Here is a 57,157-nt window from a genome sequence, read left to right as displayed (position 1 = left end):
GAGTGGTGTGGCGGGCCCAGGACACCCGGATGCGGCGGCCGGTGGCGGTCAAGGTCATCGGGCACCACGGCGGGGACCAGGCGAAGGCGGCCCTGCGGTTCGTACGGGAGGCCTGCGCGGCCGGCAACCTGTCGCACCCGCACATCGTCACCGTGCACGACCTCGGCCAGTGCGAGGTCGGCGACCGGGAGGTCACCTTCCTGGTGATGGAGCTGCTCACCGGCCGCACCCTGACCGAGGTGCTGCGCGAGGGGCTGCCCGAACCCGCGCTCAGCCTGCGCTGGGGGCGGCAGATCAGCGGCGCGTTGGCGGCCGCGCACGACGCGGGCATGGTGCACCGGGACATCAAGCCGGACAACGTGATGATCACCGACGCCGGGCACCTCAAGGTGCTGGACTTCGGCATCGCCCAGCTGGACGCCGGCGCCGGCGGGCTGACCACCACCGGGACGATCGTCGGCAGCCCGGCGTACATGGCGCCCGAGCGGTGGACCGGCGGCCGGGTGGACGGCCGGGCGGACCTGTACGCGCTCGGCTGCGTACTGGTCGAACTCTTCACCGGGGCAAGGCCGTTCGGCGGGGACTCGACGCCGGTGCTGATGTACCAGCACCTCAACGAGGCGCCCCCGGCGCTGGACCCGGCGCAGTTCGGGCTGCCGCCGCAGGTGGCCGGGCTGGTCGCGGAGCTGCTGGCGAAGGACCCGGCGGACCGGCCGGCGGACGCCCGGACCGTCGAGCGGCGGCTGGCGGAACTGGCCGCGGCGCCGGGTGGCGTGCCGGGCGCGGTGGCGGCGGTGCCGACGGTGGTGGACCGGGCCGTGGCTGCGGCTGCGCCTGTGGCTGAGCCGGTCGCGGTCGGGCCGGTCGCGGTGGGGCCGGTCGCGGTGGGACCGGTGGTGCCGCCCGTGCCGACCGCTCCGCCCGTCGTGCCCCCGGTTGCGCCGCCCGCCGCACCCCCGTCCGCCCCGCCCGCCGCACCGCCCGTCGTGCCGGGCGCGGCCCCGTCGGTGCTGTCGCCGCTGACCACGCCGCCGGTGCTTGCCGCGCCGCCGCCCGACGCGGTACGGGCCGCGCTGCGCGAGCGGCGGTCGGCCGCGTACCGGGCGGCGACGGCCGGGGAGTCGGCGATGCAGCTGCAGGCGGTCGCCCAGGAGTGCGTGACCGCGCTCGGCGCGAGCGACCGGGACACCCTGTGCACCTGGCGGGACTTCACCTGGTACCTCAGCCGGGCCGGGGACCTGGACGGCGCGATCCGGCTGCTGACCAGCGTGGTGGACGACATGCGCTCGGCGCTCGGCCCGCTCGACCCGGACACCCTCGGCGCCCGCTACCACCTGGTGTGGTGCGTCGGCGAGAGCGGCGCGGCGGTCACCGCGATCCGGCTGCTGAGCGGGCTGCTGCCCGATCTGCACGCCGTCTGGGGCCCGCACGACACCCGCGTCCTGAAGGCCCGGCACGACCTTGCGGTGCACCGGGCCAACCGGGACGACCTGCAGGGCGCCGTGCTCGAGCTGCACGGGCTGCTGCCCGACCTCGCCCGGGTGCTGGGCGAGCACCACCCGAGTACCGTCCAGGCCTGGCAGGACCTGGCCGGCTACCAGCAGCGGCTCGCCGGTGCGGGCCGTAGGGCCGCGGGCGGCCCGCACCGGCGCCGGGCGCCGAGGGTCAGCCCGATGGAGGCGCTGGCCCTGGTGCGGCGGCTGCGGGTCTGGGACTTCGCCACCGACGAGGAGGCCCGGGCCTGCATGGACGCGCTGGACCGCGGGATCGGCCTGAAGGGCGTCGCGGACGTGGTGTTCGACGCGCCGGACCACGTCTCGGACGAGGACCTGGTGGAGGAGATCTTCGGGCCGTGACCCGTCGGCGCACGCTCACGCCGCCGGCGCCGCCCGGGGCCGGCTCGAGCAGCCGGCCGTCGGCGGGGCGACAGTGAGCGTACGGGCAGCTGCTCAGGCGCCGGAGCCCGGACAACGAGGCCGTGCGGTCCTCCGGGATCACCCCGCCCGGGCCCCAGCCGTAGCGAGATCCGGAAGATCCGGCCCGGGCTCGTTCACCCGTTCGTCCCCGCCCGCCGCTATGGTGACCCCTCCGACGGTGAACACCGAGCGGGCGCGGTCGAGTTGGGGGAGGACATGGACAAGGGCGAGGTGCTCGGCGGTCGCTTCCGACTGGAGGAGCGGCTGGGCCGGGGCGGCTTCGGCGTGGTCTGGCGGGCGACCGACACGACCATCAACCGGCAGGTCGCGGTCAAGGTGCTCCTCGCCGAGCACGCCGCCGACCGGGAGGCGGTCAGCCGGTTCGTCCGCGAGGCCAAGACGGCGGGCGGCCTCAACAACCCGCACATCGTCACCGTGTACGACTACGGGTGGACCGCGGCCGGCTCCGGGAAGATCCCGTACCTGGTGATGGAGCTGGTCCGCGGCCGGGCACTGTCCGAGGTGCTCAAGGACGGCCTGCCGGACCACGCGAAGGCGCTGCGCTGGATGCGGCACGTCTGCAAGGCGCTGGACGCCGCGCACCGCTCGGGCATCGTCCACCGGGACATCAAGCCCGAGAACGTGATGATCGTGACGGAGGGGGAGCGGGCCAAGGTCCTGGACTTCGGCATCGCCCGACTGGTCACCCAGACCGTCCGGCTCACCTCCACCGGCAACGTGATCGGCACCGTCCCGTACCTCGCGCCCGAGTGCTGGTCCGGCGGCACCGTGGACGGCCGGGCCGACCTCTACGCACTCGGCGTCATGCTGTACGAGATCTGCACCGGCGGGCGGCCGTTCCGCGCCACCTCCGCCGCCGAGTACATGTACAAGCACCTGGAGGAGGTCCCGCCCCGGGTGCGCAGTAAGGACCCGGCGGTGGCCGAACTGGTCGCCCAACTGCTTGCCAAGCGGCCCGAGGACCGGCCCTCCGGCGCCGCCGAGGTGCTGGAGCGGCTGCGCGCGGTCCGGCCGGGGGTGCTGCGCCCGGACGACCCCAGCCCGGAGCAGCTGCGCCGGCGGGCCGACCGGGCCTGGCAGCACGGCGCGGCGGGCGAGCCGGCCGAGGCGGTGGAAATCCTCACCGGTCTCGTCCCGGACTTCGCCCGGATCTGCGGCCCGACCGACCCGCGCACCCTGCGCACCTGCCACGACCTGGCCCTCTGGCTGGCCCGGGACGGCAGCCCGGGCGCGGCCGTCGCCCTGCTGGACGAGCTGACGCAGGTGCCGGGCGCCGCCCCGCAGGCCCGGGCCGACGCGCTGCGCGACCTCGCGCACTGGCAGCGGGAGGTCACCCGGCTCGGCCCGGGCCTGCCGCGCGCGCTAAGCCTGGGGGTGCTCCTCGGCGGCGACGCGCAGGGCGGCTGAGGCGCCCTCGGCGATCGGGTCGCCGTGCCCGAACACGACCGTCTCCACCGGCAGTGCGGCCAGCCGGTGGAAGGAGGCCAGCGCCCGGGCCGGGTCGGTGTGGAACACGCCGGGCCGCAGATTGCCCTGGACGTTGGACACCAGGTCCCCGGTGAACAGCACGCCGGGCCCGGGCAGGTGGAGGGCGATGCTGCCGTCGGTGTGGCCCGGCACGTGCAGGACCACCGCGCCGCCGCCGGTGTCCAGCACGTCCCCGTCCTCGACCTCGCGGTGCACCGGGCAGGGCTCGGCGGGCGGGATCGGCGGCAGGTCGTCCCACAGCTGCTGCTCGAACGGACTCAGCACCGGCGGCGCGGCCGGCTGCTCGCGCCGGATCACCGGCGCCTCGATCCGGTGCGCCACCACTTCGGCGCCCCAGCGGCGGGCGAGTTCGGCGGCCGAGCCGGTGTGGTCCTCGTGGTGGTGGGTGAGCACGATCCGGCGCAGCGCGGCCGGGTCCGGCCCGACGGCGCGGACGGCCTTCTCGATGGCGTCGGCCGAGTCGGCGATGCCGGTGTCGACCAGGGTCAGGCCGTGTTCGTCCCGCCACAGGTAGGCGGTGCCGAACTCCAGGGTGATCATGTGCAACTCGTCGCGTACCCGGGTGATCTCCATGGTCCGGATCCTGCGCGCCGCGCCGCCGCGGCACGCCCGCGTTCGCCCTGGGCGTGCGGGTGTTCGCCACCGGCGAAGCCGTTCGCGGCCGCCGGGTGGGGAGGGCGGGGTGGGGACCGTCCTCGGCGGCGGCCCGGTGTCAACCGTGCGTGCACCCGAGCCGGGGTCCGGACCGCGACGGGAATCGGGAGGATTTCGCCCATCGGGACGGTCTGGTCCCCCCACCCCGCGCGTTGGTATACCTCGTTGCCAGACTCGGGAGCGGTGTCCGTACCGCCCCGGTGAGCTGCGACGAAAGGCTGGTGACGGATCGATGAAGCTCCTTCGCGTCGGACCCCCGGGCGCCGAGCGCCCGGTCGTGCTGGGCGGGGACGGCACCGCGTACGACCTCTCCGGGCGGGCCCGTGACCTCGACGGGGCCTTCCTGGCCGGGCTGGACCCGGCCGCGCTGGCCCGGGACGTGGCCGCCGGCGTCCTGCCGGTGGTGGACCTGGCTGGGCAGCGCGTGGGCGCGCCGGTGGCCCGGCCGGGCAAGGTGGTCGGCATCGGGCTCAACTACCGCGACCACGCGACCGAGGCCGGGGCCGCGATCCCGGACGAGCCGGTGATCTTCCTCAAGCCGAGCTCCACGGTGGTCGGCCCGTACGACGAGGTGCTGGTGCCGCGCGGCGGCGAGAAGACCGACTACGAGGCCGAGCTGGCCGTGGTGATCGGCCGTGCCGCCCGCTACCTGGACTCGCACGCCGAGGCGGCCGCGGTGATCGCCGGCTACACGATCGCCAACGACGTCACCGAGCGGGCCTTCCAGTTCGAGCGCGGCGGCCAGTGGGACAAGGGCAAGTCGGCGGAGACCTTCACCCCGCTCGGGCCCTGGCTGGTCACCGCCGACGAGGTGGCGGACCCGCAGGACCTGTCGCTGCGGCTCTGGGTCAACGGCGAGCAGCGGCAGCACGGCAGCACCGCCGAAATGATCTTCCCGGTGCTCGAACTGGTCCGCTACGCCAGCCGGTTCATGGTGCTGGAGCCCGGCGACGTGATCGTCACCGGCACCCCGGCCGGGGTCACCCTGGGCCGCCCCGGCACACCGTTCCTCGCCCCGGGCGACGTCGTCGAGATCGAGATCGACGGCCTCGGCCGCCAGCGCCAGGTCCTCGGCAAGGCGTAGCCCCGCGCAGCCCCGACCCTTGGCACGGGGGTCGGGCCCTACCGCGCCGCCAGCACCTCGCGCAGCCGCTCCGCCCGCGGCGCCTGCGGGCCCTCCAGCGCGAGCAGCCCCGCCAGCACCTGCGCCGTCTGCGGATCGTGCAGCGCCGTCGCCGCCGCCATCGCGGTGAACTGGTCCACCAGCCAGTCGCGCAGCCCGGCCACCGGCAGCGCGCGCCCCTCGTCCAGCCAGCTCAGCGACGCGCCCTCGACCACCGCGATCCACGAGCGCACCAGCAGCGTCAGCCGCGGACCGGCCTCCCGCACGCCCAGGTGGCGCAGCGTCCGCCGCAGCGCGGCCCGCCGGACGTCGTCCACGATCGCCGAGGTGCGGGCCGTCTCCACCACCGAGCCGCCGCGCAGCAGCGCCGAGTAGCCCGCGTCGTGCTCGGCGACGAAGGTGAAGTAGCCGTCCAGCACGGCCGCCAGCTGCTCGGACGGCGTCCCGGCCAGCGGGACGGCGAAGCGGCTGGTCAGCTCGTCGGCCGCGGTGCGCAGCGCGGCCTCGTACAACTGCTGCTTGCCGCCCGCGAAGTAGCGGTAGACCAGCGGCCGGGAGGCTCCGGCGGCTTCGGCGACGTCGTCCAGGCTCACCTCCTCGGGCGGTCGGCAGGCGAACAGCTCCAGGGCGACCGCGATCAGCTGCTCGCGCCGCTGCTGGACCGGCAGCCGCCGGTAGCCGGTGCGGCGCGGGCGCGCGTCGGGGACGGCCGGGGCGGGCACCTGGTCGGATGCCGAGGTGGGGCGGGCTTCCATGGCCGTCAGCGTAATGGGCGTCCGACCGATCGGATCCTGTCCGGCCGAACGGATTTTCGCGGGTCGTCCCCGGGCGTCGGTCGTCGAGGGGCGCGGGCCGTCCCCGAGCGTCGGTCGTCGCCGAGCGCGGGTCGTCCCCGAGCACGGGCCGTCCCCGAGTACGGGCCGACGGATGCCGGTGGCAAAGGGGTTGCAAAAGGGCCGCACCACGAAATGATGTCCGGATGGTTGAAAAACTGATCACCGCCGACGGCAGCACCCCGCGCCGCATCGCGGACGGCTACGTCCGCGCCCTCGCCGAGCTCGACCCGCTGACCGCGGTCTACCTCGGCGTCAACCCCGAGGACGAGCGGCTGCCCGACCTCTCCCCGGCCGGTCGCGAGGCGATCGCCGACCTCGCCCGCCGCACCCTGGCGCAGCTTGACGAGGCCGAACGGGCCGGCGCCGCCGAGGACGAGGCCGAGCGCCGCTGCGCCCGGCTGCTGCGCGAGCGGCTGAGCGCCGAACTCGCCGTCCACGACGCGGGGGAGGACTTCCGCGCGGTGCGCAACCTGGCCTCCCCGGTGCACGACCTGCGGGAGTCCTTCACGCTGATGGCCACCGGCACCGAGGGTGAGTGGCAGGTGGTCGGCCGCCGGCTGGCGAAGGTCCCGGTCGCGCTGGAGCAGTACCGGCAGACCCTGGCCGAGGGCGTCGAGCGCGGCCTGCTGTCCGGCCCGCGCCAGGTGACCACGGTGGTCGGGCAGATCGGTGAGTGGCTGGAGGGGGACGTTCCCGGCGGCTGGTTCGGCCAGTTCGTCCAGGACGCGCCGGAGGGCCTGCGCGCCGAGCTGTCCGGGCACGCGGTGGCCGCCGCCGAGGGGCTGGCCGCGCTGCGCGACTGGCTGCGCGACGTGTACGGCCCGGCCGCCGCCGGCACCCCGGACGCGGTGGGCCGCGAGCGCTACCGCCGGTGGGTCCGCTACTGGGCCGGCGCCGACCTGGACCTGGACGAGGCCTACGCCTGGGCCTGGACCGAGTTCCACGACCTGCTGGCCCAGATGCGCGCCGAGGCCGAGAAGGTCCGCCCGGGCGCCGACCCGATGGCGGCGATGGCCTGGCTGGGCACCCACGGCCCGGCCGTCGAGGGCGCCGAGGGCATCCGGGAGCACCTGCAGGGCCTGATGGACCAGGCGATCCGGGACCTCCAGGGCATCCACTTCGACCTGGCCGAGCCGGTCACCCGGGTCGAGTCGAAGATCGCCCCGGCCGGCAGCGCCGCCGCGCCGTACTACACCCCGCCGTCGCTGGACTTCAACCGCCCCGGGCGGACCTGGCTGCCGCTGCTCGGCCGGGAGCGCTTCCCGCTCTGGGACCTGGTGTCGACCTGGTACCACGAGGGCGTGCCGGGCCACCACCTGCAGCTCGCGCAGTGGAACTACGTCGCCGACCGGCTCTCCACCTACCAGGTGAGCCTCGGCGGGGTCAGCGCCAACCTGGAGGGCTGGGCGCTGTACGCCGAGCGCCTGATGGACGAGCTCGGCTACCTCACCGACCCGGGCCAGCGCCTCGGCTACCTCAACGCGCAGATGATGCGGGCGCTGCGGGTCATCGTCGACATCGGCATGCACGCGGGCCTGGCCTTCCCGGCGGACTCCCCGTACAAGCCGGGCGAGCCGGTGAGCCCGGAGCACGCCCGCGAGTTCTTCGGGCAGTACTGCGGCCTGTCCGACGACTTCCTGGACAGCGAGCTGGTCCGCTACCTGGGCATGCCCGGCCAGGCGATCGGCTACAAGCTCGGCGAGCGCGCCTGGCTGCGCGGCCGGGCGGCGGCGCGGGCGGCGCACGAGGCGCGCGGCGAGGAGTTCGACCTCAAGGCCTGGCACATGGCGGCGCTCTCGCAGGGCTCGCTGGGTCTGGACGACCTGGTCGAGGAGCTCTCGGCGCTCTAGTCGGCGGTACCGGACCGGGGTTCGCGCCGGGGTCCTGGGGGGCTCGTCCCGAAGTCCCAGGGCCCTGGTTTTTTTGTCCCAAATGTCTGATTTGGCAAGATTTTTCCTTGCCATGGCGTCGGGCCGGGGTATTGGCTGGAAGGCGACTGCGTGACCTCTCCGCCCGACTCCGGAAGGTTCGACCAGTGACTGCGCAACCCGCCACCGGTCATGAGCACGCGGACAGCCGACGCTGGTGGGCGCTGGCCGTCATCGCCGTCGCCCAGCTCATGATCGTCCTCGACATCACCATCGTGAACATCGCACTGCCGTCCGCCCAGCGCGACCTGGGCATCTCCGACGCCGACCGGCAATGGGTGATCACCGCCTACACGCTCGCCTTCGGCGGCCTACTGCTGCTCGGCGGACGGTTGGGCGACCTCTTCGGCCGCAAGCGCGTCTTCACCATCGGCCTGCTGGGCTTCGCCCTCGCCTCCGCCCTCGGCGGCGCGGCGACCGACTCGGCCATGCTCTTCGGCGCCCGTGCCCTCCAGGGCGCGTTCGGCGCGCTGCTCGCCCCCTCCGCGCTGGGGCTGCTCTCCACCACCTTCTCCGACCCGAAGGAACGCAGTACGGCCTTCGGCATCTTCGGCGCGATCGCCGGCGGCGGCGCCGCGATCGGCTTCATCGCCGGCGGCCTGCTGACCGAGTACCTGAACTGGCGCTGGTGCCTGTTCGTCAACACCCCGATCGCCGTCGGCACCGCATTCGCGGCCTTCTCCGTGCTCAAGCGCGACCACGTCGCCAAGGGGCGCCGGGTCAGGCTGGACCTGCCCGGGGCGCTGCTCGGCTGCGGCGGCCTGCTGGCGATCGTCTTCGGCACCTCCGAGGCCGTGACCCGGGGCTGGGCCGACGGCCTGGTGCTCGGCGCGCTGTTCCTGGGTGTGGCGCTGCTCGCGGTGTTCGTGCTGGTCGAGCGGCGCAGCGCGCACCCGCTGCTGCCGGTGCACATCGTCGCCGACCGCAACCGCGGTGGCGGCGCGCTCTCGGTCGGCCTGGCCATGGTCGGCATGTTCGGCCTGTTCCTGTTCCTCACCTACTACCTGCAGGCCATCAAGCACTTCTCGCCGGTGGTGTCCGGGCTGTCCTTCCTGCCCATGACGGCCGCCATCGTGCTGGCGTCGACGGGCATCGCGGCCCGGCTGATGACCAGGGTGCCGTCCCGGAACCTGATCGCGCCGGGGCTGGTGCTCGCCGGGGCCGGCATGGCCTGGCTGACCCAGATGAAGGTGGACAGCCCGTGGGCCGGCATGGTGCTGCCCGCCGAGCTGCTGCTCGGCTTCGGCATGGGCCTGGTGTTCATGCCGTCGATGAGCCTGGCCACCCTCGGGGTCGCCCCGAACGAGACCGGCGCGGCCTCCGCCACCATCAACTCGGCCCAGCAGGTGGGCGGTTCGTTCGGCACGGCGCTGCTGAACACCATCGCGGCCAGTGCCACCGCGAGCTTCCTGGCCACCCGGATCGCCTCCGACCCGGCGGTACGGGCGCAGGGCGCGGTGCACGGCTACGTGACCGCGACCTGGGTGGCGATGGGCGTCCTGCTGCTGGCCGCGCTGGTCGCCTTCCTGATGATCGACCACCGACCGGAGCCCGGTGAGGCCACCGCCGTCGTGGGCGGCGCGGAAGCGGAGGCCGCGGCAGCCACCGCCGTGCGGGCCGTGGACGGACGACCGGTGGACGCACGGCCGTTGGACGGGCAGCCCGTCGACGGGCGGCCGAGCCCCCGGGAGGCCGCCATGGCCGACGTCAAGGCCAACGTCCGGGCGGATGGCGAGGTCCGGACGGAAGCGGGGGTGGAGCGGCCACCGACCGATTGAAGTTGCAGCAAGGTCTTGCAGTCAGCCTTCGGCGCCTGCTTGACTCCTGGCCACCGTCCGGGGATCAAGGAGGCGCCGCCGTGCTGCCCGAGCCTGAGCCATCCGAATCCGAGCCGTCCGAGACCGTGCCGCCCACGACCGTGGAGTCCTCGCCGCCCGAATTCGACCTACTCGTCGTCGGCGGCGCCGGCGTGGACACCATCGTCCGGGTCGAGCGGCTGGAGATCCCGCCCGGCGACTCGCAGTTCGTCGGACCGGTGCGCGACTACGTCGGCCACACCGGCAACGGCGTCGCCCTCGGCGCCCACCACCTCGGCCTGCGCACCGCCTTCCTCGACTTCCTCGGCGACGACCCGCAGGGCGCCCTGATCCGCGCCGCCTACGCGCGCCACGGCCTGCACTTCGCGCACCTGGTGAGCCCGCACGGCACCCCGCGCGGGGTCAACCTGGTCGACGCCGCCGGCCGCCGGTTCTCCTTCTTCGACGGCCGCCACCCCGCCGACCTGCGGCTGCCGCGCGACTTCTACCTGCCGTACGCCGAGCGCAGCCGGCACGTCCACCTCTCCATCACCGGCGTCAACCGGGACATGTACGGCGACCTGCGCCGGCTCGGCCGCACCACCTCCACCGACCTGCACGACTGGGACGGCGCGAACCCGCACCACCGGGACTACGCGCTCGGCTCCGACCTGGTCTTCCTCTCGGTGGCCGGCTGCCGCGGCCGGCACGAGGAGGTGATGCGCGCGATCCTCGCCGAGGGCCGCGCACGAGTGGTCGTCGCCACCGCGGGCGCCGAGGGCTGCCACCTGCTCGCCCGGGAGGACGGCGTGCTCCGCCACCTGCCGGCCGTCGACCCGGGCCGCCCGGTGGTGGACACCAACGGCGCCGGGGACGCCTTCGTCTCGGGCTTCCTGTACGCCTGGTTCCAGGGGCGCCCGGCGCTGGACTGCGCCCGGGCCGGCTCGCTGGCCGGGGCCTTCGCCTGCACCGCCGCCGGGACGCACACCGCCTTCATCGCCGCGGGGGAGCTGAATCGCTTACTCGGCGCCGGGTGAGCTTTTTCTCATCAGGATCCCAGCCTTCGATAACGACCTTTCCAGGCGGAGGCGGCATAGTCGTTGACCGAACGCCGCCACCGAACCCGGCAGGAGAGCCAGGCATGGGTCAGCACCGCCTTCCGAGGTCCCGCCGCCGACGCCTGCTGGCCCCCTCCCTGTTCGCCGCGCTGTCCGCGGTCGTGGTGGCCGCCGCGGTGACCGGGACGCACATGCTGGACCTGTCCGACGCGACGGCCGCCGGAAAGGCCGCCCGCAGCACCCGCACCGCCGTTGTCGCGCCCGACCCGACCGGCACGGAAGCGGCGGCCGCCCCGGTCGCGGCGCCCGCGCCGACCGACAGCCCGACCCCGAGCGACCCGCCCGCGCCCACGGCCTCGCCCACTCCCGCGCCCGCCCCCACGAACACCGACACCCCGACGGCCGCGGCGACCGCCACCCCCGCCACCTCCGGCGCCGCCCTCGGCGCCACCGCCCCCGCCCCCGCCGACGCCCGCGAAACCGCCACCGTCGGCGCGCTGTTCAGCGGATCGGTCGCGGCCGGCAACCACTTCTGCACCGCCAGCGTGCTGCACAGCGCCACCGGCAACCTGCTGCTGACCGCCGCGCACTGCCTCACCGGCACCGACGGCGTCACCTTCGCCCCCGGCTACCGCGACGGCTCCGCCCCGTACGGCACTTGGCGGGTGACGGCGATCCACACCACCAGCGGCTGGTCCCAGAAGGGCGACGTGGACGAGGACTTCGCGATCCTGGAGACCGCCCCCAGCAACGGCCGCAAGGTCGAGGACGTGGTCGGCGGCAACCGCCTGGGCGCGGACGAGCCCTTCGACGCCCCCGTCCGCCTGTACGGCTACCCTGCCGACTCCGAGACGCCCGACCTCTGCACCAACTCCACCGGCCGGCAGAGCACCTACGAGCGGGTCATCCGGTGCCCGGCCTACCCGGCCGGCACCAGCGGCGGCCCCTGGATCAACACCGCCACCGGCGACGTGGTCGGCGCCATCGGCGGCTACCAGCAGGGCGGCGATTCCGACGACGTCTCCTACAGCGCCTACTTCGACCACACCATCGCGGCCCTCTACATCCAGGCCGAGGCCACCGCGTCCTGACCCGGCCCGCCCGTCCGGCCCCCGGGCCGGAGCGGCAGGCCCGGAACATGACGAAGGCCCAGATCCGTGGATCAACTCCACTGATCTGGGCCCTGGTTACACTCCCGCGAAGAGTGCCCCCGGTAGGATTCGAACCTACGCACCCGCCTCCGGAGGGCGGTGCTCTATCCCCTGAGCTACGGGGGCCTGTCGGCCTGTCGGACGCTTCCGCGTTCCGACGGAATGAACACTACCAGGCTTCGGCAGCGGTCCGTGCACGGGTTTCCCGGAAGATCGTCGGGGCGGCGACGGGCGGCGGGGGAGCGGAAGTGTCCAAAGGCCGGACGGGGCGGCGGGGCCGCGGATAACCTCGGTGAGGTGTCGGGAGTGTCCGGGCGGGTCCTCGTGGTGGACGACAGCGAGGTGATCCGCCAGCTGATCAGGGTCAACCTGGAGCTCGAGGGCTTCGAGGTGGTGACCGCCGCCGACGGCGCCGAGTGCCTGGAGGTCATCCGCCGGGTGGAGCCCGACGTGGTGACCCTGGACGTGATGATGCCGCGACTGGACGGCCTGCGGACGGCGGCCCGGCTGCGCGCGACGCCGGATACCAGCCGGCTGCCGATCGCGATCGTGAGCGCCTGCACCCCGGCGGATCTGGACCTGGGGGACACCGTCGGTGTGGACGGCTACCTCGGCAAGCCCTTCGACCCGGCCGACCTGGTGGCCCTGGTCCGGCGCCTGATGCGGCTCACCGGCCGGCCCGACGGGTTTCGCCCTGAGCGAACAGAGCGTACGGAACGCGGCTGACACCCCGGGGCGGACGGCGCGTCGGCGCCTCCGGGCGTCTCAACCGGTAAACCGGGTGGCGGGCGGGTACCCCGTCTCGCCTACGCTTGGCGTCGTGACCCCCGCAGACCTTTCCCAGGCAATCCAGGCCGCAGTGAGCACCGCCGTCGAGGCGGGCGAGCTGGCCGTCGCCGTGCCCGAGCACGTGACGGTCGAGCGGCCCAAGAACAGGGACCACGGCGACTACGCGACCAACGTGGCCCTTCAGCTCGCCAAGGCGGCCGGCAAGCCGCCGCGAGCCGTTGCGGAGGTCCTGGCCGAGCGCCTGCGCGGGATCACCGGCGTCGCCAAGGTCGACATCGCCGGTCCGGGCTTCCTGAACATCACCCTGGACACCGCCACCGCGGGCGCGCTGGCGCGCACCGTCGTCGAGGCGGGCGAGGCCTACGGCCGCAACGAGGCGCTCAACGGCCTCAAGATCAACCTGGAGTTCGTCTCCGCCAACCCGACCGGCCCGATCCACATCGGCGGCGTCCGCTGGGCCGCCGTCGGCGACTCGCTGGCGCGCGTGCTGCGGGCCTCCGGCGCCGACGTCACCACCGAGTACTACCTCAACGACGCCGGTGTGCAGATCACCAAGTTCGCCGCCTCGCTGCAGGCCGCCGCGAACGGCCGCGAGGTGCCCGAGGGCGGGTACGTCGGCGAGTACATCGTCGACATCGCCAAGGCGCTCACCGACGCGATCCCGGGCGTGCTCGACCTGCCCGAGGACGAGCAGCTGCGCGTCTTCCGCACCGAGGGCCTCAAGCTCATGGTGGCCGAGATCAAGCGCTCGATGGACGAGTTCGGCACCCACTTCGACGTGTGGTTCTCGGAGAACACGCTGCACGAGTCCGGCGCCGTCGAGAAGGCCCTCGACCGGCTGCGCGAGCAGGGCCACGTCTTCGAGCAGGACGGTGCGATCTTCCTGCGCACCACCGACTTCGGTGACGACAAGGACCGCGTCCTGATCAAGGCCGACGGCGACAAGACCTACTTCGCCGCCGACGCCGCGTACTACCTGTCCAAGCGGGACCGCGGCGCCGAGGTCGCGCTCTACATGCTGGGCGCCGACCACCACGGCTACGTCAACCGCCTCAAGGCCATCTCGGCCTGCGCGGGCGACGACATGAACCACAACATCGAGGTGAAGATCGGCCAGTTCGTGAAGATGCTTCGCGACGGCGAAGAGGTCCGCATGTCCAAGCGTGCGGGCAACATCATCACGATCGACGACGTGGTCGAGTGGATCGGCGTGGACGCCGCCCGCTACACCCTGGCGCGCTCCTCCACGGACTCGACGATCACGCTGGACATCAACGTCCTCACCAGCCAGACCAACGAGAACCGCGTCTTCTACGTCCAGTACGCGCACGCCCGGATGTCCTCGCTGCAGCGCAAGGCGGCGGACCTGGGCATCACGCGCTCGGCGGACTTCAAACCGGAGCTGCTGAGCACGGAGTGGGAGACCGACCTGCTCGGTCAGCTCGGCGAGTTCCCGCGCGTCATCGCCGCTGCCGGCGAGCTGCGCGAGCCGCACCGGGTCGCCCGCTACCTGGAGGACCTGGCCGGCGCCTACCACCGCTTCTGGGACAACTGCCCGGTCCTGCCCAAGGGCGACGACGAGGCCACGGACCTCACGCACGCCCGCCTCTGGCTGGTCGAGGCGACGCGCACCGTGCTCGCCAACGGCCTGACGCTCCTGGGCGTCTCGGCGCCCGAGCGGATGTAGGCACCACCCCCAAGCGCACGGCGGGGGCGGCTGACGGTCAACGGAGACCGTCGCCGCCCCTCGCCATAGGCCCCGAAGGACAGGATCGATGAGCCGTTCCGCACACCCCGCAGGCCCCCGTCACGGCGATGTCCTGCCCGAGGGCCACTACCAGGCCCCGCCCGCCGACCTGAACGCGCTCGACCCCAAGGTCTGGTCGCGCACCGTCGCCCGCGACGCCGAGGGCGTGGCCACCGTCGGCGGGATCGACGTCAGGCGGCTGGCAGCCGAGTTCGGCACCCCGGCGTACGTGCTGGACGAGGAGGACTTCCGGTCCCGGGCGCGCGCCTGGCGGGACGCCTTCGGCACCGAGGCGGACGTCTACTACGCCGGCAAGGCGTTCCTCTCCAAGGCGGTCGTGCGCTGGCTGCACGAGGAGGGCCTCAACCTCGACGTGTGCAGCGTGGGCGAGTTGGCCGTGGCGCTGGCCGCCGGGATGCCGCCGGCGCGGATCGCGCTGCACGGCAACAACAAGTCGGCGGACGAGCTCGAGCACGCGGTGAAGACCGGCGTCGGGCACATCGTGGTCGACTCCTACGAGGAGATCGAGCGGCTCGCCGCGATCGCCGCCCGCCAGGGCGTGCGCCAGCAGGTGCTGATCCGGGTCACCGTCGGCGTCGAGGCGCACACCCACGAGTTCATCGCCACCGCGCACGAGGACCAGAAGTTCGGCCTCTCCCTGAACGGCGGCGCGGCCGCCGAGGCGGTGCGCCGGGTGCTCCGCCACGACAGCCTGGAGCTGCGCGGCATCCACTCGCACATCGGCTCGCAGATCTTCGACACGGCCGGCTTCGAGGTGGCCGCCCGCCGGGTGGTCGGCCTGCTGGCGCAGATCCGCGACGAGCACGGCGTCCAGCTGCCAGAGATCGACCTCGGCGGCGGCCTCGGCATCGCGTACACCAGCGAGGACGACCCGCGCGAGCCGGCCGAGATCGCGGCCGCGCTGGCCGACATCGTCCGCCGCGAGTGCGCCGCCGCGAACCTGGACGCCCCCCGGCTGAGCGTGGAGCCGGGCCGGGCGATCGTCGGCCCGACGGCGTTCACGCTGTACGAGGTCGGCACCGTCAAGCCGCTGGAGGGCCTGCGCACCTACGTCAGCGTGGACGGCGGGATGTCCGACAACATCCGCACCGCGCTGTACGACGCCGAGTACTCGGTGGCCCTGGTGTCGCGCACCAGCGACGCCGAGCCGATGCTGGTCAGGGTGGTCGGCAAGCACTGCGAGTCCGGCGACATCGTCGTCCGGGACGCCTTCCTGCCGGCCGACCTGGCCGCGGGCGACCTGATCGCGGTGCCCGCCACCGGCGCCTACTGCCGCTCGATGGCGAGCAACTACAACCACGCCCTGAAGCCTCCCGTGGTGGCCGTCAAGGACGGCGCGGCGCGGGTGATCGTCCGGCGCGAGACGGAGGAGGATCTCCTGCGTCTCGATATCGGATGACGAAATTCTTGTCTCAGATCATGGAACGACCGTAGATCCGTACGGAAAGTCCCGGAGACTGGTACGGACCGAAGTTCCCGGCGGCCCCGGAAAACCGCCGGAAATACCGAAGCACGATGAATGCAGAGCGGAGTCGGATGATGCGTACGCGACCGCTGAAGGTGGCGTTGCTGGGTTGTGGTGTGGTGGGCTCCGAGGTGGCGCGCATCATGACGACGACGGCCGACGACCTCGCCGCTCGCATCGGTGCCCCGGTGGAGCTGGTCGGGATCGCGGTCCGCCGGGCCGGGCGGGTGCGCCCGGGTGTGCCCGAGCACCTGATCACCACCGACGCCGAGGCCCTGGTCAACCGGGGCGACATCGACGTGGTGGTCGAGGTCGTGGGCGGCATCGAGCCCTCCAAATCCCTGCTCCTGTCCGCGTTCAAGCAGGGTGCCTCGGTGGTCAGCGCCAACAAGGCGCTGCTCGCCCAGGACGGCACCGAACTGCACGCCGCGGCCGCCGAGGCCGGGGTGGACCTGTACTACGAGGCCGCGGTGGCGGGCGCCATCCCGCTGCTGCGCCCGCTGCGCGAGTCCCTCGCGGGCGACAAGGTCGACCGGGTGCTGGGCATCGTCAACGGCACCACCAACTTCATCCTCGACAAGATGGACACCACCGGCGCCGGCTACTCGGAGGCGCTGGAGGAGGCCACCGCGCTGGGCTACGCCGAGGCCGACCCGACCGCCGATGTCGAGGGCTTCGACGCCGCCGCCAAGGCCGCGATCCTGGCCGGCATCGCCTTCCACACCAAGGTCACCGCGGCGGACGTCTATCGCGAGGGCATCACCGAGGTGACCGCCGCCGACATCGCCTCCGCGAAGGAGATGGGCTGCGTGGTCAAGCTGCTCGCGATCTGCGAGCGGGCGTCCGACGGCGAGTCCGTCACCGCCCGCGTCCACCCGGCGATGATCCCGCTCTCGCACCCGCTGGCCTCCGTCCGCGAGGCGTACAACGCGGTGTTCGTCGAGGCCGAGGCGGCCGGCCGACTGATGTTCTACGGCCCGGGCGCGGGCGGCTCGCCGACCGCCTCCGCGGTGCTCGGCGACCTGGTCGCGGTCTGCCGCAACAAGCTGGCCGGCGCCACCGGCCCCGGGGACTCGGTGTACACCCGGCTGCCCGCCAAGCCGATGGACCAGGTGGTCACCCGCTACCACGTCAGCCTGGACGTGGACGACCGTGCGGGTGTGCTCGCCCAGGTGGCGTCCGTCTTCGCCGAGCACGGCGTCTCCATCGACACCGTGCGCCAGCAGGGCCGCGACGGCGACGCCTCGCTCGTCGTGGTCACCCACCGTGCCACCGACGCCGCGCTGTCGGCGACGGTCGACAAGCTCCGCGCGCTGGACAGCGTGCGGGACGTGGCCAGCATCATGCGGGTCGAAGGGGAATAAGGAACAGCCATGAACGCCGTTGCCGAGAACGTCGTCCGAGGCGCGCACACCCACCAGTGGCGCGGCCTGATCGAGGAGTACCGGGACCGCCTGCCGGTCACCGCGGCCACCCCGGTGGTCACCCTGCTGGAGGGCGGTACGCCCCTGGTCCCCGCCCAGGTGCTCTCCGAGCGCACCGGCTGCGAGGTCTACCTCAAGGTCGAGGGCGCGAACCCGACCGGTTCCTTCAAGGACCGCGGGATGACGATGGCCATCTCCAAGGCCAAGGAGGAGGGCGCGCAGGCGGTCATCTGCGCGTCCACCGGCAACACCTCGGCCTCCGCCGCCGCCTACGCGGTGCGGGCCGGGATGGTCTCCGCGGTGCTCGTCCCGCAGGGCAAGATCGCCCTCGGCAAGATGGGTCAGGCGCTGGTGCACGGCGCCAGGATCCTGCAGGTCGACGGGAACTTCGACGACTGTCTCACCCTTGCGCGTGAACTGTCCGAGAAGTATCCGGTGGCCCTGGTCAACTCCGTGAACCCGGTGCGGATCGAGGGCCAGAAGACCGCGGCCTTCGAGATCGTCGACATGCTCGGCGACGCCCCGGACATCCACGTCCTGCCGGTCGGCAACGCGGGCAACATCACCGCGTACTGGAAGGGCTACCGCGAATACGCGGCGGACGGCCTGGCCTCGCGCACCCCGCGGATGTGGGGCTTCCAGGCCTCCGGCTCGGCCCCGATCGTGGACGGCGCCCCGGTGCTCAAGCCGCAGACCATCGCCACCGCGATCCGGATCGGCAACCCGGCCTCCTGGGACTTCGCGCTCGCCGCGCGGGACGAGTCCGGCGGCCTCATCGACAAGGTGACGGACCGTCAGATCCTGTCCTCCTACCGGCTGTTGGCCTCGCAGGAGGGCGTCTTCGTGGAGCCCGCCTCGGCCGCCTCGGTGGCCGGCCTGCTGGCCAAGGCGGAGGCCGGCCTGGTCGACCCGGGCCAGCGGATCGTCTGCACCGTGACCGGCAACGGCCTCAAGGACCCGGACTGGGCGGTGGCCGGCGCGCCGCAGCCGCAGATCGTCCCGGTCGACCCGGAGGCCGCGGCCCGTAGCCTCGGCCTGCTCGACCGGTAACGGGGTCTGACACTGCGACGGGCCGACCCTTTCGGGGGTCGGCCCGTCAAAGTTCTTCCCTGACACTTTTGTGTCAATTCTGCTTCGCATTCCGCTCCGATTTCAGCCCGCTCTTTGACAGAGAGGGGTGCGCATTCCGGCCAGAACCGGCAACACACCAGATCGAAGGCCCACGGGGTGTACCGCTCGGGAACCTCTCTTCGATACTCTGGCTTCGGCCGTGTGGCACATGCCCCGGGCCCGGCGCCGTCCGGGCCGCGCCGACGACTGTGACCGCCCGCCCCGAGGGGCCTGCGGCCCTTTCCCCCACCCTCGTATACGACGACGCGCTCCGCGCCGCCCGATTTCCCCAGGAGAGTCCACCGCATGGCCGGTCCTGCGTTCCGTGCCGCCGCCGTCCGGGTCAGGGTTCCCGCGACCAGCGCCAACCTCGGCCCGGGCTTCGACGCCTTCGGACTCGCCCTGGGTCTGTACGACGACGTGGTCGTCCGGGTCGCCGATTCCGGTCTCTCCGTCGACATCGCCGGCGAGGGCGCCGAGACGCTGCCGCGCGACGAGCGCCACCTGCTGGTCCGCTCGATGCGCGCCGCCTTCGACCGGCTCGGCGGCCAGCCGCGCGGCCTCGAAGTGGTCTGTGCCAACCGGATACCGCACGGCCGGGGTCTCGGCTCCTCCTCCGCCGCCATCTGCGCCGGCATCGTGGCCGCCCGCGCGGTCACCATCGGGGGCCCGTCCGCGCTGGACGACGACGCGCTGCTGGCCCTCGCCTCCGAGCTGGAGGGCCACCCGGACAACGTCGCGGCCTGCCTGCGCGGCAACTTCACCATCGCCTGGACCGACGAGGAGTCCGCCAAGGCGGTCGCCCTGGAGCCCGTCGCGCAGGTCGTCCCGGTGGTGTTCGTCCCGGCCGGCGAGGTGCTCACCGAGACCGCCCGCGGCCTGCTGCCGAAGACCGTCCCGCTGGCCGACGCCGCGGTCAACGCCGGCCGCTCCGCGCTGCTGGTGGAGGCGCTGACCAGGCGCCCTGAACTGCTCCTCGCCGCCACCGAGGACCGCCTGCACCAGGACTACCGCGCCTCCGCCATGCCGGACAGTGCCGCACTGGTCGGCGTACTGCGTGCGGAGGGTGTCCCCGCGGTCATCTCCGGGGCCGGCCCGACCGTCCTGGCGCTCACCGACGAGGCGAACGCCGACAAGGTGCTCGCCTTCGCCGGGCACCACGGCCACGGCGGCGATCCGGCGTTCGCCGCGCACCGGCTGGACGTCGACCGGACCGGGGCCGTCGTGCTCCCACTGGACGCCTGAGCAGCACGGACGTGCCCGCCCGGGCCCGGCACCGGCCCCGCGCCGAGCCGGGCCCGCCGGACACGATTGGCAAGCACCAGGCTGGGGAATGTCTGAGGGGGTCGGTAGTGTTAACCTCATTGCTGCACCAGGTGCCCTCCGGGGCTCGGTGCGCCGCGTCCCGATCCCAGCACTCCACTGCCGTGGAGTCGCGGCGATGCACGGGGCGACGATTCTCCGGGAGCCCACCGCAGCGCGTACGCAGCCTGCCTGCGCGACATGCGGCCGCATCCCGAAGCCGTGACGGCACCTGACTCCCACCCGCGGCCTCCCACCTCGAGGCCAGGACGGGCGGAGCGCGGGCCACCGTCACGCGACGGGGGCCCGGGATTCGCAGGCAGCGTGGGGTTACGCCCTCAGGGGAGGTCGACACACGACCGGCCCACGCGCCACTCAGCACCACCGTGCTTCACGCACCGCACCTCGCAGCCCTCCCTCGACAGGCTCCCGCCGTTCGAGGGATCACCGCCTCGGACCGACGCAGTCGAGCGTTGGTCAGGACAGCACAACCGGTCGCCGAGCCAGACAGGCCGACGTCCGCTCCAGGGAAGGACCCTTAGTGAGCGACTCCACCGATCTGATGGGCGCGCGCCCGGACGCCGACGCGTCGGACGCAGCCGCCGCCCCCGCCGCCCCGGCACGGCGCCGCCGCAGCGCCGCCGCGGGCCTGGACGGCATGGTCCTGGCCGAGCTGCAGAAGCTCGCCGCGGACCTTGGCATCACCGGTACCGGACGCATGCGCAAGAGCCAGCTGATCGAGACCATCAAGGAGAAGAGCGGCGGGGACCCGCTGCTCGCCGCCGGTGGCGCCCCGGCCGCCAAGCGCACCGCCGCCAAGGCGGACGCCGAGGCCCCGGCCGAGAAGCCCGCCCGCCGCACCAAGGCCGCCGCCAAGGCGGCGGAGGCCGAGACCCCGGCCGCCGCCGAGGCGGCCCAGATCGAGATCCCGGTCCAGGCCGCCGCCGAGACCGCCGCGCCGGCCCGTACCGAGCGCACCCGCCGCCGTGCCACCTCGGCCGCCGGCGCGCCCACCGCCCCGGCCGGCGAGGCTTCGGCCGAGGCCGCCACCGTCGCGGTCGCCGAGCCGAAGCAGGCCGAGGCCCGCCCGGCCGAGACCCGCGGCTTCGAGGGCCGTGAGGACGGCCGCGAGAGCCGCCGCGACCGCCGTGAGCGCCGTGACCGCCGCGACACCGGCGAGCGCACGGAGCGCGCCGACCGCCAGGAGGGCGGCGAGGCCCAGGACGGCGACTCGCGCGAGTCGCGTCGCGACCGCCGCAACCGCCGCGAGCGCACCGACCGCCAGCCCCAGCAGGGCCAGCCGCAGGGCGGTGGCCAGGGCGACCAGCCGCAGGGCCGCCAGGCCCAGCCGGCCCAGCAGCCGCAGGTCCAGCAGGGCGGCTACGACGACGACGAGTTCGGCGAGGGCCGTCGCGGCCGTCGCGGCCGTTACCGCGACCGCCGGGGCCGTCGTGGCCGCGACGGCTTCGAGGCCGGCCCCGTCGAGACGCAGATCGGCGAGGACGACGTCCTGATCCCGGTCGCGGGCATCCTCGACATCCTCGACAACTACGCGTTCGTGCGCACCTCCGGCTACCTGCCGGGCCAGAACGACGTCTACGTCTCGCTCGCCCAGGTCCGCAAGAACGGCCTGCGCAAGGGTGACGCCATCACCGGTGCGGTGCGCCAGCCGCGCGACGGCGAGCGCCGCGAGAAGTTCAACGCCATGGTGCGGCTGGACTCCGTCAACGGCATGGACCCGGAGAGCGGCCGGGGCCGCCCCGAGTTCAACAAGCTCACCCCGCTCTACCCGCAGGAGCGGCTGCGCCTGGAGACCGACCCGGGCGTGCTGACCACCCGGATCATCGACCTCGTGTCGCCGATCGGCAAGGGCCAGCGCGGTCTGATCGTCGCGCCGCCGAAGACCGGCAAGACGATGGTGCTGCAGGCGGTCGCCAACGCGATCACCCACAACAACCCCGAGTGCCACCTGATGGTCGTCCTGGTCGACGAGCGTCCGGAAGAGGTCACCGACATGCAGCGGTCGGTGAAGGGCGAGGTCATCTCCTCGACCTTCGACCGCCCGGCGGAGGACCACACCACCGTCGCCGAGCTGGCCATCGAGCGCGCCAAGCGCCTGGTGGAGCTGGGCCACGACGTGGTCATCCTGCTGGACTCGATCACCCGCCTGGGCCGTGCCTACAACCTGGCGGCGCCGGCCTCCGGCCGCATCCTGTCCGGTGGTGTCGACTCGACCGCGCTCTACCCGCCGAAGAAGTTCTTCGGTGCCGCGCGCAACATCGAGAACGGCGGCTCGCTGACCATCCTGGCCACCGCGCTGGTCGAGACCGGTTCGCGCATGGACGAGGTGATCTTCGAGGAGTTCAAGGGCACCGGCAACATGGAGCTCAAGCTCGACCGGAAGCTCTCGGACAAGCGCATCTTCCCGGCCGTCGACGTGGACGCCTCCAGCACCCGCAAGGAGGAGATCCTGCTCGGCAGCGAGGAGTTGGCCATCGTCTGGAAGCTGCGCCGGGTGCTGCACGCGCTCGACTCGCAGCAGGCGATCGAGCTGCTCCTGGACAAGATGAAGCAGACCAAGAGCAACGCCGAGTTCCTGATGCAGATCGCCAAGACCACCCCGGGCTCGGGCGACTGACCGTAGCCGGACGGCTGTCGAAGCACGGAACCCCGGATCGCGCGAGCGGTCCGGGGTTCCGTGCGTCCACCGCCGGGTTGTTCCAGAGTTGGGACAACTTGGGGGTCTTTGGATCATGTTGTCCGATTTACTCTGGACCGTATGGCCGAGCACAAGAGGATCCCGAGTCGCCGCCGCAAGGTCCTGCGGACGGCCGCATGCGCGTTCGTCGCGCTCGTCGTCCTCGGCACCGGAGCGGCCGTCTACGCGTACGTGAAGCTCAACGACAACATCAAGAGCGTCGACATCGACGGCCGCCTCGGCGGCGCCCGCCCGCCGGCCGCCACCGACGGCTCCTTCAACATCCTGGTGCTGGGCTCCGACTCGCGGAACGGCGAGAACGGCGACCTGGCCGGCGGCAACACCGGCGACACCGCCCGCTCGGACACCGCGATGGTGGTGCACGTCAACCAGGACCACTCGCGCGCGCAGATCGTCTCGATACCGCGCGACACCCTGGTCGCCCGCCCCGACTGCACCGACGCCAACGGCAGGACCGTCCCCGGCGTGAAGCGCGCGATGTACAACAGCGCCTTCGAGAGCGGCGGCGCGGCCTGCGCCGTCAAGACCACCGAGCAGCTCACCGGGCTGCGGATGGACCACTACCTGCAGATCGACTTCGCCGGCTTCGCCCGGGTCGTGGACGCGATAGGCGGGGCCACCGTGACCACCACGGTGGCCATCCACGACAAGGACAGCGGGCTCGACCTGCCGCCCGGGCAGCACCACCTGGACGGAAAGCAGGCACTGGCCTTCGTCCGTACCCGGCACGGCGTCGGCGACGGCAGCGACCTCGGCCGGATCGAGCTGCAGAAGCAGATGGTGAAGTCGCTGCTCCAGCAGGCCGGCGGGGCCGACCTGTTCACCAACCCGGTCAAGCTGTGGTCCCTCGGGGACACCGTGACCAAGAGCATCACCACCGACTCCGCGCTCGGCTCGGTGAACTCCCTGGTGGGGCTCGTCCAGGAGCTCAAGGGGATCGGGCCGGACCAGCTCGGCATGGTCACCCTGCCGGTGGAGACCGCCCCCGGCGACCCGAACCGGGTGGTCGAGCAGCAGCCGCAGGCCGACCAGGTCTGGGCGGCACTCAAGGCCGACCGGGAGTTCCCCCCGGAGGTCGTCTCCGCGCAGCCGGAGAACCCCGCCCAGGCGGCCCCCACGGCCACTGCGTCGGCCCCCGCGCGGACCGCGGGGAAGCAGACCGCGAAGGCCGGCGCCAAGGCCACCACCGCGCGCTGAGCGGGCCCGGAATATCCCGGAACGCGACCCGGTTTGGGAAGATGCGGCCGGTCCTGGCAGACTGGTCCGTCGGTCCCGGTTCACGTGCGGCGCTCCAGCCGCCGACCCGGTGCCCTCCCGAAACCTAGGAGAACCCCTTGAAGCCCAACGTTCACCCCGAGTACGTGGTCACCCGTGTGACCTGCACCTGCGGTGCCGAGTTCACCACCCGCTCGACCGAGACCAGTGGCGAGATCCGCGCCGAGGTCTGCTCGCAGTGCCACCCGTTCTACACCGGCAAGCAGAAGATCCTCGACACCGGTGGCCGCGTGGCCCGCTTCGAGGCCCGCTTCGGCAAGCAGCACAGCGCGAAGGCCTAGCGCTCCCTCGGCGCCGGTTCCCGGCGCCCCCGTACTTCGTTGTCGGGGGCGCAGGGGGCCGGCGCCGTTCGCGTCCCCCCGCACGTTCCCCCCTCCCCAGCAGATCTCCCCAGCAGATCTCCACCCGATCCGAGCCCCCGGGAAGAAGGCCACCCCATGTTCGAGGCAGTCGAAGAGCTCCTCGTCGAGCACGCCGACCTCGAGACGAGGCTGGCCGACCCGTCCGTCCACGCCGACCAGAACAACGCCCGCAAGCTGGCCAAGCGGTACGCCGAGCTGACCCCGATCACCCGCGTCTACCGGCAGTGGCGGCAGGCCGGCGAGGACATCGAGGCTGCGCGCGAACTCGCTGCCGAGGACCCGGAGTTCATCTCCGAGGTGAAGGACTCCGAGGCGCGCCGCGACGAGCTCACCGAGGAGCTGCGGGTCCTGCTGGTGCCGCGCGACCCGAGCGACGACAAGGACGTCATCCTGGAGATCAAGGCGGGCGAGGGCGGCGAGGAGTCCGCGCTGTTCGCCGGTGACCTGCTCCGGATGTACCTGCGCTACGCGGAGCGGGTCGGCTGGAAGACCGAGCTCATCGACTCCAACGAGTCCGACCTCGGCGGCTACAAGGACGTCTCGGTGGCCGTGAAGACCAAGGGCAGCACCGAGCCCGGCCAGGGCGTCTGGGCGCGGCTGAAGTACGAGGGCGGCGTGCACCGCGTGCAGCGCGTCCCCGCCACCGAGTCCCAGGGCCGCATCCACACCTCCGCGGCGGGCGTGCTGGTCACCCCCGAGGCGGAGGAGGTCGAGGTCGAGATCCTCGCCAACGACCTGCGGATCGACGTCTACCGCTCCTCCGGCCCCGGCGGCCAGTCGGTCAACACCACTGACTCCGCGGTCCGGATCACCCACCTGCCGACCGGTATCGTGGCGTCCTGCCAGAACGAGAAGAGCCAGCTGCAGAACAAGGAGCAGGCGATGCGCATCCTGCGTTCGCGGCTGCTGGCCGCCGCGCAGGAGGAGGCCGAGCGCGAGGCCTCGGACGCGCGCCGCAGCCAGGTCCGCACGGTGGACCGCTCCGAGCGGATCCGGACGTACAACTACCCCGAGAACCGCATCTCGGACCACCGCACGGGGTTCAAGTCGTACAACCTGGACCAGGTCCTGGACGGTGACCTGAACGCGGTGATCCAGTCCTGCGTGGACAAGGACGCGGCGGCCAAGCTCGCCGCGGCCCAAGAGAACTGAGACCGGCGCGCCCCAGCCCACGCGCAGTCCGAAGCCGGAGCGCAGAAAACATGAGGTCGTACGGATGAACCTGCTGCTCGCCGAGGTGGCCCAGGCCACCCAGCGGTTGGCCGCGGCCGGCGTGCCGTCGCCGCGCTTCGACGCGGAGGAGCTCGCCGCCTACGTCCACCACGTCAAGCGCAGCCAGCTGCACACGGTGAAGGACGCCGACTTCGACGCCCGCTACTGGGAGGCCGTCTCGCGCCGCGAGGCGCGCGAGCCGCTCCAGCACATCACCGGGCGGGCGTTCTTCCGCTACCTCGAACTGGCGGTCGGCCCCGGCGTGTTCGTGCCCCGGCCGGAGACCGAGACGGTCGTCGAGTGGGCCATAGACGCGGTGCGCGACATGGACGTGGCCGAGCCGCTGGTGGTGGACCTGTGCTCCGGCTCCGGCGCGATCGCCCTCGCCCTGGCCCAGGAACTGCCGCGCTCGACCGTGCACGCCTTCGAACTGGACGAGGGAGCGCTGGAGTACACCCGGCGCAACATCGAGTCCAGCCCGGACCGCGCCCGGGTCACCCTGCACGCCGGGGACGCCACCCGGGCCTTCGAGGGCGACCACTCCTGGGACGGCCGCTTCGACCTGGTCATCTCCAACCCGCCGTACATCCCGCTCACCGAGTGGGAGTACGTCGCGCCGGAGGCCCGCGACCACGACCCGCAGATGTCGCTGTTCTCCGGCGAGGACGGCCTGGACACCATCCGCGGCATCGAGCGGGTGGCCGCGCGGCTGCTGCGCCCGGGCGGCGCGGTGGTGATCGAGCACGCCGACCAGCAGGGCGGCCAGGTGCCGTGGATCTTCAACGAGGAACGCGGCTGGACGGACACCGCCGACCACCGCGACCTGAACAACCGGCCGCGCTTCACGACCGCCCGGAGGGTCGGGTCGTGAACGTCAAGCGCCGTACGACCGCCCGGAGGGTCGGGTCGTGAACATCAAGCGCCGTACGACCGCTCGCAAGGCCGCCTTGTAACCGCCATGAGCCACTTCGGAAGGGGACCGCACCGATGAGCCGCCGCTACGACTGTGCCGATGCCGGGGACCGCGCCACCGGTCTGCGCGAGGCCGCTTCGGCCGTCCGCCGCGGCGAACTCGTCGTGCTGCCCACCGACACCCTGTACGGGGTCGGTGCGGACGCCTTCTCCCCGGAGGCCGTCGGCGAGCTGATGACCACCAGGGGCCGCGGCCGCAACACGCCGTCGCCGGTGCTGGTCGGCTCGCCGACGACGCTGCACGGCCTGGTCACCGACTTCTCCGAGCAGGCGTGGGAACTGGTCGACGCCTTCTGGCCGGGCGGGCTCACCCTGGTCGCCCGGCACCAGCCCTCGCTGCGCTGGGACCTCGGCGAGACCCGCGGCACCGTCGCGGTCCGGATGCCGCTGCACCCGGTCGCCATCGAGCTGCTGAACGTGACCGGCCCGATGGCCGTCTCCAGCGCCAACCGGATCGGCGGGGAGTCCCCGCTGACCTGTGACGAGGCGCAGGCGCAGCTCGGCGACGCCGTCTCGGTCTACCTGGACGGCGGGTCGGCCGACCACTCCGCCGCCTCGTCCATCGTCGACGTCACCGGCAAGGTCCCGGTTCTGCTGCGGGCCGGCGCGATCAGCGTCGAGCAGCTGAGGGAGGTCGTCCCCGACCTGGAGGCCGGCAGTTGACGCCCACCGCCTCGCTCCATGCCGGGCCCGGCATAGCGCCGTACCTGAGCGTGGGCCCCAGGCCGCTGGACCACTTCCGGATCCTGTTCGTCTGCACGGGGAACATCTGCCGCTCGCCGATCGCCGAGCGGCTCACCCGGCGTGAGCTGGACACCCGGCTGAGCCCCCGGGTGGCCGGGCGGATCCTGGTGGAGAGCGCCGGTACCTGGGGCCACGAGGGTGCGCCGATGGAGGACCACGCGGCGACCGTGCTCGACGAGTACGGCGCCGACAGTGGCGGCTTCACCGGCCGTGAGCTGCTGGACGAGCACGTGGTGGAGGCCGACCTGGTGCTCACCGCGACCCTGGACCACCGCGCCCAGGTGATCTCGATGGGCCACGAGGCGGGGCTGCGCACCTTCACGCTGAAGGAGTTCACCCGCCTGGTGCGGACGATCGACCCGGGCACGCTGCCCGACCCCCGGCGCGGTGCCGACGTCACCGAGCGGGCCCGCGCGCTGGTCCGGGCGGCCGCCGCGCTTCGCGGCTGGCTGCTGGCGGCCACCCCGGAGTCGGACGAGGTGGACGACCCGTACGGGGCGCCGATCGGCATGTTCCGCAACTGCGGCGAGGAGATATTCCACGCGGTCGACCCGGTGGTCACCGCGCTCACCGGCGTGTCCGCGCCGCGCTGACGCCCCGCCCCGCGAGCGAGCCGAAGGGCCGCGCCGGTGCCGAAAGGGAGAATGGCCAAGCCGCCGACGAAGGAGGTGGCGCAGTGCCCGCCGACCGTCGCCTCCGGGTCAGGAGCGGCCCGGAGGCGAGCCGAGCGGCCTACAGAGGACTGGCGGCAATACAGAGGGCCCGAACGGCCGCGTCCCGACGGGCCGGGCGGCGGCGGCCGTCCTACGCTGGTCTGACCGGCCCCCAGCCTCCGGCTGGGAGGTGCCCCCACCCGCAGCGCCCGGGAGCCCCGCCATGACCGTCACCGATGCCGCGACCGGTTCGACCGCGACGAGGGGGCGCCCGTGGGCGTCCGAGGCCCTGCACCGGGCGGATCCGCAGCTGGCCGACCTGCTGGCCGCGGAGGCCGAGCGGCGCGCCGAGACGATCCAGCTGCTGGCGGGGGAGAACCTCACCACCCCGGCCGTCCTGGCGGCCCTCACCGGCCCGCTGATCGACAAGTACGCCGAGGGCTACCCGGGGCGCCGGCACCACACCGGCTGCACGCTGGCGGACGCCGCCGAGCTGCTGGCGATCGACCGGGCCCGCGAGCTGTTCGCCGCCCCGCACGCCAACGTCCAGCCCCGGTCGGTGACTTCGGCGATGCTGGCGGCGTACGCGGCGCTGCTGAAGCCCGGTGACGGGGTGCTCGCGATGTCGCTGGAGCACGGCGGTCACCTCAGCTGCGGCTCGCGCGCCAACTTCTCCGGCCGCTGGTTCGCCTTCACCGGCTACGGCGTGCGCGAGAGCGACGGGCTGATCGACCTCGACCAGGTGCGCGAACTGGCCCGGCTGCACCGCCCCAAGGCGATCGTGGCGGGCTCGATCTCCTACCCCCGGCATCCGGACTGGGCGGCCTTCCGGGAGATCGCCGACGAGGTGGACGCCTACCTGATCGCCTCCGCGGCGCAGACCACCGGTCTGGTCGCGGCCGGGGTGGCGCCCTCCCCGGTTCCGTACGCGGACGTCACGGCGGCGGCCACCCACAAGCTGCTGCGCGGTCCGCGCGGTGGCCTGCTGCTGTGCACCGCAGAGTTGGCCGAGCGGATCGACCGGGCGGTGTTCCCGTTCAGCCAGGGCGGCGCGGCGATGAACGAGGTGGCCGGCAAGGCGGTCGCCCTCGCGGAGGCCTCGACGCCCGCCTACCGGGCGTACGCGGAGCGGACGGTGTCCGGGGCGCGGGTGCTGGCCGAGGGGCTCGCGGAGGCCGGAGCGCGCCCTCTGACGGGCGGGACCGACACCCATCTGGTGACGGCGGACGTGAGCCCGCTCGGCGTGACCGGCGCGGAGGCCGAGCGGCGCTGCGCGGCCGCCGGGCTGCTGCTCGGCAAGTGCGCACTGCCGTTCGACCAGGCGCCGCCCGCCGAGGCCTCCGGGATCCGGCTGGGGACGGGCACCGTGACCAGCCAGGGGATGGGCGGGGCGGAGCTGTCCGAGATCGCCGGGCTGATCGCGCGGGTGCTCGCCGGGGGAGCCGTCGCCCCGGCCGCGGTGCGGGTCCGGGAGCTCGCGCTGGCGTTCGCCGACCGGTCCTGACGGCGGTCCGTCCACGGGCATCCGGATCTCCTACCCGGGAGAGCGAACCGCGATGCACGTCCCGGGCGTCCGACTCAATAAGGTGGGTGCCGTGGCGACGCACCTCGAACCCCGGGAAGGCAGGGGAGTACCTTCGGTACTTCCCCGTTCGACAGTGATGCAGGAGGCCAGTGGTGCGTGAGTATCTGCTGGTGCTGTTCTGCACCGCCGCCGTCACCTACCTGCTGACCGGCCCGGTCCGGAAGTTCGCCATCGCGGCCGGCGCCATGCCGCCGGTGCGCGCCCGTGACGTCCACCGCGAGCCCACGCCGCGGCTCGGCGGCATCGCGATGTTCGGCGGGCTGTGCGCGGGCATCCTCGTCGCCTCGCAACTCGACAACCTGAGCAAGGTGTTCACCCAGGGCACCGACATCCGCGCGCTGCTGTCCGGCGCCGGGATCATGTGGCTGCTCGGCGTGCTCGACGACAAGTGGGGCGTGGACGCGCTGGTGAAGCTCGGCGGCCAGATGATCGCCGCCGGTGTGATGGTCTGGCAGGGTGTCACGGTCATCACCCTCCCGGTGCCCGGTGTCGGCGCGGTCGCGGTGAGCCCGACCCAGGGCATGGTCATCTCGGTCACCCTGGTCGTCGTCATGGTCAACGCGGTGAACTTCATCGACGGTCTGGACGGCCTGGCCGGCGGCATGGTCTGCATCGCCGCGATGGCGTTCTTCCTGTACAGCTACCGGCTCTGGTACGGCTACGCGATCACCGACGCGGCCCCCGCGGTGCTGTTCAGCGTGCTGCTGATCGGCATGTGCCTGGGCTTCCTGGCGCACAACATGCACCCCGCGCGGATCTTCATGGGCGACTCCGGCTCGATGATGCTGGGCCTGATGCTGGCCGTCGCCGCGATCTCCATCACCGGCCGGGTCGACCCCGACCTGATCAACAACGAGACCGGTTCGCAGACCGCCACCGTGCACGCGTTGGTGCCGATCTACATCCCGCTGCTGCTGCCGCTGACGGTCATCGCGCTGCCGCTGGCCGACCTGCTGCTCGCGGTGGTGCGTCGCACCTGGGCCGGCCAGTCGCCGTTCGCCGCGGACAAGCGCCACCTGCACCACCGCCTGCTGCAGGTCGGTCACTCGCACAGCCGGGCCGTGCTGATCATGTACTTCTGGGCCGCGCTGATCGCCTTCGGCACGGTGGCCTTCTCGGTCAGCAACACCGGCCGCACCGTGGTCCTGACGCTCGCCGGGCTCTGCCTGCTCGGCCTGGTGGTGCTGCTCACTCCGCGGTTCCGGCCGCGCGCCCCGCGGGCGGTGCAGTCCTTCGTCCCGCCGCGGTACCGCCGGCAGTCCTCGGGTCCGATGGCCGAACTGTCGGCGAAGGACAAGCAACTTCTGGGTGAAGCCAGCCGGGACTCGTCCGAGCGGGCCGACCACGGACCGGCCAGCGGCCGCCACTGACAAGGGAGTTGGCGATCCGTCAAATGGCTTCACCCATACGGCGGATTCGCTGAGCCGTTGGTGTGACAGGTGCCACACAATCATGGTAAAGCTCTCATCAAATAGTTTGTGATACCGTTCACGAGTACCGAGAACACGCCGAAAGTCCTGACAGGTGGATGACTTCCGTCCCTGTCGGTCTCCCTTGACGGGCCCGCCGTTCCAGCGGGCGGCCCGACGGCGATGCCTCGGTCGGTGTCACTTCACCACCGTCTGTGCCCGTCCCCCGCCACATCGACATGCCGCCGGAGCTGCCGACATGCCGTCCACCGACGCCCGGATCCTCCGAGGCGCCGCGATTCCCACTGCGGTCGCCGGGATCATCGCCATGGCGATCTCGTTCGCTGTCGCCGGCGGGAAGGGCCTGCTCGGCGCCCTCTTCGGCGCTCTGCTCGTGATGGCCTTCTTCAGCTTCGGCCAGGTCGCGCTCGACCGGCTGACCCGGTCGAACCCGCAGATCATGATGGCCGCGGCGCTCCTGGTGTACACCACGCAGATCCTGCTGGTCGGCATCGTCCTGGCCGTCTTCAAGGACACCACGCTGTTCAACCGGCAGGCCTTCGCCTTCACCCTGCTCGGCTGCGCGCTGATCTGGACGGGCTTCCAGGTGCGCGGCGCACTCAAGGCCAAGACCTTCTACGTCGACCCCGACGCCTCGGAAAAGAAGGGCGACAAGCCCTCCGACTCCGGACGTCAACAGTGACGAGGCCCGGCTGTCCCCCCAACGAGGGGGGCGGTGTTTATGCCGCACTGACGGCCTGCTATCGTCCGTCGCAACAACGGAGTACGGGAAGAGGCCTGGTCTGTCCGGACAGCGGACTGATCGCCCCCCGGACCCGCGCAGTCTTCGATGATCCCGCAGTCGCGCAGCGCGCCGTCGAGCGGGGTCGGCGAGAAACCCATCAAGTTCCAGTGCCGCTCCGTGGCCGTAGGCCACGCCGACACACCGAGGTTGCCGTATCCATGCGTCACGACGAAGGAGTCCGTGGTGAGTGCTGAACTCACGTCGTCCCTCGCCTCAGGCAGTTGCCACTTCGGGGACGCTGGCTGCGGCTTCCCGGCCCCGGGTCTGAACGAATTCGACTTCAAGCCGATCTTCACCATCGGCAGCTTTTACTTCAACAAGCCGATGCTGCTGTCGATGATCGTCGCAGTGTTGGTGGTCGTCTTCTTCTGGGCCGCCTTCGCCAAGCCGCGCCTGGTCCCCGGCAAGCTGCAGCTGGTCGCCGAGATCGGCTACGACTTCGTCAAGCGCTCCATCGTGCTCGAGACGATCGGCAAAAAGGGCGAGAAGTACGTCCCGATGCTGGTCTCGATGTTCTTCTTCATCTGGTTGATGAACATCATGTCGGTCATCCCGTTCGCACAGTTCCCGGTGACGGCGGCGATCGCGTTCCCGGCCGGCCTCGCGGCGGTCGTGTGGGTCACCTACATGACGCTGACCTTCAAGAAGCACGGCTTCGTCGGCGGTTTCAAGAACCTCTGCTGGCCCTCGGGCATCCCCGGCTGGGTCATGTTCATCCTGGTGCCGATCGAGTTCTTCTCGAACATCTTCGTGCGCCCGTTCACGCTCGCGGTCCGAGCCTTCGCGAACATGTTCGCCGGCCACCTGCTGATCGTGATGTTCTCCATCGCCTCCTGGTACCTGCTCAGCCCGACCCTGGGCGCGCTGTACGGCTCGGCCTCGTTCGTCGTCGCCGTCGCGCTGACCGCCTTCGAGCTGCTGGTCCAGTTCCTGCAGGCCTACATCTTCGTGATGCTGGCCAGCAGCTACATCGCCGGTGCCCTCGAAGAGTCGCACTGAGCCAGGGGCTCAGCCCCTCCCCAGAACCACCTCCCGGATCGCCCGGTGGCCAATCACCACCGGTTCACCACCCTGCAAAGGACAACGTCAATGAGCATCCTCGCTGAGGGCACTGTCTACGGTTCCGTCGCCTCCATCGGCTACGGCCTCGCCGCCATCGGCCCCGGCATCGGCGTCGGTCTGATCTTCGGCAACGGTGTCCAGGCGATGGCCCGTCAGCCCGAGGCTGCCGGTCTCATCCGTTCCAACATGTTCATCGGCTTCGCGCTGACCGAGGCGCTGGCCCTCATCGGCATCGTCATGCCGTTCGTCTTCGGCAACAAGTAATCCTGCCGCAGACCCTTTCGAGGAAGGTCCAGATATGAGCATGTTGGCTCAGCTCGCGGCCGAGGAGAAGATGAACCCTCTCCTCCCCAACTGGCCCGAGATCATCATCGGCCTGCTCTGCTTCTTCATCGTCTTCGGTCTGCTCGGCAAGAAGCTTCTTCCCAGCATCGAGAAGGTGCTGTCGGAGCGCCGGGACGCCATCGAGGGCGGCATGGAGCGCGCCGAGGCCGCTCAGGCCGAGGCCCAGGTCGTGCTCGAGCAGTACCGCGCCGAGCTTGCCGAGGCACGTCACGAGGCTGCCCGCATCGTCGAGCAGGCTCGTGAGCAGGGCGCTGCCCAGCTCGCCGAGATGCGCGAGGAGGGCCAGCGTCAGCGCGAGGCCATCGTCGCGGCCGGTCACGCCCAGATCGAGGCGGACAAGAAGCAGGCGACCACCGCCCTGCGCCAGGACGTGGGCTCGCTGGCCACCCAGCTGGCGTCCCGCATCGTGGGTGAGTCCCTCGAGGACCACACCCGGCAGAGCGGCGTCATCGACCGTTTCCTGGACGAGCTGGAGGCCAAGGCCGCCGTTGCTCAGGGCGCGGCCAAGTGATCGGCGCCAGCCGTGAGGCCCTCGTCGCCGGCCGGCGGAACCTGGAGAGCCTGACCGACTCCACCTCGGTGGACGCGGCCAAGCTCGCCGAGGAGCTCACCGCCGTCACGGCCGTGCTGGACCGCGAGGTGTCGCTGCGCCGAGTCCTGACCGACCCCTCCCGGTCGGGCCAGGACAAGGCCCAGCTGGTCAGCTCGCTGCTGACCGGCCAGGTCTCCGGCGAGGCCGTCGACCTGGTCTCCGGTCTGGTCCGCTCCCGCTGGTCGGGCTCGCGCGACCTGGTGGACGCGACCGAGGAGCTCGCCGCGTACGCCGAGATCATCGCCGCGGACAGGGCCGGCGCCCTGGACGACGTCGAGGACGAGCTGTTCCGCTTCGGTCGGGTGGTGAGCGGCTCGCACGAGCTGCGCGCCGCGCTGACCGAGCCGAAGGCCGGTGCCGTCGCGAAGGCCGAGCTGATCAAGAAGCTGCTCGGCGGCCGCGCCAACGCCGGCACCGTCCGGCTGGTCACCGCCGTCGTCAACGCGCCGCGTGGCCGTAGCCTGGAGCAGGGCCTGGAGTCCTACTCCAAGCTCGCCGCCGCACGCCGCGACCGCATGGTGGCCCTGGTCACCACCGCGGTGCCGCTGTCGGACACCCAGAAGGAGCGCCTGTCCGGCGCTCTGGGCCGGATGTACGGCCGCCAGGTCCACCTGAACATCGACGTCGACCCCGAGGTCGTCGGCGGTGTCCGGGTGCAGATCGGCGACGAGATCATCAACGGCACCGTGTCGAGCCGCCTTGAGGGCGCTCGCCAGTCGCTCGAAGGCTGAGCACCGAAGCAGCACATCCGACCCTCGGTCGGGAAACCGGCTCCCCAAGGAGCCGGCACATCGTACGGCCGGTTCGAAAGACCCGGCCGAGAGTCGAATACTTGCGGCCCTCAATGGCGGGCCGAGGATCGCAAACTAGGAGAGCAGGGAAGCCTGATGGCGGAGCTTACGATCCGTCCGGAGGAGATCCGGGACGCGCTGGCCGACTTTGTCCAGTCGTACCAGCCGGACGCCGCTTCTGTGGAAGAGGTCGGTACGGTCACTGACGCAGCGGACGGCATCGCGCATGTCGAGGGCCTGCCCTCGGTCATGGCGAACGAGCTGCTGAAGTTCGAGGACGGCACGCTCGGCCTCGCGCTGAACCTCGACACCCGCGAGATCGGTGTCGTCGTCCTCGGTGAGTTCGGCGGCATCGAAGAGGGCCAGACCGTGCGCCGCACCGGCGAGGTCCTCTCGGTTCCGGTCGGCGACGGCTACCTCGGCCGCGTCGTGGACCCGCTGGGCAACCCGATCGACGGCCTGGGCGACATCGCCTCCACCGGCCGTCGTGCCCTGGAGCTGCAGGCCCCCGGCGTCATGGCCCGCAAGTCGGTCAAGCAGCCGCTGCAGACCGGCATCAAGGCCATCGACGCGATGACCCCGATCGGCCGTGGCCAGCGTCAGCTGATCATCGGTGACCGCCAGACCGGCAAGACCGCGGTGGCAGTCGACACGATCATCAACCAGCGTGACAACTGGCGCTCGGGCGACCCGGAGAAGCAGGTCCGCTGCATCTACGTCGCCGTGGGCCAGAAGGGCTCCACCATCGCGTCCGTCCGCGGCGCCCTGGAGGAGGCCGGCGCGCTGGAGTACACCACCATCGTGGCTGCTCCCGCCTCCGACCCGGCCGGCTTCAAGTACCTCGCCCCGTACACCGGTTCGGCCATCGGCCAGGAGTGGATGTACGACGGCAAGCACGTCCTGATCATCTTCGACGACCTGTCGAAGCAGGCCGAGGCCTACCGCTCCGTCTCCCTGCTGCTGCGCCGCCCGCCGGGCCGCGAGGCCTACCCGGGTGACGTGTTCTACCTGCACTCCCGCCTGCTGGAGCGCTGCGCCAAGCTGAACGACGCCCTGGGCGGCGGCTCGATGACCGGTCTGCCGATCATCGAGACCAAGGCCAACGACGTCTCGGCGTACATCCCGACCAACGTCATCTCCATCACCGACGGCCAGTGCTTCCTGGAGTCCGACCTGTTCAACGCCGGCATCCGCCCGGCCGTGAACGTCGGTATCTCGGTCTCCCGCGTCGGTGGCTCCGCCCAGATCAAGGCCATGCGCTCGGTCGCCGGCCGTCTGCGTCTGGACCTCGCCCAGTACCGCGAGCTGGAGGCCTTCGCCGCCTTCGGTTCCGACCTGGACGCGGCCTCCAAGGCCCAGCTGGAGCGCGGTGCGCGCATGGTCGAGCTGCTGAAGCAGGGCCAGTACCAGCCGTTCCCGGTCGAGGAGCAGGTCGTCTCCATCTGGGCCGGCACCACCGGCAAGCTGGACGACGTCCCGGTCGCCGAGATCCGCCGCTTCGAGCGTGAGTTCCTGGACCACGTCCGCCTGCAGCACAAGGACCTGCTCGCCGGCATCGTCGAGACCGGTCTGCTCGCCGACGGCACCGTCGACGCGCTGACCACGGCGATCGACGCGTTCAAGCAGGGCTACCAGACCGCTGACGGCAAGCTGCTCTCCGAGCAGGCCTGAGTCCGGTAGCGAGGGAAAGGACGTAACGACCCATGGGAGCACAGCTTCGGGTCTACAAGCGCCGGATCCGCTCTGTCACCGCGACGAAGAAGATCACCAAGGCGATGGAGATGATCTCCGCGTCGCGCATCGTCAAGGCGCAGCGCGCGGTGGCCGCCTCCACTCCGTACGCCGATGAGCTCACCCGGGCGGTGACGGCGGTGGCCACCCGGTCCAACGCCAAGCACCCGCTCACCACCGAGAACCCGAGCGCCTCGCGCGCCGCCGTGCTGATGATCACGGCGGACCGCGGTCTGGCGGGCGGCTACTCGACCAACGCCATCAAGGCCGCCCAGGTGCTCACCGAGCGCCTGAAGGCCGAGGGCAAGGACGTGGTGACGTACATCGTCGGCCGCAAGGGCGTCTCGTACTACACGTTCCGCGGTCTCGCGATCACGGGCTCGTGGACGGGATTCTCCGACAAGCCGACCTACGGTGACGCGAAGACCGTGGCCGCCGACCTGATCGAGGCCTTCACGGCCGAGACGGGCGGCGTGGACGAGCTCCACCTGGTCTCGACCGAGTTCGTGTCGATGCTGACGCAGAACGCGGTGGAAGCCCGGCTGCTGCCGCTGAAGCTGGACGAGGTCCAGCTCAGCGACCAGACGCCGGCCAAGTCGGAGATCTTCCCGCTGTACGACTTCGAGCCGTCGGCGGAGGGCGTCCTGGACGCGCTGCTGCCGCGGTACGTCGAGAGCCGGATCTACAACGCGATGCTGCAGTCGGCTGCCTCCGAGCACGCCGCTCGTCGTCGCGCGATGAAGAGCGCGACGGACAACGCCGGCGAGCTCATCAAGTCGCTCACGCGGCTTGCCAACTCGGCCCGTCAGGCCGAGATCACCCAGGAAATCAGCGAGATCGTCGGTGGCGCCAACGCGCTGGCCGACGCTAGCCGCGGGAGCGAATGAGTATGACCACCACTGTTGAGCCGACCACGGCGACGGGCCGCGTCGCGCGGGTCATCGGCCCGGTCGTCGACGTGGAGTTCCCCGTCGACGCGATTCCGGAGATGTTCAACGCCCTGCACGTCGAGGTGGAGAACCCCGACGGTTCGGGCAAGAAGATCCTTACCCTCGAGGTTGCCCAGCACCTCGGCGACGGCATGGTCCGCGGCATCTCGATGCAGCCGACCGACGGCCTGGTCCGTGGCGCGCAGGTCACCGACACCGGCTCGGCCATCTCGGTGCCCGTCGGCCAGATCACCAAGGGCAAGGTCTTCAACGCCCTCGGTGACGTGCTGAACGTCGACCAGGAGGAGTTCGACCAGCAGGTCGAGGTCCGCTGGCCGATCCACCGCAAGGCGCCCGAGTTCAAGGACCTCGAGTCCAAGACCGAGATGTTCGAGACCGGCATCAAGGTCATCGACCTGCTCACCCCGTACGTCACGGGTGGCAAGATCGGTCTGTTCGGTGGTGCCGGTGTCGGCAAGACCGTTCTGATCCAGGAGATGATCTACCGCGTCGCCGAGAACTTCGGTGGTGTGTCGGTGTTCGCCGGCGTCGGCGAGCGCACCCGTGAGGGCAACGACCTCATCGACGAGATGGTCGACTCGGGCGTTCTGGACAAGACCGCGCTGGTCTTCGGCCAGATGGACGAGCCGCCGGGCACCCGTCTGCGCGTCGCGCTCTCCGCGCTGACCATGGCGGAGTACTTCCGTGACGTCGAGAAGCAGGACGTGCTCCTCTTCATCGACAACATCTTCCGGTTCACCCAGGCCGGTTCCGAGGTGTCGACCCTGCTCGGCCGTATGCCCTCCGCGGTGGGCTACCAGCCGAACCTGGCCGACGAGATGGGCCTCCTGCAGGAGCGCATCACCTCGACCCGCGGTCACTCGATCACCTCGATGCAGGCGATCTACGTCCCCGCGGACGACCTGACCGACCCGGCGCCGGCCACCACCTTCGCCCACCTGGACGCGACGACGGTTCTGTCGCGTCCGATCTCGGAGAAGGGCATCTACCCGGCCGTCGACCCGCTGGACTCCACGTCCCGCATCCTCGACCCGCGGTACATCGCGCAGACCCACTACGACACGGCCCTCCGTATCAAGGGGATCCTGCAGAAGTACAAGGACCTCCAGGACATCATCGCGATCCTCGGTATCGACGAGCTGTCCGAAGAGGACAAGATCACGGTGCACCGTGCCCGTCGCATCGAGCGCTTCCTCTCGCAGAACACCTACGTGGCGAAGCAGTTCACCGGTGTCGAGGGTTCGACCGTGCCGCTGTCGGAGACCATCGAGGCCTTCAACGCGATCGCGGACGGCAAGTACGACTCCGTCCCGGAGCAGGCCTTCTTCATGTGCGGTGGCATCGAGGACCTCGAGAAGAACGCCGCCGAGCTGGCGAAGAAGTAATCGCGGCCGGTAGCAGCTGAGTGACCGTGAGGGGTGGCCCCCGAGCCTGGGAGCCACCCCTCGCGTCGCATCGGCTGTGATTCCGGTCAAATCCGTGCCGCCGGTTTCATCCCGGAGGCACGGGGCCGTTATTCTTACCGAAACTCCCGAGTAATCGGGCGTTGCATGAGCCTAGGAGCCCACGTTGGCTGAGCTGCACGTCGAGCTGGTCGCAGCCGACCGCAAGGTGTGGTCCGGTGCGGCCACCATCGTCGTCGCCCGTACGGCCTCCGGTGACACCGGCATCATGCCGGGTCACACCCCGGTGCTGAGCGTGCTGGAGACCGGCCCGGTCACCATCCGCACGGTGGACGGCGGCACCGTGATCGCCGCGGTGCACGGCGGCTTCATCTCCTTCGCCGACAACAAGCTGTCTCTGCTCGCGGAGATCGCCGAGCTGGCGGACGAGATCGACGTCGCGCGTGCCGAGCGCGCACTGGAGAAGGCCCAGTCGGACCTGGACGAGCACGCCGAGCGGCGTGCGGAGGTCCGTCTGTTCGCGGCGCGCGGCCTCAAGGTCCACGCCTGAGTGTGCCGGACCCCGGCTTGGCGGGGTCGACCGACGGTCCCGGGGACGCGCGAGCGTGACCCCGGGACTGTCGTCGTAGTTGGTAGGTCAGCGCGGTCGCTTGATACGACCGCTACGGGGAACGCGGGTAGCGAGGAGGTAGGTGAGCATGGTCCTCGCGCTTGTGGTGTGTGCGGCGGTCGTGGCGCTGGGTGTGATCGGCCTGATGGCCTTCGCCGTCCGCCGCCGCTTGATCCAGCGGGTAGGCGGTACGTTCGACTGCAGTTACCGGCTCAAAATGCCCGCCGACGCCTCGACGCAGCCCGACCTCGACGAGAACGGCAAACCCACCTCCGCCCCGGTCCCCCCGACCGACGGCAAGGGGTGGGTTTTTGGTATCGGCCGGTACAGCGGTGACTCGATCGAGTGGTTCCGGGTCTTCTCCTACGCCCCGCGTCCGCGCAAGGTGCTGCCGCGCCGGGAGATCGAGGTCCTCGGCCGGCGCTACCCGGAGGGCCAGGAGGAACTGGCACTGCTCTCCGGCTCGGTGGTGCTGCGCTGTCTGCACAACGGGGCGCCGCTGGAGCTGGCGATGAGCGACGACGCGCTGACCGGCTTCCTGGCCTGGCTGGAAGCGGCCCCGCCCGGGCAGAGGGTCAACGTCGCCTAGGGTCGTTGCCGGGGTTAACGCGGCCTAACCTGCCCGGCTAGGGTGGCCGCATGGTCAATCTGACGCGCATCTACACCCGTACCGGCGATGACGGCACCACCGCGCTCGGCGACATGAGCCGGACCACCAAGACCGACCCGCGGCTGATCGCGTACGCGGACGCCAACGAGGCGAACGCGGCGATCGGGGTGGCGCTCGCGGTCGGGGCGCTGCCCGAGGACGTGGCGGCGGTGCTCGTCCGGGTCCAGAACGATCTGTTCGACGTCGGCGCCGACCTGTCCACCCCGGTGGTCGAGGACCCGAAGTACCCGCCGCTGCGGGTGCTGCAGTCCTACGTCGACCGGCTGGAGGGCGACTGCGACCACTACCTGGAGCAGGTGGAGAAGCTGCGCAGCTTCATCCTGCCCGGCGGCACGGCCGGCGCGGCTCACCTGCACCTGGCCTGCACGGTGGTGCGGCGGGCCGAGCGCTCCACCTGGGCGGCGATCGCGGAGCACGGGGACACCGTCAACCCGCTGACCGCGAAGTACCTCAACCGGCTGTCCGACCTGCTGTTCATCCTGGCCCGGGTGGCCAACAAGGAACGCGGCGACGTGCTCTGGGTGCCGGGCGAGAACCGCTAGAGCTGCTTGGCCGGGGCGTCCCCAGCCGGGGCGTGCCCGGCCGGGGTCTGCTCCCTCACCACGCGGCCGTTCTCGACCCGGACACCGGCCGGCGGCTCCTTGGGCCAGCGCGAGAAGCAGCCGGCCACGATGACGTTCACGACGGCCGTGATGCCCAGCCGCCAGTACCACTGGGCGAAGGTGCCGTAGTGGGCGGAGCCCCCGGAGAGCGGGACGAGCAGGGTGATCAGGGTGAGCGTGATCGCCGCCGAGACGGTGGTGCGCCCGGCGATCTGCCACTCGTACCTGGTCCGCTCCGGGCCGTACTTCGGCGAGGGCAGCGGCTTGGGGCCGCCGGCGAAGCGGTGCTGGAAGTGCCGGTCGGCCCAGCCGACCAGCGAGGGGCCGTACCCGACGGAGAATCCGGCGTAGCTCGCGGCGAGCGCGTGCGTCCAGCTCGCCTCGGTGCCGCCGCGCAGGTCGAGCACGGTGAGCGCGTACAGGGCGAGGTCGACGGCCGGGAGGCCGAGCAGCAGCACGGTGCTGGTGCGGCGCCAACGCAGCAGGTAGCGGGCGGAGAGGGCCAGGCCGAGCACGATCCACCAGGAGATCTCGGCCGCGACGATGAGGGTGACGATCACGTTCTGCTCCCGGACGTTCGGCGGTGTGTCCAGCCTGGCGCGGGGGTGCGCCGGTGTCGTCGTCGCGCGGTGCCGTCCGCGTCTGCATCTTTCGATGTAGCGGGCTCCTCCGCGGACCGGAGCCGGACGGGCCGCCGGGGATGGTGAGATGGGGGTGTGCCCGTTCCGTCCCTCTCCCCGCGCCGGCTCGACCGGCTGATCGCCCTGTGCGGGCTGCTCGGCGGCACCGTGCTCATCGTCTTCCGGGTGTACGAGAACGTCGACCGCGTGCCGCTGTGGGCCGTGGTGCTGCCGATGCTGGTGATGGCCGGGCTGGAGTTGTGCCGACGCACCAGACCGGTGCTCGCGGTGTCGCTCGGCGGGCTGGCCTTCGCGGCCAGCCTGTTCACCGGCAGCCTGCTGGCGACCCTGATCATGTACACCGATCTGCTGTACGCGGCGGTGACCTACGGCAGCCGCCAGATGTCGCGGGTGCTGCACCTGGCCGGCGGGGCCACCGTGCTGGTGCTCTCCAGCCTGGCCTGGTACGCCGGCGGCACCCCGGCCGGGCTGCTGATCGCGGTGATCAGCGCGCTGGTCTTCCTGGCCCCGGTGTGGACCGGCGACGTGGTGCGCAAACACCGGCGGGAGGCGGAGACCGAGCGGCTGCGGGCCGAACAGACCGCGCTGCTCTCGGAGATGGACCGGCGCGAGGCGGTCGGTGCCGAACGGGCCCGGATGGCACGGGAGTTGCACGACGTGGTGGCCAACCACCTGTCGGCGATCGCGATCCACGCCACCGGTGCGCAGTCCGTCGCCAAGCGCCGGAGCCTGCCCGCGGACGACCCGCTGGTGGAGGTGCTGGCGGTGATCCGGGAGAACAGCGTCCAGGGATTGGCCGAAATGCGTCGCATGATCGGACTGCTCCGGGACAGCGGCGGCGGAGAGGTCGACGAGTCGTACGCGGCGCCCGACCTGGCCGCGGTGGACGCCCTGGTGGCCAAGGCCCGGGCGGCCGGCCAGGACGTCGGGCTGGACTTCGAGCTGGCCGAGCACGGCGAGCGCGGGGAGGTGCCGGTGCCGGTCGGGCTGGCCGCGTACCGGATCGTCCAGGAGTCGCTGACCAACGCGCTCAAGCACGCCGGGCCCGGACTGGTCCGGCTGCGGCTGGAGTTCGGGGCGGAGGACCTTCGGATCGCGGTCGACAGCCCGTACCGGGGAGAGGCGGGCCGCGGACTGCCCGGCGCCCGGGCCGGGCTGGTGGGCATGGCGGAGCGGGCCGGACTGCTCGGCGGCAGCTTCCAGGCCGGGCCGAAGGACGGAAGCTGGAGCGTGCGCGCGGTGCTGCCGCGCGCCCAGGGAAGTGAGGGGCGGGCATGACGATCCGGGTTCTGGTGGCGGAGGACCAGGCGGCGGTACGGGCGGCGCTGGTGATGATCCTGCGCGCCGAGCCGGAGTTCACGGTGGTGGGGCAGGCCGCCGACGGTGAGGAGGCGGTCCGGCTGGCGCTGGAACTGCGGCCGGACGTGGTGCTGATGGACGTGCAGATGCCCCGGCTGGACGGCGTCTCGGCGACCCGCGAGGTGGTCGCCGCCGGGGCCGCCCAGGTGCTCGTGCTGACCACCTTCGACCTGGACGAGTACGTCTACGGCGCGCTGCGGGCCGGCGCGGCCGGGTTCCTGCTCAAGGACCTGGAGGCGGACACCCTGATCGAGGGCATCCGGACGGTGGCGCGCGGGGACGGCATGCTGGCACCCTCGGTGACCAGGCGGCTGATCGGCGCGTTCGCCCGCCCGGACCGGCTGGTCCTGCCCGAGGCCCGGGAGGCGGTGGCCGGGCTGACCGTCCGTGAGCGGGAGGTGCTGGCCTGCATCGGGGCGGGGCTGTCGAACGGGGAGATCGCGGCCCGGCTGACGATGGCGGAGGCGACCACGAAGACGCACGTCAGCCGGATCCTGGCGAAGCTGCGGCTGCGCAGCCGGGTGCAGGCGGCGATCCTGGCCCAGGACCTCGGTCTGACCGTCTGACCATCCGAGCGTCTGACCATCTGAGCGTCGGCCCGGCTGACTGTCTGACGAGCTGCTTGGGCAGCTGACCGGGTCGGTTGCAGATCACACTCTCGATTGCTACTGCGTGAGCGATTTGGGCACTAGAGTCCCGGAAACGAGCGATGCGGCTCCACACGGCGGTCACCCCTGCCCTGAGCCGCCTTCAGGGCCCGCCCGCGGGGCGGCGACGGCATCGGGAGACCCAGCCATGAGCAACGCGTCCAGCAAGCAGATCGCCGTCATCGGTGCCGGCCTGATGGGCGCCGGCATCGCCCAGGTGTCCGCGCAGGCCGGCCACCCGGTGGTGCTGCGGGACGTCACCGAGGAGGCGCTGCAGCGCGGCCTCGCGGGCATCCGCGCCTCGTACGAGAAGTTCGTCGCCAAGGGCAAGCTGAGCGCCGAGGACGCCGAGGCCGCGCTGGGCCGGATCACCACCACCACCGACCTGGGCGCCGTCGCCGAGGCCGACATCGTGGTCGAGGCCGTGTTCGAGAAGCTGGAGGTCAAGGAGGCCGTCTTCCGCGAGCTGGACAAGCTCGCCAAGGACGGCGCCGTGCTGGCCTCCAACACCTCCGCCATCCCGATCACCCGGATCGCCGCCGCCACCCAGCGCCCGGAGTCGGTCGTCGGCGTCCACTTCTTCTCGCCGGTCCCGATGATGAAGCTGGTCGAGCTGGTCCGCGGCTACAAGACCAGCGACGAGGCGCTGGCCACCGCCCGCGCCTACGCCGAGGGCGTCGGCAAGGAGGTCGTGGTGGTCAACCGCGACGTGGCCGGCTTCGTCACCACCCGACTGATCACCGCGCTGGTCGTCGAGGCCGCCAGGCTGTACGAGTCGGGCGTCGCCACCGCCGAGGACATCGACACCGCCTGCCGCCTCGGCTTCGGCCACGCGATGGGCCCGCTGCAGACCGCCGACCTGACCGGCGTGGACATCCTGCTGCACGCCGCCCGCAACATCTACACCGAGACCCAGGACGAGAAGTTCGCCGCCCCGGAGATCATGGCCCGCATGGTCACCGCCGGCGACCTGGGCCGCAAGAGCGGCCGCGGCTTCTACCCGTACGAAGGCAAGTGAGCCGACCGGGCTGAACGACCCTGCGGGCCGTGCGATCGGAGCATCGTACGGCCCGCTCCGCCGGGTCTGGTGAGTTTCCTCACGCCGGGTGCCGCAGACGGGTGATTTGGGCGGTAATCGAGCGTAGGTGTGGAGACTTCCTGCGTATATTCCCTCGGACGAGTGAAGTTGCTTCAGATCCGGCCGGAAGCAGCAACCTGCGGAGCAGCTACGCCGTCAGATGAGGGAACCCGGCAGTCCGACCGGGTCCGGGCGTGGGGCTGCGGCCCGCCCGGACGCACACCCCGCTCCCGCACCCGGTACGCCCGGGGCGGCCCCACCCCGCACCAGGCCGTCCAGGCGAAGGAGGAGAGCGTGCGCATCACCGGTGACCACACGGCGCTGGCCATCGAAGGCCGCCTCGACGTGCGCACCGCCGCCGACGCGCGGGCCCGGCTGCACCATGCCGTGGACGGCGGCTACGGCGACCTCGTGCTCGACCTCGCCCGACTGGAGTTCTGGGACGCCACCGGCCTCGGCGTGATCATGGGCACCCACCGACGGGCCGGCCGGATCGGCCGCCGCCTGGTGCTGCGCTCCGTCCCGGCCCAGCTCCAGCGGCTTCTGGTGGCCACCAAGCTGCACCGCATCCTGGCCGTCGACGGCGGCATCGCCGAGGCGCACGGCATCGTCCTGTAACGCGCCCGGTCAGCCAACACGCCTGGTCAGCGCTCCGGGACAGCCCCTGGCCCCGGACCGCCCTGCACGGGCGGGCCCGGATGTGCGAGAGTCTGCCCGTCAGAAGACGGCCGCCGGGGCTGCCCCCAGACCGCCCGCGGCCGCGACCGGGACGTCAGCCGGTCGGCGCGGGGCGCCGGCGGCCGAGCACGATGCGGAGCAGAACGTGGCACAGCCATCCGGGGAGATCAGGCAGGAGGCCGCCCGCACCCGCGGCGGCGAACTGGTCTCCGGCGCCCTGCTGGTGGGAGTCGGCGCCCCGGACGGCTCCGAGGCCCGGCCCTGCCCCGAGGAGTGGCGGCCCCGCCCGCGCCGGATCGAGCGCAGCGAGCCCGCCCGCGGCCCGGTCGGCGGCGTCGGCCGCGCGGTCGGCCCGCTCGCACTCGGCGCCGGACCCGCCGACCTGCCGCTGCTGGACCGCGAGGCGGATATCGCCGAGCTGCTCGGCCTGCTCGCCGAGGGCCGCTCGATACGCCTGGTCGGCCAGGCCGGCTCCGGTCGCAGCGCACTGCTGTCGGCCGTCGCCGAGGCCGCCGCCGACCTCGCCCCCGGGGGTGTCGTCCAGCTCTGCGGCCACCGCCGTACCGTCGCCGACCTGCTCCAGGGCCTCTTCGCGGCCACCCACCAGGCCCCCGGCTACCGGCCCGATCCCGGCGGGCTGGCCGCCCACCTCGCCGAGGTCGGCGCCGTCGTGGTGATCGACACCGCCGAGCTCTCCGGCGACGAGCTGGAGCACCTGCTCGCCGTCGCCCCCGGCTGCGCCTTCCTGGTCTCGGTCGCCCCGGACAGCCCGCCGCTGTCGGCCGGCTCCCGGATGCAGGACCACCTCGTCGCCGGGCTCTCCCGCGCCGCCTGCCTCGCCCTCACCGCCCGGCTCGCCGGGCGGCCGCTGGACGTCGCCGAGAAGGCCTGGGCGGTGGACCTCTGGTTCGAGTCCGAGGGCCTGCCGCTGCGCTTCGTCCAGGCCGCCGCGCTGCTGCGCCAGCGGGACGTCTCGGTGGACGCGCTGGTCGCCGCCGAGGACGACCGGATGGACGTCTTCGGCGCCGTCGAGGGGCCCGTCCGCGACCCCGACCCGGCGATCCGCGAGAACGCCCTGCGCCGCACCGTCCCGCTGCCCTCGGTCGCCGAGACCGCCTCGCCCGCCGTCCGGCTCGCCGAGGGGCTGAGCGAGCCCGCGCAGGCCGTGCTGCGGCTTGCCGTCGCCCTCGGCGGGGAATGCCCCACCGCGCCGCACCTGCCCGCGCTGATCGACGTCGGCCTGGGCGAGGCCGCCCTCGCCGAACTCGCCGACGCCGGACTGGCGGTGTCCATCGGCGGGCACCACCGACTGACCGCCGGCGCGCTCGAGCTGCTCCTCCCGCACTGGCCGGCGCTCGGCTGCGTGGACGGCGCCGCCCAGCACTTCGCCTGGTGGGTCGGGCACAGCTCGGTGACGCTGGACCAGATCGCCGCCGAGGCCGAGGTGCTGATCGGCGTCCTGCTCGCCGACCGGGCCGCCGGACGCCACGACGCGGTGGTCCGGCTCGCCCGGGCGGCGGCGCCCGCGCTGGCGCTGGCGCTGCGCTGGGGGGCCTGGGAACGGGTGCTGCAGCTCGGCCTGGAGGCGGCCCGCCGGGCCGGCTCGGCGAGCGACCAGGCCTGGTTCCACCACGAGTCGGGTGTGCACGCGATCTGCGTCCAGCAGCCGTCCCGGGCCGTCGCGGAGCTGGAGACCGCGCTCACCCTGCGGGTGTCCGCAGGGGAGCAGCGCGGGGTGGCCTCCGCGCGCCGGATGCTCGACCTGCTGCGCGCCGACGGGCGGCAGCTGCCGGCCGCCGCGCCCGCGGGGCCCGGTCGCGCGCCGGTCATCCGCAAGATCGCCGCCCGGGTGCCGGCCCGGTTGAAGTCCAGCAAGCGGCGGCGGGTGGCCGTGGTCACCACGGTCGTGCTGACCCTGGGAGTGCTCGGGACGGCGGTGGCGATGAGCCTCACCGGGCCGGACGAGCACACGTCGAAGGACCCGCACAGCGGCCGGCTGGACGAGGGCGGCGGCGCCCAGGACGCGCCGTTCCCGCAGCCTTCCGGCAGCGCCTCCCCGAGTGCGGTCGCAACCGCGCCGGGCAGCCCGGCGACGCAGAGCGGCAGCCCGGAGCCGACGGCGAGCGGCAGCGCCTCGCGCTCGGCGAGCGCCTCGCCGACGAAGAAGCCGAGCTCCTCGCCGGGGGCGACCGGGTCGCAGGCCCCGCAGCCGCCGCAGCCGCCCGTACCGGGACAGCCGCAGCCGCCGGCGCCACAGCCCCAGCCGCCCACGCCTCAGCCGACGTCGCCCAAGCCGACCGGCAGCACGCCCACGCCGACCCCGAGCGCCACGCCGACCGCGACGGCCACCCCCACCGGGGTGCCCAGCCCGTCGGCTTCGAAGTCGTCGGGCTGACCGGTCAGAACAGCTTGAGCTTGTCGTCGTCGATGCCGCGCAGCTCGTCGTAGTCCAGCACCACGCAGCCGATGCCGCGGTCGGTGGCCAGCACGCGGGCCTGCGGCTTGATCTCCTGCGCGGCGAAGACGCCCTTGACCGGGGACAACAGCGGGTCCCGGTTGAGGAGTTCGAGGTAGCGGGTGAGTTGCTCGACGCCGTCGATCTCGCCGCGGCGCTTGATCTCGACGGCCACCGTGGCGCCGTCGGCGTCGCGGCAGAGGATGTCGACCGGGCCGATCGCGGTCGGGTACTCGCGGCGGATCAGCGACCAGCCGGCACCGAGCACCTCCATCCGGTCCGCGAGCAGCTCCTGGAGGTGTGCTTCGACGCCGTCCTTGATCAGGCCGGGGTCCACCCCCAGCTCGTGGGACGAGTCGTGCAGTACCTCCTCCAGCGTGATGATGAGCTTCTCGCCGGCCTTGTTCTCCACCGTCCAGACCCCGTCGGCCTCCTTGAGGGCGCACGGCGGGGACATCCAGTTGAGCGGCTTGTAGGCGCGGTCGTCGGCGTGGATGCTGACGCTGCCGTCGGCCTTGACCAGGATGAGCCTGGTGGCGGAGGGCAGATGGGCGGAGAGCCGACCGGCATAGTCGACTGAGCAGCGGGCAATTACGAGACGCACGGTCGACCACGCTAGCCCACCGGGGCCAGTTGATGCGATTCCGCGACGACGGGGTGAAGAAGGCGCGAACCCCGCGAACATTGTGGTTCGGCAATTCCGCTCCCGCTCGTCGCGGTCTGGCGCCCATCCCATCTGGTCGCTACGGTGTGTGACGGCACGCTCGCGGGATCGCTGTCAACGGGGATGGAGACTTCAGATGAACGATCCGACAGGATCCGGCCAATCTGGTGCACCGCAGCGTATTTCCGAAGCAATCCGCAGGAATGACCGGCCTGCCCCGTCGTTGACTGCCACGCTGTTCTGAGCGCGGTCGGTGTTCGGGGCGTCACGTCCCGTGCCGCCACCGCTGGTCGCGAAGGTGCCGGCAACCCCCGTCCCACGGTGTTCCGGACACCACACGCGATTTCGCTCACCCTCACCTGAGCTTGGACTACGCACGACCACCCGGGCGCCGCGCGGGTGGACCGCGAGAGGAGAATCCATGTCGCTCGACGTCTCACCGGCCCTGCTGGAGAAGGCCGAGCGGGGCGAGGTCGACGAGCGGGAATTCGTCGACTGCGTCCGCGTCTCCCTGCCGTACGCCTGGGACCTGATCAGCTCGCTGGTCGCCCAGGCGAAGGTCGACGGCACCGACTTCGCCGACAACCACGTACCGCCGCCCAGCGAGCAGGCCCGTGGCCAGCTGCTGCGCGCCTTGGCCAGCGACGCCATCCGGGGCGCCCTGCAGCGCCACTTCGGCGTACGGCTGGGCTTCCAGAACTGTCACCGGGTGGCGGTCTTCCTGCCCTCGGACGCCAACGAGGCGCGGTTCACGCGCTTCACCTCCGTCCGGGAGCAGCTGCTCAACCAGTCCGAGGAACTGCGGGACTGCTGAGTGGCGGTACCGCCGCCGCGGCGCCGGCCGCCCCCGTCCTCCGCATCGGAGGGCGGAGGCGGCCGGCGCCGCGGCGGCGCGGGGCCGGTCGGTGACGGGCCCCTTTTCGGCGGGCCCGTTTTCGGCGGGGCCTCAGCCCAGCTGCGGCAGCACCTCGGAGCCGAGCCGGGCGATGTTGTGCAGGGTCGCCTCGTGGTCGCCGCTGCCCTCGGCGAGCAGGGCGAACCGGCGGATGCCGGTCCGCTCGGCGGTGGCCAGCAGCCGGTCGGCGCACTGCCGCGGGGTGCCCACCGCGTGCAGGTCGCAGAGGAGTTCGGTGTACTCGCGCGGGTCGCGCATCTTGCGCTCGCGGCCGTCCACCGTGCGGTGGGCGCCGAGCCCGTACTCGAACCAGCCGGGCATCGAGCCCAGCAGGGTGGACCGGGCCGCCGCGGCGCGGTCGTCGACCTGGGCCACCCCGGCCGCCACGTGCGCGCGGCCGACCCGGCGCAGCTGCTCCTCGCTGCGCCCGGCGGCCAGCCAGGCGGTGCGGTACAGCTCCAGCATCCGCAGCTTGTCGTCGTCCCCGGAGTGCATGCCGAGCAGCATCGGCAGGCCGCGCTCGGCGGCCAGCTTCACCCCGCCCGGCGAGGTGCAGGCGACCACCACCGGCGGTCCGGCCACCGGCTGCCCGGTGGCGGTGAGTTCCTCGCCGAGGCCCTCGGCGTCCTGGCGCTGGCGCGGGAAGCGCACCGGGCCTGACTGCTCGTCGAAGCCGAGCCAGCTGCTCAGACCGGGCCGCCGCAGCGGTTCGGTGGCCCGCGGCACCACCGCCACCTCCGGGAAGGCGAACTGCGGGCCGTCCGCGCCCACCCGGGAGCCGCGCAGCCAGCGCAGCAGCAGGTCCAGCCGCTCCGGGAAGCCGTTCTCGAAGGCGCCCACGCCGTCGCCGAAGATGTCCAGGTCGATCCACGGCCCGCCGCGGCCGACCCCGAGCGTGAAGCGCCCGCCGGAGGTGAGGTGCAGCAGCGCGGTCTGCTCGCCGAGCGCCACCGGGTGGCGGGTGGACAGCACGCTGACCGCCGTGCCGACGCCGATCCGGCGGGTGCGGCCGAGCAGTAGGGCGGCCAGCGTCGCGGCGTCCGGGCAGACCCCGTACGGGACGAAGTGGTGCTCGGCCAGCCAGACGCTGTCCAGGCCCGCCCGCTCGGCCTCGACGGCGGACCGGACGGTGCGCTCCAGCGCCTCGCCGTGGCTCTGCCCGGGGAACTGCGCGGACAGCATGAACAGCCCGACCCGCACCGGCGCGGTGTTCGCCGGCAGCGCCCCCGCGCGCTGCGCGGTGGGCAGCGGCTCGCCCGCGACGGCCGTCACCGGGGGGACGGCGGTCAGCGTCGGGCCGGGGGCGGGCGGCCGGGCCCCGACGGGTCGGCGGGTCTCGGCACGGGCATCGGTCTTGGTCATCCTTGGGCCTCCTCGGGTGCGCGCAGGGTCTGCGGGCCCCGCCTGTTCCCCTTGTGGGTATCCGATGTCATGTGCCAATGGCACGCTGAACCCCGAATTTCCCCGATGATCGGGTGGATCTCGGCAAAAACACCGGAGCGTCGGGCGGGCCCGTGATAGAGGCCGTTCAGAAGGTCGGCCGGCCGTAGGCTTGAACGGCCCAGAGCCCCCGGAAGAGAGGCAGTCCACCGTGTCGCCGCGCCGCAACCGGATCAAGAGCGCCGCCCCGCGCGAGAGCGCCGCCCCGCGCGAGAGTGCCGGGCCGACCGCCCCGCTCGGTGGATCGCTGCGCCGTACCGAGAGCTACCAGGGCGACGACTGGGTGGTCCAGACGGTCGCGGGCACGGCGGGGCGGCCCTACCGCTGCCCGGGCTGTGACCAGGAGATCCCGGCGGGGGTGGGCCACGTGGTGGCCTGGCCGATGCACGGCGCCGGGGTGGACGATCGGCGGCACTGGCACCGCGCGTGCTGGGGAGCGCGGGAGCGCCGGGCCTCCAACATCCTGCGAGGCCGCGGCGCTCCGCGGTACTGAGGGCCCTTCGCGGGGGCCGGGCGGGCCGAACCGCCTTACGCGTCGCGCTTCTTGAGCACCAGCATGCCGCCGGCCAGGGCCGCGGCGGTCCAGGCGAGGCAGATGGCGAAGCCGGCCCACGGCCCGTACGGCTGGCCGTGCTGCTCGTACACCAGCAGCATCCGCGAGCCCGCGTAGTCGGGGAAGTAGTGGGCCAGGGTCTTGACCTTCGGCACCGCCGAGAGGATCGGCGAGAGCAGGAAGAAGAACGGGACCAGCACGCCCAGTGCGAGCGTCTGGTTGTGCAGCATCGTGGTGACGCCCGCCGAGAACAGGCAGAGCATCGTCAGGTACAGCGCGGCGCCGAACACCGCGCGCAGCACGTGCGGTTCGCCGAGCGTGGTGGAGTGCGAGCCGAGCAGTGACTGGCCGACGAAGAAGGTGACGAAGGCCGTCACCAGGGAGACCGCCAGGGCGAGCGCCCCGAGCACCGCCGCCTTGCCTCCGAGCAGGGTGGCGCGCTGTGGGACGGCGGCCAGGGTGACCCGGATCATGCCGCTGCTGTACTCGTTGCCGATCGCCAGCACGCCGAAGACGATGATGGCCAGCTCGCCGAGCATGATGCCGGCGAAGGCCGTCCCGGTGGCGTCGAACGGGGACTGCTCGTTGCGGCGGAACTCGGTGAAGTTGTTGTTGGTGAGCAAGGACAGCAGCGCGCCGATGCCGACGGTGACGACGAAGGCCAGCGCGAGCGTCCAGACCGTCGAGCGGACGCTGCGGATCTTCGTCCACTCGGAGCGCAGGATCGCCGGGAAGGACGTCATCTCAGTTCTCCTCCTGCCGTGCCGCGGCGGTCTGCCGGGCGCCGTCCGCCTTCCAGCCGGCGCCCCAGGCGCCGGGTGCGCCGGCCGCGTCCCGGCCCGGTCCGTCGCCCGCGTGGTACTCCACCGAGTCGGCCGTCATCTGCATGAACGCATCCTCCAACGAGGCCTGCTGCGGGCTGAGTTCGTGCAGCACGACGCCGTGTGCCGCGGCCAGTTCGCCGAGCCGGGCGAGGTCGCCGTCGACCACCTCGTAGGAGCCGTCCGGGCCCGGTTCGTGCTGCAGGCCGGCGTCGGCCAGCACGTCGAGCAGCCGCTCGGGTTCGGGGCTGCGCAGCCGTACGGCGGAGCGGGAGTTGTGCCGGATGAACTCCGGCATCGGCATGTCGGCGAGCAGCCGGCCCTTGCCGATGACCACCAGGTGGTCGGCGGTGACGGCCATCTCGCTCATCAGGTGGGAGGAGACGAAGACCGTCCGGCCCTCGGTGGCGAGGCGCTTCATCAGGTTGCGGATCCAGAGGATGCCCTCCGGGTCCAGGCCGTTGACCGGCTCGTCGAACATGACGATCTCCGGGTCGCCGAGCAGCGCGGAGGCGATGCCCAGGCGCTGGCCCATGCCGAGGGAGAAGCCGCGGGCCCGCTTGCGGGCGACCGGGGTGAGGCCGACCAGGGCGAGCACCTCGTCCACCCGTCGCTCCGGGATCCGGTTGCTCTGGGCGAGCCAGAGCAGGTGGTCGCGGGCGGTGCGGCCGGGGTGGACGGCCTTGGCCTCCAGCAGTGCGCCGATGTACTTGAGCGGCTCGCTGAGCTGTCCGTAGCGCTTGCCGTCGATGGTGACCCGGCCGCCGGTCGGGCGGTCGAGGTCGAGGATCATGCGCATGGTGGTGGACTTGCCCGCGCCGTTCGGGCCGAGGAAGCCGGTCACCACGCCCTGGGGGACCGTGAAGCTGAGCCGGTCCACCGCGAGCGTCTTGCCGTAACGTTTCGTCAGGTCGTGCAACTCGATCATTCGCGCTCCCTTACTCTCTGTCAGGCTAGGACAAAGCGGATATCGCGGCCCGCTGAGTGGGCCCGCCGGGCGCACCGGAATACGGTGGGCCCATGACCGAGCTCCCCTCCGCAGTGTCCGTCCGCGAGAGCGGTACCGGAACACCCCTCGTGCTGCTGCACGCCTTTCCGTTGAACGCCTCGATGTGGTCGTCCCAGCTGGACGCGCTGCCCGGCCTGACCGGGGACGGAGCCCGGGTGCTCGCCCCCGACCAGAGAGGGTTCGGCGGCACCGAGCTGGGCGTCGACGAGCCCTCGCTGGACCGGGTCGCGGACGACCTCGCACTGCTGCTGGACGCAGCCGGGATCGAGCGCGCGGTGGTCGGCGGGCTCTCCATGGGCGGCTACGTGGCGCTGGCCTTCGCCCGCCGCCACCCCGGACGGCTGTCCGGCCTGCTGCTGGCCAACACCCGCGCCACCGCCGACACCGACGCGGTACGGGCCAACCGGGAGCGGATCGCCGCCGCCGTCACCGCGCGGGACAGCGTGCGGCTGCTGCTGGACGAGCAGGTCGCGGCCGGGCAGCTCGGGCCCGACTCGCAGCACCTCGTGGAGCGGGTGGAGACGATGGTCGCCGCCGCCTCGCCGGCCGCCGTGGCCTGGGCCCAGCGGGCCATGGCGGCCCGTACGGACGCCCGGGACGTACTGGCCGGGCTGCGCGTGCCGGTGGCGGTCGTGGCGGGCGCCCAGGACCCCCTGGTGGCGCCGGTGGAGGCCGAACTGATGGTCCGGGCCCGCCCGGACGCCGAGCTGACCGTCATCCCCGGGGTGGGCCACCTGAGCGCCCTGGAGGCGCCCGACGCCTTCGACACCGCCGTCCGCGCCCTGCTCGCCCGGGTGGCCGGCGGATGAGCCAGGAGAGCCGGGACGCGGCGGCCTGGGACTTCTCGGCGCTGGAGGTCAGCGGTCGGATGCCCGTGACCAACCGGAGCGAGGGGCTGGTCGAGCTGACCCTGGAACCGCTCGGCGAGGACTACTGGATGCGCCCGGGGGAGACCTTCATCGTCACCTCCTACGGCGACTACGGGTCCGGCCACCCCTTCGAGGTGCAGTACTGGCCCGACTCGGTGTCGGTCTGGTGCACCTCCTGGTTCGGCACCGTCTCCGACGACGAGGGCAACCAGCTCAGCAGCGGGTACCAGCGGCCGGACGGCGCCTACCCCCGCTAGAAGACCCCCCGAGATGATGACGGGGCGACAGCCGACAGGCCCTCACCCGGGCGGGTGAGGGCCTGCGGTACGGCGGGGTACGGCGGGGGAGCCGGCGTCAGCGCGACTGCTGGGCGGGCACGCCCATGGTGTCGTCGTTCGGCAGCGAGGCGGCGGCCACGGCCGCGCCGGTCAGCGTCGCCAGCATCTCGCGGACGTTGGTCAGCTGGGCGTTGATGCTGTCGCGGCGGTTGGTGAGCGCCGCCAGCTCGCGCTCGGATTCGCTGCGGATGCGGTCGGCCTTGGCGTTGGCGTCCGCCACGATGTCCTCGGACTGGCGCTGGGCCGTCTCGACGGTCTGGCGGGCCCGGCGCTCGGCGTCGGTGCGCAGCTTCTCGGCCTCCAGACGCAGCTGCTCGGCCCGGTGCTCGATCTCGGCCAGACGCTTCTCGGCCTTGGCCTGACGGGCGGCCAGGTCGCGCTCGGACTGCTCGCGGCGCTTGGCCAGGTTGGTCTCGAACTCCAGCGCGGCCTGGGCGGCCTTGGTGCGGGTCTCCTCGAAGAGGGCGTCCGCCTCCTCGCGCTTGTTCTGGGCGTCCTTGTTGGCCTCGGCGCGCAGCTGGGCGGAGTCGCTCTTGGCCTTGTCGACGATCCGCAGACCCTCGTCCTCGGCCTTGGCCTTGCGGTCCTTGGCGTAGTTCTCGGCCTCGGTGCGGACCTGCTGGGCGGCGGCCTCGGCGAGCTCGCGGTGCTGCTCGGCGGCGCGGTGCGCCTCGTCGCGCAGGTCCTTGGCCTCCTCCTCGGCGAGCCGCAGGATCTTCTCGACGCGGGCGCCGAGACCGGCGTACGAGGGCTCCTGCTCGACGACCGCCGCCTGGGCGGTCTGCGTCTCCAGGTGGAGCTCCTCGATGCGCTTCTCCAGCGCACTGATCCGGGTCAAGGCACTGTCACGGTCGGCCACCAGCTTGGTGATCCGCTCGTCGACCTGGGCACGCTCGTACCCACGGCGCACCAGGTCGAAGCCGTGAGGGGAGTGACTGTCGCTCATGGGGTTCTGGGCTTCCTGTCGTCAAACCGCTGAGGTGGTTGAGGGAATCCTGACACGGTACCGGAGTGTCGACGGCGAAATGCCGTTCTCTCGCGGACAATGTCCGCTCAATCGGGTGGCGCGTTCTTGGAACGATTGCCACCCGAACGGGGAGAGCCGACTCCGGCACCGGCCTTGGCACCCCCGTCCTTCTTGGTGTTGCTTCCCCCGTTGGCCTGGGCGACCGGTGACGGTGCCTCGAAAGCCTCCAGCGCGGACAGCACGTCCTGCACCCTGGAGATCTCGGTGTTGATGTCCTTGCGGCGGCGCACCAGCTCGTCCAGCTCGCGCCGGCCCTCGTCGGTGACCCGCTTCGCCTCCGCCTTCGCCTCGGCGAGCATCCGCTCCGCCTCCGCCCTCGCCAGCTCGACCTGCTCGTCCGCGGCCTCGTCGGCCTCCCGCAGACGCTTCTCCGCCTCGGCCGCCGCCCGGTCCAGCTGCTCCTCGGCCTCGGCCTCGGCCGACCGCAGCTTCGCCTCCGCCTTCTCGATGAGCGCCTCGGCGCGGTCGGTGGAGTTGGCGAGCTTGGTCTCCGCCTCCTTGAGCAGGCCCTCGGCCTTGCGGACCGCCGACAGACGGACCTTGCTGGCCTCGGCAGAGGCCTCCGAGGTGAGCTCGCCCGCGCGGTCCTCGGCGGCCGCGACCAGCGCCGCGGCGCGGTCCTCGGCCTCGGCGACGGTGGCCACCGCCTGCTCCTCGGCCTCGGTCAGCTGCTCCTGCGCCGCCGTCACCAGGGCGTCCACCCGCTCGCCGGCCGACTTCATGGCCGCCGCGTTCTCCTTGCGGGCACGCTCGTGCAGCGCCTCCACCTCGGCGTCGGTGCGCTCGCGCAGCTCCTCCGCGCGCTCGCGGATCGCGGTGGCGTCCCGGCGGGCCTCGGCGAGCAGCGTGTCCGCGTCGGAGCGGCCCTTCTCGACCTCGGCCTGGCCGGCCGCCTCGCCGGCGAGGACCAGCCGGTCGGCCTCCTTGCGGGCGGCGGCGACCATCGCGTCCGCCTGCTCCTCGGCGGCGGCGGTGGTGGCCAGCGCGGTGGTCTGGGCGTCCTCGCCGAGCGCCTCGGCGTCGGCGAAGGCCTTCTCCAGGACCGACTTGGCGTGCTCGCGGGTGGCCTTGTCGAACTGCTCGGCGGCCTCCCGGGTCTCCGCGTCGTACGCATCGGCCCGGGCGTGGGCGGCGCTGTCGTACTCGTCGGCCAGCGTGCGGGTGGCGAGGGCGTACTCCTCGGCCTCGGCGCGCAGCCCGGCGGCCAGCTCCTCGGCGTCGGCGACCGTCCGGGCGCCCTGGGCCTCGGCCTCGGCCACGGTCCGGGCGGCCTGCGCCTCGGCGTCGGCGCGCAGCTGCTCGGCGGCCTCCTGGGCGGCGCGCAGCTCGGCCTCGGCGTCCGCGCGCAGGTGCTCGTCGTAGGCCTGGGCCTCGGCGCGCTGCCGGCCGAGCTCGGCCTCGACGGCCTCGCGTTCGGCGGCCAGCTCCAGCTCGGTCCGCTCGCGCAGCGCGGTGGCGTACTGCTCGGCGTCCGCGCGCTGCTCGGCGGTCTCGCGGTCGGCGAGCTCGCGGACCTCGGTGGCGTACTGCTCGGCGTCCGCGCGCTGCTCGGCGGTCTCGCGGTCGGCCAGTTCGCGCTGCTCGGCGGTCTCGCGCTCGGCGAGCTCGCGCAGCTCGGAGGCGGCCTGCTCGGCGGCGGCCTTGAGCGCGGCGATCTGCTCGGCGGCGGCCTCGTGCATGCCGGCCACCGACTGGCGGACCTCGGCGGCCTCCTCCTCGGCGACGGCGACCAGTTCGGCGCCCTCGGCCTTCGCGGCGGCGATCAGCTCCGCACGGTCGGCCTTGGCCTGCTCCAGCTCGGCCGAGGCCTCGGCGCGGATGCCGTCGGCGGTGGCGCGGGCCTCGGACAGCTCGCGGCCGGCCTCGGCCCGGACGGTCCCGGCCTGCTCGTTGGCCAGCGCCAGTTCGGCGGCGGCCTTCTCGCGGACGGCCTTGGCGTCCTTGGAGGCATCCGCCCGGCGCTGCTCGGCGGTGGCCTCGGCCCGCGCCAGCAGCTCGTCGGCGGCCTCGCGGACGTCGGTGGCGTACGCCTCGGCGGCCGTGCGGATCTCGGCGGTCTCGGCGGTGGTGCGTTCGGTGAGGTCGGTGGCGTGCTGTTCGGCCTCGGTGCGGACGCGGTCGGCGTAGGCCTCGGCGCTCTCGCGCTGCTGGGTGGTCTCGTGCCGGGCGAGGGCGCGCAGTTCGCCGGCGGCCTGCTCGGCCTCCGCCCGCACCTGCGCGGCGTAGGTGTCGGCGGCCGTGCGGATCTCGGCGGTCTCGGTGGCGGTGCGTTCGGTGAGGTCGGTGGCGTGCTGTTCGGCCTCGGTGCGGACGCGGTCGGCGTAGGCCTCGGCGCTCTCGCGCTGCTGGGTGGTCTCGTGCG

General features: G+C 72.4%; 50 protein-coding genes, 1 tRNA gene and 1 pseudogene (1 of these 52 cut by a window edge). 42 read left to right on the top strand and 10 right to left on the bottom strand.

Features of this window, described 5'->3' with window-relative positions; translation table 11 throughout:
* Together ACIBEC_RS05785 and ACIBEC_RS05780 are read left to right on the top strand one after the other, a co-directional pair.
* Positions 1–1,856 carry the 3' portion of a serine/threonine-protein kinase gene (locus ACIBEC_RS05785; protein ID WP_360498580.1) on the top strand. Its footprint begins 67 nt before the window's first position, so 1,856 of the gene's 1,923 nt are visible here — the last part of the coding sequence; its start codon lies off the left edge, out of view; the stop codon is at positions 1,854–1,856.
* A gap of 276 nt (positions 1,857–2,132) precedes the next feature.
* The gene (locus ACIBEC_RS05780) at positions 2,133–3,344 is read left to right on the top strand and encodes a serine/threonine-protein kinase (RefSeq protein ID WP_360498582.1); all 1,212 of its coding nucleotides are present in this window, start codon (positions 2,133–2,135) and stop codon (positions 3,342–3,344) included.
* Here ACIBEC_RS05780 and ACIBEC_RS05775 read toward each other — a convergent pair.
* Positions 3,300–3,998, bottom strand: a complete 699-nt coding sequence (locus ACIBEC_RS05775) for an MBL fold metallo-hydrolase (protein ID WP_360498584.1) — start codon at positions 3,996–3,998, stop codon at positions 3,300–3,302. The genes ACIBEC_RS05780 and ACIBEC_RS05775 overlap by 45 nt on opposite strands.
* A gap of 313 nt (positions 3,999–4,311) precedes the next feature.
* On the opposite strand from ACIBEC_RS05775, the gene ACIBEC_RS05770 reads away from it, so the two are divergent.
* Positions 4,312–5,163, top strand: coding sequence for a fumarylacetoacetate hydrolase family protein (locus ACIBEC_RS05770; protein WP_360498586.1), 852 nt, complete (start codon positions 4,312–4,314; stop codon positions 5,161–5,163).
* A gap of 38 nt (positions 5,164–5,201) precedes the next feature.
* Here ACIBEC_RS05770 and ACIBEC_RS05765 read toward each other — a convergent pair whose 3' ends face one another.
* The gene (locus tag ACIBEC_RS05765) at positions 5,202–5,957 is read right to left on the bottom strand and encodes a helix-turn-helix domain-containing protein (RefSeq protein ID WP_360498588.1); all 756 of its coding nucleotides are present in this window, start codon (positions 5,955–5,957) and stop codon (positions 5,202–5,204) included.
* Between the two features lie 224 nt (positions 5,958–6,181).
* Between ACIBEC_RS05765 and ACIBEC_RS05760 the strand changes: the two genes are divergently transcribed.
* The 4 genes from ACIBEC_RS05760 (at position 6,182) to ACIBEC_RS05745 (ending at position 11,911) form a co-directional block, all read left to right on the top strand.
* Positions 6,182–7,888, top strand: coding sequence for a DUF885 domain-containing protein (locus tag ACIBEC_RS05760; RefSeq protein ID WP_360498590.1), 1,707 nt, complete (start codon positions 6,182–6,184; stop codon positions 7,886–7,888).
* Between the two features lie 185 nt (positions 7,889–8,073).
* Entirely contained in the window at positions 8,074–9,744 is a 1,671-nt protein-coding gene (locus ACIBEC_RS05755; RefSeq protein WP_360498592.1) for an MFS transporter, read from the top strand.
* A 140-nt stretch (positions 9,745–9,884) separates the two neighbouring features.
* The gene (locus tag ACIBEC_RS05750) at positions 9,885–10,799 is read left to right on the top strand and encodes a carbohydrate kinase family protein (protein WP_360498806.1); all 915 of its coding nucleotides are present in this window, start codon (positions 9,885–9,887) and stop codon (positions 10,797–10,799) included.
* A gap of 104 nt (positions 10,800–10,903) precedes the next feature.
* Positions 10,904–11,911 carry a serine protease gene (locus tag ACIBEC_RS05745; RefSeq protein ID WP_360498594.1) on the top strand — a complete coding sequence of 336 codons (1,008 nt, stop codon included), beginning with the start codon at positions 10,904–10,906 and terminating at the stop codon, positions 11,909–11,911.
* 114 nt (positions 11,912–12,025) lie between these two features.
* Here ACIBEC_RS05745 and ACIBEC_RS05740 read toward each other — a convergent pair.
* A tRNA-Arg gene (locus tag ACIBEC_RS05740) sits at positions 12,026–12,097 on the bottom strand.
* Between the two features lie 180 nt (positions 12,098–12,277).
* Here ACIBEC_RS05740 and ACIBEC_RS05735 point away from each other — a divergent pair.
* The 26 genes from ACIBEC_RS05735 to ACIBEC_RS05610 all read left to right on the top strand — a co-directional run bounded on the left by ACIBEC_RS05735 (position 12,278) and on the right by ACIBEC_RS05610 (position 40,261).
* Complete coding sequence (locus ACIBEC_RS05735) at positions 12,278–12,697, top strand: response regulator (RefSeq protein ID WP_360498807.1); 420 nt, start codon at positions 12,278–12,280, stop codon at positions 12,695–12,697.
* 94 nt (positions 12,698–12,791) lie between these two features.
* On the top strand, positions 12,792–14,447 hold the full coding sequence (gene argS / locus ACIBEC_RS05730) for an arginine--tRNA ligase (protein WP_360498596.1): 1,656 nt from the start codon (positions 12,792–12,794) through the stop codon (positions 14,445–14,447).
* 88 nt (positions 14,448–14,535) lie between these two features.
* A complete protein-coding gene (gene lysA / locus ACIBEC_RS05725) occupies positions 14,536–15,927 on the top strand; it encodes a diaminopimelate decarboxylase (protein ID WP_360498598.1) in 1,392 nt (463 codons plus the stop codon).
* A 137-nt stretch (positions 15,928–16,064) separates the two neighbouring features.
* Positions 16,065–17,357 carry a homoserine dehydrogenase gene (locus tag ACIBEC_RS05720; protein WP_360498600.1) on the top strand — a complete coding sequence of 431 codons (1,293 nt, stop codon included), beginning with the start codon at positions 16,065–16,067 and terminating at the stop codon, positions 17,355–17,357.
* A 9-nt stretch (positions 17,358–17,366) separates the two neighbouring features.
* Positions 17,367–18,467: a threonine synthase gene (thrC, locus tag ACIBEC_RS05715; RefSeq protein WP_360498602.1), complete on the top strand. Its 1,101-nt coding sequence runs from the start codon at positions 17,367–17,369 to the stop codon at positions 18,465–18,467.
* A 366-nt stretch (positions 18,468–18,833) separates the two neighbouring features.
* Positions 18,834–19,772 carry a homoserine kinase gene (thrB, locus tag ACIBEC_RS05710; RefSeq protein WP_360498603.1) on the top strand — a complete coding sequence of 313 codons (939 nt, stop codon included), beginning with the start codon at positions 18,834–18,836 and terminating at the stop codon, positions 19,770–19,772.
* A 598-nt stretch (positions 19,773–20,370) separates the two neighbouring features.
* Positions 20,371–22,467 (top strand): transcription termination factor Rho, encoded by a 2,097-nt coding sequence (gene rho, locus ACIBEC_RS05705; protein ID WP_360498605.1) that lies wholly within the window; start codon positions 20,371–20,373, stop codon positions 22,465–22,467.
* Between the two features lie 141 nt (positions 22,468–22,608).
* Complete coding sequence (locus tag ACIBEC_RS05700) at positions 22,609–23,745, top strand: LCP family protein (protein ID WP_360498607.1); 1,137 nt, start codon at positions 22,609–22,611, stop codon at positions 23,743–23,745.
* Positions 23,746–23,882: 137 nt separating this feature from the next.
* Positions 23,883–24,104, top strand: coding sequence for a 50S ribosomal protein L31 (rpmE, locus tag ACIBEC_RS05695; RefSeq protein WP_030057539.1), 222 nt, complete (start codon positions 23,883–23,885; stop codon positions 24,102–24,104).
* Positions 24,105–24,260: 156 nt separating this feature from the next.
* Entirely contained in the window at positions 24,261–25,337 is a 1,077-nt protein-coding gene (gene prfA, locus ACIBEC_RS05690; protein WP_360498609.1) for a peptide chain release factor 1, read from the top strand.
* Positions 25,338–25,401: 64 nt separating this feature from the next.
* Positions 25,402–26,268, top strand: coding sequence for a peptide chain release factor N(5)-glutamine methyltransferase (gene prmC / locus ACIBEC_RS05685; RefSeq protein ID WP_360498611.1), 867 nt, complete (start codon positions 25,402–25,404; stop codon positions 26,266–26,268).
* Between the two features lie 116 nt (positions 26,269–26,384).
* Positions 26,385–27,032, top strand: a complete 648-nt coding sequence (locus tag ACIBEC_RS05680) for an L-threonylcarbamoyladenylate synthase (RefSeq protein ID WP_360498613.1) — start codon at positions 26,385–26,387, stop codon at positions 27,030–27,032.
* Between the two features lie 32 nt (positions 27,033–27,064).
* Positions 27,065–27,706 carry a protein-tyrosine-phosphatase gene (locus tag ACIBEC_RS05675; protein WP_360498809.1) on the top strand — a complete coding sequence of 214 codons (642 nt, stop codon included), beginning with the start codon at positions 27,065–27,067 and terminating at the stop codon, positions 27,704–27,706.
* Positions 27,707–27,989: 283 nt separating this feature from the next.
* Positions 27,990–29,270 (top strand): serine hydroxymethyltransferase, encoded by a 1,281-nt coding sequence (gene glyA / locus ACIBEC_RS05670; RefSeq protein WP_360498615.1) that lies wholly within the window; start codon positions 27,990–27,992, stop codon positions 29,268–29,270.
* A 173-nt stretch (positions 29,271–29,443) separates the two neighbouring features.
* Complete coding sequence (locus ACIBEC_RS05665; RefSeq protein ID WP_360498617.1) at positions 29,444–30,721, top strand: MraY family glycosyltransferase; 1,278 nt, start codon at positions 29,444–29,446, stop codon at positions 30,719–30,721.
* Between the two features lie 298 nt (positions 30,722–31,019).
* The gene (locus ACIBEC_RS05660; RefSeq protein WP_360498619.1) at positions 31,020–31,463 is read left to right on the top strand and encodes a hypothetical protein; all 444 of its coding nucleotides are present in this window, start codon (positions 31,020–31,022) and stop codon (positions 31,461–31,463) included.
* A gap of 147 nt (positions 31,464–31,610) precedes the next feature.
* Positions 31,611–32,564, top strand: coding sequence for a F0F1 ATP synthase subunit A (atpB, locus tag ACIBEC_RS05655; RefSeq protein ID WP_396287744.1), 954 nt, complete (start codon positions 31,611–31,613; stop codon positions 32,562–32,564).
* A 90-nt stretch (positions 32,565–32,654) separates the two neighbouring features.
* Positions 32,655–32,891, top strand: a complete 237-nt coding sequence (gene atpE / locus ACIBEC_RS05650) for an ATP synthase F0 subunit C (protein WP_030282059.1) — start codon at positions 32,655–32,657, stop codon at positions 32,889–32,891.
* 34 nt (positions 32,892–32,925) lie between these two features.
* Positions 32,926–33,483 (top strand): F0F1 ATP synthase subunit B, encoded by a 558-nt coding sequence (locus ACIBEC_RS05645; protein WP_360498623.1) that lies wholly within the window; start codon positions 32,926–32,928, stop codon positions 33,481–33,483.
* Positions 33,480–34,295, top strand: coding sequence for a F0F1 ATP synthase subunit delta (locus tag ACIBEC_RS05640; RefSeq protein ID WP_360498625.1), 816 nt, complete (start codon positions 33,480–33,482; stop codon positions 34,293–34,295). Before ACIBEC_RS05645 ends, ACIBEC_RS05640 begins: the two co-directional genes overlap by 4 nt.
* Before the next feature lie 156 nt (positions 34,296–34,451).
* Positions 34,452–36,026 (top strand): F0F1 ATP synthase subunit alpha, encoded by a 1,575-nt coding sequence (gene atpA / locus ACIBEC_RS05635; protein ID WP_030235796.1) that lies wholly within the window; start codon positions 34,452–34,454, stop codon positions 36,024–36,026.
* A 32-nt stretch (positions 36,027–36,058) separates the two neighbouring features.
* Positions 36,059–36,973: a F0F1 ATP synthase subunit gamma gene (locus ACIBEC_RS05630; RefSeq protein ID WP_360498627.1), complete on the top strand. Its 915-nt coding sequence runs from the start codon at positions 36,059–36,061 to the stop codon at positions 36,971–36,973.
* A gap of 2 nt (positions 36,974–36,975) precedes the next feature.
* Positions 36,976–38,421, top strand: a complete 1,446-nt coding sequence (gene atpD, locus ACIBEC_RS05625; protein ID WP_360498629.1) for a F0F1 ATP synthase subunit beta — start codon at positions 36,976–36,978, stop codon at positions 38,419–38,421.
* A 184-nt stretch (positions 38,422–38,605) separates the two neighbouring features.
* Positions 38,606–38,989, top strand: coding sequence for a F0F1 ATP synthase subunit epsilon (locus ACIBEC_RS05620; RefSeq protein ID WP_360498631.1), 384 nt, complete (start codon positions 38,606–38,608; stop codon positions 38,987–38,989).
* A 148-nt stretch (positions 38,990–39,137) separates the two neighbouring features.
* A complete protein-coding gene (locus ACIBEC_RS05615; RefSeq protein WP_360498633.1) occupies positions 39,138–39,638 on the top strand; it encodes a DUF2550 domain-containing protein in 501 nt (166 codons plus the stop codon).
* Positions 39,639–39,688: 50 nt separating this feature from the next.
* Positions 39,689–40,261 (top strand): cob(I)yrinic acid a,c-diamide adenosyltransferase, encoded by a 573-nt coding sequence (locus tag ACIBEC_RS05610; protein ID WP_121174231.1) that lies wholly within the window; start codon positions 39,689–39,691, stop codon positions 40,259–40,261.
* Here the strand turns inward: ACIBEC_RS05610 and ACIBEC_RS05605 are convergent.
* The gene (locus ACIBEC_RS05605) at positions 40,258–40,881 is read right to left on the bottom strand and encodes a hypothetical protein (protein WP_360498635.1); all 624 of its coding nucleotides are present in this window, start codon (positions 40,879–40,881) and stop codon (positions 40,258–40,260) included. The two genes, ACIBEC_RS05610 and ACIBEC_RS05605, sit on opposite strands and share 4 nt — an antisense overlap.
* Positions 40,882–41,037: 156 nt before the next feature.
* Between ACIBEC_RS05605 and ACIBEC_RS05600 the strand changes: the two genes are divergently transcribed.
* The 5 genes from ACIBEC_RS05600 (at position 41,038) to ACIBEC_RS05580 (ending at position 47,119) form a co-directional block, all read left to right on the top strand.
* Positions 41,038–42,240: a histidine kinase gene (locus ACIBEC_RS05600; RefSeq protein ID WP_360498637.1), complete on the top strand. Its 1,203-nt coding sequence runs from the start codon at positions 41,038–41,040 to the stop codon at positions 42,238–42,240.
* Positions 42,237–42,887, top strand: coding sequence for a response regulator transcription factor (locus ACIBEC_RS05595; protein WP_360498639.1), 651 nt, complete (start codon positions 42,237–42,239; stop codon positions 42,885–42,887). The genes ACIBEC_RS05600 and ACIBEC_RS05595 overlap by 4 nt, the downstream gene beginning before the upstream one ends.
* Positions 42,888–43,116: 229 nt before the next feature.
* Positions 43,117–43,986, top strand: a complete 870-nt coding sequence (locus tag ACIBEC_RS05590; RefSeq protein ID WP_360498641.1) for a 3-hydroxyacyl-CoA dehydrogenase family protein — start codon at positions 43,117–43,119, stop codon at positions 43,984–43,986.
* 354 nt (positions 43,987–44,340) lie between these two features.
* Positions 44,341–44,664: an STAS domain-containing protein gene (locus ACIBEC_RS05585; protein ID WP_360498643.1), complete on the top strand. Its 324-nt coding sequence runs from the start codon at positions 44,341–44,343 to the stop codon at positions 44,662–44,664.
* A gap of 205 nt (positions 44,665–44,869) precedes the next feature.
* Entirely contained in the window at positions 44,870–47,119 is a 2,250-nt protein-coding gene (locus tag ACIBEC_RS05580) for an ATP-binding protein (protein ID WP_360498645.1), read from the top strand.
* A 4-nt stretch (positions 47,120–47,123) separates the two neighbouring features.
* Here ACIBEC_RS05580 and nucS read toward each other — a convergent pair whose 3' ends face one another.
* A complete protein-coding gene (gene nucS / locus ACIBEC_RS05575; protein ID WP_360498647.1) occupies positions 47,124–47,783 on the bottom strand; it encodes an endonuclease NucS in 660 nt (219 codons plus the stop codon).
* A 481-nt stretch (positions 47,784–48,264) separates the two neighbouring features.
* On the opposite strand from nucS, the gene ACIBEC_RS05570 reads away from it, so the two are divergent.
* Positions 48,265–48,657 (top strand): SCO5389 family protein, encoded by a 393-nt coding sequence (locus ACIBEC_RS05570; RefSeq protein WP_360498649.1) that lies wholly within the window; start codon positions 48,265–48,267, stop codon positions 48,655–48,657.
* A 132-nt stretch (positions 48,658–48,789) separates the two neighbouring features.
* Here ACIBEC_RS05570 and ACIBEC_RS05565 read toward each other — a convergent pair whose 3' ends face one another.
* Entirely contained in the window at positions 48,790–49,938 is a 1,149-nt protein-coding gene (locus ACIBEC_RS05565; RefSeq protein ID WP_360498811.1) for an LLM class flavin-dependent oxidoreductase, read from the bottom strand.
* A gap of 391 nt (positions 49,939–50,329) precedes the next feature.
* On the opposite strand from ACIBEC_RS05565, the gene ACIBEC_RS05560 reads away from it, so the two are divergent.
* Positions 50,330–50,671 carry an ATP/GTP-binding protein gene (locus tag ACIBEC_RS05560; RefSeq protein WP_360498651.1) on the top strand — a complete coding sequence of 114 codons (342 nt, stop codon included), beginning with the start codon at positions 50,330–50,332 and terminating at the stop codon, positions 50,669–50,671.
* Between the two features lie 35 nt (positions 50,672–50,706).
* Here ACIBEC_RS05560 and ACIBEC_RS05555 read toward each other — a convergent pair whose 3' ends face one another.
* Together ACIBEC_RS05555 and ACIBEC_RS05550 are read right to left on the bottom strand one after the other, a co-directional pair.
* Positions 50,707–51,474 (bottom strand): ABC transporter permease subunit, encoded by a 768-nt coding sequence (locus tag ACIBEC_RS05555; protein ID WP_360498653.1) that lies wholly within the window; start codon positions 51,472–51,474, stop codon positions 50,707–50,709.
* Position 51,475: 1 nt separating this feature from the next.
* Complete coding sequence (locus ACIBEC_RS05550; protein ID WP_360498655.1) at positions 51,476–52,480, bottom strand: ABC transporter ATP-binding protein; 1,005 nt, start codon at positions 52,478–52,480, stop codon at positions 51,476–51,478.
* A 92-nt stretch (positions 52,481–52,572) separates the two neighbouring features.
* On the opposite strand from ACIBEC_RS05550, the gene ACIBEC_RS05545 reads away from it, so the two are divergent.
* Positions 52,573–53,370, top strand: a complete 798-nt coding sequence (locus tag ACIBEC_RS05545) for an alpha/beta hydrolase (protein ID WP_360498657.1) — start codon at positions 52,573–52,575, stop codon at positions 53,368–53,370.
* Complete coding sequence (locus tag ACIBEC_RS05540) at positions 53,367–53,687, top strand: hypothetical protein (RefSeq protein ID WP_360498659.1); 321 nt, start codon at positions 53,367–53,369, stop codon at positions 53,685–53,687. Before ACIBEC_RS05545 ends, ACIBEC_RS05540 begins: the two co-directional genes overlap by 4 nt.
* 97 nt (positions 53,688–53,784) lie before the next feature.
* Here the strand turns inward: ACIBEC_RS05540 and ACIBEC_RS05535 are convergent, their stop codons facing one another.
* Positions 53,785–54,714 carry a cellulose-binding protein gene (locus tag ACIBEC_RS05535; protein WP_189915750.1) on the bottom strand — a complete coding sequence of 310 codons (930 nt, stop codon included), beginning with the start codon at positions 54,712–54,714 and terminating at the stop codon, positions 53,785–53,787.
* 107 nt (positions 54,715–54,821) lie between these two features.
* Positions 54,822–57,157: pseudogene (locus ACIBEC_RS05530) on the bottom strand (hypothetical protein); the annotation flags it as partial.

This window comes from Kitasatospora sp. NPDC051164 (assembly GCF_044455625.1).
Classification (GTDB): Bacteria; Actinomycetota; Actinomycetes; order Streptomycetales; family Streptomycetaceae; genus Kitasatospora.
This window is presented reverse-complemented; position numbering and strand designations above follow the sequence as displayed.

What these genes read in the sequence shown, in the direction of transcription:
- ACIBEC_RS05780 (WP_360498582.1), top strand. Translation starts at nt 2,133, where the DNA reads ATGGACAAGGGCGAGGTGCTCGGCGGTCGCTTCCGACTGGAGGAGCGG.
- ACIBEC_RS05775 (WP_360498584.1), bottom strand. Translation starts at nt 3,998, where the DNA reads ATGGAGATCACCCGGGTACGCGACGAGTTGCACATGATCACCCTGGAG.
- ACIBEC_RS05770 (WP_360498586.1), top strand. Translation starts at nt 4,312, where the DNA reads ATGAAGCTCCTTCGCGTCGGACCCCCGGGCGCCGAGCGCCCGGTCGTG.
- ACIBEC_RS05765 (WP_360498588.1), bottom strand. Translation starts at nt 5,957, where the DNA reads ATGGAAGCCCGCCCCACCTCGGCATCCGACCAGGTGCCCGCCCCGGCC.
- ACIBEC_RS05760 (WP_360498590.1), top strand. Translation starts at nt 6,182, where the DNA reads ATGGTTGAAAAACTGATCACCGCCGACGGCAGCACCCCGCGCCGCATC.
- ACIBEC_RS05745 (WP_360498594.1), top strand. Translation starts at nt 10,904, where the DNA reads ATGGGTCAGCACCGCCTTCCGAGGTCCCGCCGCCGACGCCTGCTGGCC.
- lysA (WP_360498598.1), top strand. Translation starts at nt 14,536, where the DNA reads ATGAGCCGTTCCGCACACCCCGCAGGCCCCCGTCACGGCGATGTCCTG.
- ACIBEC_RS05720 (WP_360498600.1), top strand. Translation starts at nt 16,065, where the DNA reads ATGATGCGTACGCGACCGCTGAAGGTGGCGTTGCTGGGTTGTGGTGTG.
- thrC (WP_360498602.1), top strand. Translation starts at nt 17,367, where the DNA reads ATGAACGCCGTTGCCGAGAACGTCGTCCGAGGCGCGCACACCCACCAG.
- thrB (WP_360498603.1), top strand. Translation starts at nt 18,834, where the DNA reads ATGGCCGGTCCTGCGTTCCGTGCCGCCGCCGTCCGGGTCAGGGTTCCC.
- ACIBEC_RS05700 (WP_360498607.1), top strand. Translation starts at nt 22,609, where the DNA reads ATGGCCGAGCACAAGAGGATCCCGAGTCGCCGCCGCAAGGTCCTGCGG.
- prfA (WP_360498609.1), top strand. Translation starts at nt 24,261, where the DNA reads ATGTTCGAGGCAGTCGAAGAGCTCCTCGTCGAGCACGCCGACCTCGAG.
- prmC (WP_360498611.1), top strand. Translation starts at nt 25,402, where the DNA reads ATGAACCTGCTGCTCGCCGAGGTGGCCCAGGCCACCCAGCGGTTGGCC.
- ACIBEC_RS05680 (WP_360498613.1), top strand. Translation starts at nt 26,385, where the DNA reads ATGAGCCGCCGCTACGACTGTGCCGATGCCGGGGACCGCGCCACCGGT.
- glyA (WP_360498615.1), top strand. Translation starts at nt 27,990, where the DNA reads ATGACCGTCACCGATGCCGCGACCGGTTCGACCGCGACGAGGGGGCGC.
- ACIBEC_RS05660 (WP_360498619.1), top strand. Translation starts at nt 31,020, where the DNA reads ATGCCGTCCACCGACGCCCGGATCCTCCGAGGCGCCGCGATTCCCACT.
- atpB (WP_396287744.1), top strand. Translation starts at nt 31,611, where the DNA reads ATGATCCCGCAGTCGCGCAGCGCGCCGTCGAGCGGGGTCGGCGAGAAA.
- atpE (WP_030282059.1), top strand. Translation starts at nt 32,655, where the DNA reads ATGAGCATCCTCGCTGAGGGCACTGTCTACGGTTCCGTCGCCTCCATC.
- ACIBEC_RS05645 (WP_360498623.1), top strand. Translation starts at nt 32,926, where the DNA reads ATGAGCATGTTGGCTCAGCTCGCGGCCGAGGAGAAGATGAACCCTCTC.
- atpA (WP_030235796.1), top strand. Translation starts at nt 34,452, where the DNA reads ATGGCGGAGCTTACGATCCGTCCGGAGGAGATCCGGGACGCGCTGGCC.
- ACIBEC_RS05630 (WP_360498627.1), top strand. Translation starts at nt 36,059, where the DNA reads ATGGGAGCACAGCTTCGGGTCTACAAGCGCCGGATCCGCTCTGTCACC.
- atpD (WP_360498629.1), top strand. Translation starts at nt 36,976, where the DNA reads ATGACCACCACTGTTGAGCCGACCACGGCGACGGGCCGCGTCGCGCGG.
- ACIBEC_RS05615 (WP_360498633.1), top strand. Translation starts at nt 39,138, where the DNA reads ATGGTCCTCGCGCTTGTGGTGTGTGCGGCGGTCGTGGCGCTGGGTGTG.
- ACIBEC_RS05610 (WP_121174231.1), top strand. Translation starts at nt 39,689, where the DNA reads ATGGTCAATCTGACGCGCATCTACACCCGTACCGGCGATGACGGCACC.
- ACIBEC_RS05595 (WP_360498639.1), top strand. Translation starts at nt 42,237, where the DNA reads ATGACGATCCGGGTTCTGGTGGCGGAGGACCAGGCGGCGGTACGGGCG.
- ACIBEC_RS05590 (WP_360498641.1), top strand. Translation starts at nt 43,117, where the DNA reads ATGAGCAACGCGTCCAGCAAGCAGATCGCCGTCATCGGTGCCGGCCTG.
- ACIBEC_RS05570 (WP_360498649.1), top strand. Translation starts at nt 48,265, where the DNA reads ATGTCGCTCGACGTCTCACCGGCCCTGCTGGAGAAGGCCGAGCGGGGC.
- ACIBEC_RS05555 (WP_360498653.1), bottom strand. Translation starts at nt 51,474, where the DNA reads ATGACGTCCTTCCCGGCGATCCTGCGCTCCGAGTGGACGAAGATCCGC.
- ACIBEC_RS05550 (WP_360498655.1), bottom strand. Translation starts at nt 52,480, where the DNA reads ATGATCGAGTTGCACGACCTGACGAAACGTTACGGCAAGACGCTCGCG.
- ACIBEC_RS05545 (WP_360498657.1), top strand. Translation starts at nt 52,573, where the DNA reads ATGACCGAGCTCCCCTCCGCAGTGTCCGTCCGCGAGAGCGGTACCGGA.
- ACIBEC_RS05540 (WP_360498659.1), top strand. Translation starts at nt 53,367, where the DNA reads ATGAGCCAGGAGAGCCGGGACGCGGCGGCCTGGGACTTCTCGGCGCTG.
- ACIBEC_RS05535 (WP_189915750.1), bottom strand. Translation starts at nt 54,714, where the DNA reads ATGAGCGACAGTCACTCCCCTCACGGCTTCGACCTGGTGCGCCGTGGG.